The sequence below is a fragment of the Sphingorhabdus sp. Alg239-R122 genome, assembly GCF_900537065.1.
GTDB lineage: Bacteria > Pseudomonadota > Alphaproteobacteria > Sphingomonadales > Sphingomonadaceae > Alg239-R122.
This window is the reverse complement of record NZ_UNRC01000006.1, coordinates 9178-66848: the sequence shown is the minus strand read 5'-3', so window position 1 is coordinate 66848 and position 57671 is coordinate 9178. Positions and strand designations below refer to the sequence as shown.

At 54.3% G+C, this 57671-nt stretch carries 47 protein-coding genes and 1 tRNA gene (2 of these 48 only partly in view); 22 read left to right on the top strand and 26 right to left on the bottom strand.

Translation table 11 applies throughout. The features are described 5' to 3' along the window. From G6Q15_RS07795 to G6Q15_RS07760, 8 genes are all read right to left on the bottom strand, one after another. On the bottom strand, positions 1 to 50 hold the 5' end (the start) of the coding sequence (locus tag G6Q15_RS07795) for a S46 family peptidase (RefSeq protein ID WP_164117446.1). 2002 nt of this gene lie to the left of the window's left edge; 50 of the gene's 2052 nt are visible here — the first part of the coding sequence; it begins with the start codon at positions 48 to 50; its stop codon lies beyond the left edge, outside the window. After that, on the bottom strand, positions 43 to 471 hold the full coding sequence (locus G6Q15_RS07790) for a hypothetical protein (protein WP_164117444.1): 429 nt from the start codon (positions 469 to 471) through the stop codon (positions 43 to 45). Before G6Q15_RS07790 ends, G6Q15_RS07795 begins: the two co-directional genes overlap by 8 nt. Before the next feature lie 124 nt (positions 472 to 595). Next, positions 596 to 1849 (bottom strand): DUF3526 domain-containing protein, encoded by a 1254-nt coding sequence (locus G6Q15_RS07785; protein WP_205518123.1) that lies wholly within the window; start codon positions 1847 to 1849, stop codon positions 596 to 598. Beyond that, positions 1846 to 3282 (bottom strand): DUF3526 domain-containing protein, encoded by a 1437-nt coding sequence (locus G6Q15_RS07780; RefSeq protein ID WP_164117442.1) that lies wholly within the window; start codon positions 3280 to 3282, stop codon positions 1846 to 1848. The genes G6Q15_RS07785 and G6Q15_RS07780 overlap by 4 nt, the downstream gene beginning before the upstream one ends. Then, positions 3279 to 3998, bottom strand: coding sequence for an ABC transporter ATP-binding protein (locus G6Q15_RS07775; RefSeq protein WP_164117440.1), 720 nt, complete (start codon positions 3996 to 3998; stop codon positions 3279 to 3281). The genes G6Q15_RS07780 and G6Q15_RS07775 overlap by 4 nt, the downstream gene beginning before the upstream one ends. Positions 3999 to 4016: 18 nt before the next feature. Continuing rightward, positions 4017 to 6167 (bottom strand): TonB-dependent siderophore receptor, encoded by a 2151-nt coding sequence (locus G6Q15_RS07770; RefSeq protein ID WP_164117438.1) that lies wholly within the window; start codon positions 6165 to 6167, stop codon positions 4017 to 4019. A gap of 41 nt (positions 6168 to 6208) precedes the next feature. Beyond that, positions 6209 to 6544, bottom strand: coding sequence for a DUF1826 domain-containing protein (locus G6Q15_RS07765; protein ID WP_275897594.1), 336 nt, complete (start codon positions 6542 to 6544; stop codon positions 6209 to 6211). A gap of 365 nt (positions 6545 to 6909) precedes the next feature. After that, positions 6910 to 7146 carry a hypothetical protein gene (locus G6Q15_RS07760; RefSeq protein ID WP_205518122.1) on the bottom strand — a complete coding sequence of 79 codons (237 nt, stop codon included), beginning with the start codon at positions 7144 to 7146 and terminating at the stop codon, positions 6910 to 6912. A 597-nt stretch (positions 7147 to 7743) separates the two neighbouring features. Between G6Q15_RS07760 and G6Q15_RS07755 the strand changes: the two genes are divergently transcribed. Together G6Q15_RS07755 and G6Q15_RS07750 are read left to right on the top strand one after the other, a co-directional pair. Beyond that, positions 7744 to 8199, top strand: coding sequence for a helix-turn-helix transcriptional regulator (locus G6Q15_RS07755; RefSeq protein ID WP_164117433.1), 456 nt, complete (start codon positions 7744 to 7746; stop codon positions 8197 to 8199). 453 nt (positions 8200 to 8652) lie between these two features. After that, complete coding sequence (locus G6Q15_RS07750; RefSeq protein ID WP_164117431.1) at positions 8653 to 9090, top strand: hypothetical protein; 438 nt, start codon at positions 8653 to 8655, stop codon at positions 9088 to 9090. A 558-nt stretch (positions 9091 to 9648) separates the two neighbouring features. Here the strand turns inward: G6Q15_RS07750 and G6Q15_RS07745 are convergent. Both G6Q15_RS07745 and acs read right to left on the bottom strand, forming a co-directional pair. Continuing rightward, positions 9649 to 9849, bottom strand: coding sequence for a helix-turn-helix transcriptional regulator (locus G6Q15_RS07745; protein ID WP_345940292.1), 201 nt, complete (start codon positions 9847 to 9849; stop codon positions 9649 to 9651). A 358-nt stretch (positions 9850 to 10207) separates the two neighbouring features. After that, positions 10208 to 12163: an acetate--CoA ligase gene (gene acs, locus G6Q15_RS07740; protein WP_164117427.1), complete on the bottom strand. Its 1956-nt coding sequence runs from the start codon at positions 12161 to 12163 to the stop codon at positions 10208 to 10210. Positions 12164 to 12333: 170 nt separating this feature from the next. Here acs and G6Q15_RS07735 point away from each other — a divergent pair, with 170 nt between their 5' ends. Further along, a complete protein-coding gene (locus G6Q15_RS07735; protein ID WP_164117425.1) occupies positions 12334 to 15543 on the top strand; it encodes a cytochrome P450 in 3210 nt (1069 codons plus the stop codon). A 72-nt stretch (positions 15544 to 15615) separates the two neighbouring features. On the opposite strand, the gene G6Q15_RS07730 is transcribed toward G6Q15_RS07735, so the two are convergent. Further along, positions 15616 to 18036: a TonB-dependent receptor gene (locus G6Q15_RS07730; protein WP_164117417.1), complete on the bottom strand. Its 2421-nt coding sequence runs from the start codon at positions 18034 to 18036 to the stop codon at positions 15616 to 15618. A gap of 78 nt (positions 18037 to 18114) precedes the next feature. On the opposite strand from G6Q15_RS07730, the gene G6Q15_RS07725 reads away from it, so the two are divergent. The 4 genes from G6Q15_RS07725 (at position 18115) to G6Q15_RS07710 (ending at position 24643) form a co-directional block, all read left to right on the top strand. Further along, on the top strand, positions 18115 to 19677 hold the full coding sequence (locus G6Q15_RS07725) for a sulfotransferase (RefSeq protein ID WP_164117414.1): 1563 nt from the start codon (positions 18115 to 18117) through the stop codon (positions 19675 to 19677). A gap of 69 nt (positions 19678 to 19746) precedes the next feature. Beyond that, positions 19747 to 20961: an FAD-dependent monooxygenase gene (locus tag G6Q15_RS07720; protein WP_205518121.1), complete on the top strand. Its 1215-nt coding sequence runs from the start codon at positions 19747 to 19749 to the stop codon at positions 20959 to 20961. Positions 20962 to 21193: 232 nt separating this feature from the next. Beyond that, entirely contained in the window at positions 21194 to 22405 is a 1212-nt protein-coding gene (locus G6Q15_RS07715; protein ID WP_164117412.1) for an acetyl-CoA C-acetyltransferase, read from the top strand. A gap of 45 nt (positions 22406 to 22450) precedes the next feature. Next, entirely contained in the window at positions 22451 to 24643 is a 2193-nt protein-coding gene (locus G6Q15_RS07710) for a 3-hydroxyacyl-CoA dehydrogenase NAD-binding domain-containing protein (RefSeq protein WP_164117410.1), read from the top strand. 78 nt (positions 24644 to 24721) lie between these two features. On the opposite strand, the gene glpK is transcribed toward G6Q15_RS07710, so the two are convergent. The 4 genes from glpK to ribB form a co-directional block, all read right to left on the bottom strand. Beyond that, the gene (glpK, locus tag G6Q15_RS07705; RefSeq protein ID WP_164117408.1) at positions 24722 to 26200 is read right to left on the bottom strand and encodes a glycerol kinase GlpK; all 1479 of its coding nucleotides are present in this window, start codon (positions 26198 to 26200) and stop codon (positions 24722 to 24724) included. Beyond that, positions 26193 to 27713, bottom strand: a complete 1521-nt coding sequence (locus tag G6Q15_RS07700; protein WP_164117406.1) for an SLC5 family protein — start codon at positions 27711 to 27713, stop codon at positions 26193 to 26195. The genes glpK and G6Q15_RS07700 overlap by 8 nt, the downstream gene beginning before the upstream one ends. 96 nt (positions 27714 to 27809) lie before the next feature. Then, positions 27810 to 28235 (bottom strand): 6,7-dimethyl-8-ribityllumazine synthase, encoded by a 426-nt coding sequence (gene ribH / locus G6Q15_RS07695; protein WP_164117404.1) that lies wholly within the window; start codon positions 28233 to 28235, stop codon positions 27810 to 27812. Between the two features lie 47 nt (positions 28236 to 28282). Beyond that, positions 28283 to 29575, bottom strand: a complete 1293-nt coding sequence (ribB, locus tag G6Q15_RS07690; protein WP_164117402.1) for a 3,4-dihydroxy-2-butanone-4-phosphate synthase — start codon at positions 29573 to 29575, stop codon at positions 28283 to 28285. 133 nt (positions 29576 to 29708) lie between these two features. On the opposite strand from ribB, the gene G6Q15_RS07685 reads away from it, so the two are divergent. Together G6Q15_RS07685 and G6Q15_RS07680 are read left to right on the top strand one after the other, a co-directional pair. Then, entirely contained in the window at positions 29709 to 30572 is an 864-nt protein-coding gene (locus G6Q15_RS07685) for a helix-turn-helix transcriptional regulator (protein ID WP_164117401.1), read from the top strand. A 34-nt stretch (positions 30573 to 30606) separates the two neighbouring features. Further along, complete coding sequence (locus G6Q15_RS07680; protein WP_164117399.1) at positions 30607 to 31728, top strand: hypothetical protein; 1122 nt, start codon at positions 30607 to 30609, stop codon at positions 31726 to 31728. A gap of 62 nt (positions 31729 to 31790) precedes the next feature. On the opposite strand, the gene G6Q15_RS07675 is transcribed toward G6Q15_RS07680, so the two are convergent. Next, positions 31791 to 33827, bottom strand: a complete 2037-nt coding sequence (locus G6Q15_RS07675; RefSeq protein ID WP_164117631.1) for a DEAD/DEAH box helicase — start codon at positions 33825 to 33827, stop codon at positions 31791 to 31793. A 230-nt stretch (positions 33828 to 34057) separates the two neighbouring features. On the opposite strand from G6Q15_RS07675, the gene G6Q15_RS07670 reads away from it, so the two are divergent. Together G6Q15_RS07670 and galK are read left to right on the top strand one after the other, a co-directional pair. Then, positions 34058 to 35155 carry a galactose-1-phosphate uridylyltransferase gene (locus tag G6Q15_RS07670; RefSeq protein WP_205518120.1) on the top strand — a complete coding sequence of 366 codons (1098 nt, stop codon included), beginning with the start codon at positions 34058 to 34060 and terminating at the stop codon, positions 35153 to 35155. After that, on the top strand, positions 35152 to 36216 hold the full coding sequence (galK, locus tag G6Q15_RS07665) for a galactokinase (RefSeq protein WP_164117397.1): 1065 nt from the start codon (positions 35152 to 35154) through the stop codon (positions 36214 to 36216). The genes G6Q15_RS07670 and galK overlap by 4 nt, the downstream gene beginning before the upstream one ends. On the opposite strand, the gene G6Q15_RS07660 is transcribed toward galK, so the two are convergent. The 3 genes from G6Q15_RS07660 to G6Q15_RS07650 form a co-directional block, all read right to left on the bottom strand. Then, positions 36213 to 38363, bottom strand: a complete 2151-nt coding sequence (locus G6Q15_RS07660; RefSeq protein ID WP_164117396.1) for an alpha-galactosidase — start codon at positions 38361 to 38363, stop codon at positions 36213 to 36215. The genes galK and G6Q15_RS07660 overlap by 4 nt on opposite strands. Positions 38364 to 38421: 58 nt before the next feature. Beyond that, a complete protein-coding gene (locus G6Q15_RS07655) occupies positions 38422 to 39630 on the bottom strand; it encodes a dipeptidase (protein ID WP_164117393.1) in 1209 nt (402 codons plus the stop codon). A gap of 78 nt (positions 39631 to 39708) precedes the next feature. Further along, positions 39709 to 39785: transfer RNA gene (locus G6Q15_RS07650), tRNA-Arg, on the bottom strand. A gap of 212 nt (positions 39786 to 39997) precedes the next feature. Between G6Q15_RS07650 and G6Q15_RS07645 the strand changes: the two genes are divergently transcribed. Then, positions 39998 to 41191 (top strand): aspartate aminotransferase family protein, encoded by a 1194-nt coding sequence (locus G6Q15_RS07645; protein WP_164117391.1) that lies wholly within the window; start codon positions 39998 to 40000, stop codon positions 41189 to 41191. After that, entirely contained in the window at positions 41185 to 42111 is a 927-nt protein-coding gene (argF, locus tag G6Q15_RS07640) for an ornithine carbamoyltransferase (protein ID WP_164117628.1), read from the top strand. Before G6Q15_RS07645 ends, argF begins: the two co-directional genes overlap by 7 nt. Here argF and G6Q15_RS07635 read toward each other — a convergent pair whose 3' ends face one another. Then, positions 42112 to 42477 (bottom strand): hypothetical protein, encoded by a 366-nt coding sequence (locus G6Q15_RS07635; protein WP_164117389.1) that lies wholly within the window; start codon positions 42475 to 42477, stop codon positions 42112 to 42114. Further along, positions 42474 to 43196, bottom strand: a complete 723-nt coding sequence (locus G6Q15_RS07630; RefSeq protein WP_164117387.1) for an EI24 domain-containing protein — start codon at positions 43194 to 43196, stop codon at positions 42474 to 42476. The genes G6Q15_RS07635 and G6Q15_RS07630 overlap by 4 nt, the downstream gene beginning before the upstream one ends. A 126-nt stretch (positions 43197 to 43322) precedes the next feature. Here G6Q15_RS07630 and G6Q15_RS07625 point away from each other — a divergent pair, with 126 nt between their 5' ends. Beyond that, positions 43323 to 44321, top strand: coding sequence for an adenosine kinase (locus G6Q15_RS07625; protein WP_164117385.1), 999 nt, complete (start codon positions 43323 to 43325; stop codon positions 44319 to 44321). Here G6Q15_RS07625 and G6Q15_RS07620 read toward each other — a convergent pair. From G6Q15_RS07620 to tsaD, 3 genes are all read right to left on the bottom strand, one after another. Continuing rightward, positions 44318 to 45868, bottom strand: coding sequence for a lipopolysaccharide biosynthesis protein (locus G6Q15_RS07620; RefSeq protein WP_164117383.1), 1551 nt, complete (start codon positions 45866 to 45868; stop codon positions 44318 to 44320). The two genes, G6Q15_RS07625 and G6Q15_RS07620, sit on opposite strands and share 4 nt — an antisense overlap. A 101-nt stretch (positions 45869 to 45969) precedes the next feature. Continuing rightward, positions 45970 to 46971 (bottom strand): NAD(P)H-dependent glycerol-3-phosphate dehydrogenase, encoded by a 1002-nt coding sequence (locus G6Q15_RS07615; protein ID WP_240330807.1) that lies wholly within the window; start codon positions 46969 to 46971, stop codon positions 45970 to 45972. Beyond that, positions 46968 to 48002: a tRNA (adenosine(37)-N6)-threonylcarbamoyltransferase complex transferase subunit TsaD gene (gene tsaD, locus G6Q15_RS07610; protein ID WP_164117382.1), complete on the bottom strand. Its 1035-nt coding sequence runs from the start codon at positions 48000 to 48002 to the stop codon at positions 46968 to 46970. The genes G6Q15_RS07615 and tsaD overlap by 4 nt, the downstream gene beginning before the upstream one ends. A gap of 43 nt (positions 48003 to 48045) precedes the next feature. Between tsaD and hemC the strand changes: the two genes are divergently transcribed. The 5 genes from hemC to G6Q15_RS07585 all read left to right on the top strand — a co-directional run bounded on the left by hemC (position 48046) and on the right by G6Q15_RS07585 (position 53671). Further along, entirely contained in the window at positions 48046 to 49017 is a 972-nt protein-coding gene (hemC, locus tag G6Q15_RS07605; RefSeq protein WP_164117380.1) for a hydroxymethylbilane synthase, read from the top strand. Further along, a complete protein-coding gene (locus tag G6Q15_RS07600; RefSeq protein WP_164117378.1) occupies positions 49014 to 49697 on the top strand; it encodes a uroporphyrinogen-III synthase in 684 nt (227 codons plus the stop codon). Before hemC ends, G6Q15_RS07600 begins: the two co-directional genes overlap by 4 nt. Before the next feature lie 55 nt (positions 49698 to 49752). Then, complete coding sequence (locus G6Q15_RS07595) at positions 49753 to 50691, top strand: hypothetical protein (RefSeq protein WP_164117376.1); 939 nt, start codon at positions 49753 to 49755, stop codon at positions 50689 to 50691. A gap of 201 nt (positions 50692 to 50892) precedes the next feature. Then, complete coding sequence (locus tag G6Q15_RS07590; RefSeq protein ID WP_164117374.1) at positions 50893 to 52038, top strand: integrase arm-type DNA-binding domain-containing protein; 1146 nt, start codon at positions 50893 to 50895, stop codon at positions 52036 to 52038. Positions 52039 to 52390: 352 nt separating this feature from the next. Continuing rightward, positions 52391 to 53671 (top strand): ATP-binding protein, encoded by a 1281-nt coding sequence (locus G6Q15_RS07585; protein WP_164117372.1) that lies wholly within the window; start codon positions 52391 to 52393, stop codon positions 53669 to 53671. 65 nt (positions 53672 to 53736) lie between these two features. Here the strand turns inward: G6Q15_RS07585 and G6Q15_RS07580 are convergent, their stop codons facing one another. After that, complete coding sequence (locus G6Q15_RS07580) at positions 53737 to 55194, bottom strand: DUF2235 domain-containing protein (RefSeq protein ID WP_164117370.1); 1458 nt, start codon at positions 55192 to 55194, stop codon at positions 53737 to 53739. A gap of 303 nt (positions 55195 to 55497) precedes the next feature. On the opposite strand from G6Q15_RS07580, the gene G6Q15_RS07575 reads away from it, so the two are divergent. Beyond that, on the top strand, positions 55498 to 55782 hold the full coding sequence (locus tag G6Q15_RS07575) for a hypothetical protein (RefSeq protein WP_164117368.1): 285 nt from the start codon (positions 55498 to 55500) through the stop codon (positions 55780 to 55782). A 411-nt stretch (positions 55783 to 56193) separates the two neighbouring features. Here the strand turns inward: G6Q15_RS07575 and G6Q15_RS07565 are convergent, their stop codons facing one another. Then, positions 56194 to 56919 carry a hypothetical protein gene (locus G6Q15_RS07565; RefSeq protein ID WP_164117364.1) on the bottom strand — a complete coding sequence of 242 codons (726 nt, stop codon included), beginning with the start codon at positions 56917 to 56919 and terminating at the stop codon, positions 56194 to 56196. A 381-nt stretch (positions 56920 to 57300) separates the two neighbouring features. On the opposite strand from G6Q15_RS07565, the gene G6Q15_RS07560 reads away from it, so the two are divergent. Beyond that, positions 57301 to 57600, top strand: coding sequence for a hypothetical protein (locus G6Q15_RS07560; protein WP_164117362.1), 300 nt, complete (start codon positions 57301 to 57303; stop codon positions 57598 to 57600). Between the two features lie 61 nt (positions 57601 to 57661). Beyond that, positions 57662 to 57671, top strand: partial view of a hypothetical protein gene (locus G6Q15_RS12315; protein ID WP_164117360.1) — the 5' end (the start) only. The gene runs 1061 nt beyond the window's last position; only the first 10 of its 1071 coding nucleotides appear in the window; it begins with the start codon at positions 57662 to 57664; its stop codon lies off the right edge, out of view.

The window sequence follows — 57671 nt, the reverse complement described above, 5'->3', positions numbered from 1 at the left end:
CTGAACATGGTTATTGCAGCAGAAGCGAGGAAAATTGAACGTCTAATCATGGGAAATCGTCTCCGTTTTATTGGGCGTTGTTGAACATAGCTTTCCATCGGCCTCTACGCAATTGCTGCAGATGGCCGAGATTTCGATGAATGCTTCACGGACCGTAAAACCTTGGGCGGCACATAATGTGCCAAGTGCCGAGAATGCAGCATCATTTTGCCGCAACTCACAATATCCGCATCGTTTGCAGACCATGGCGATTTCATGCGCAGCTGATGCAGTAACAAAGTGGTTGCACGAAGTAATCTTTCTTACGCTGCCCGCCAGAATCAGACGGTCCAATGCGCGATAGACCTGCGTGTGTGTTATGCGTGTAAGCGCATCAGCGATTTGATAAGCGCTGAGCGGCCGCTTTTTAGATTCCATAACATTAAGGACATTGTGATCAGTCGAATAGGGTTTTCGCCTTACCGTCATCATGATTCTGATATAACAATGCAAAGCTTGCAAAGTCGCCGAGTGCACCAATACGCAAGTGTGAGAAGACAGGCACCCGCCCCGGTTCTAAAGCGGTTTGGATCAATGTTCTGGCGATCTGGCACGTTCAGCTCTCGGGCTTGTAAAGCGGAAGTTCAGCCAGTAGCCCCGAATCATAGTCCTTCTCTGGAAACATAAGCGGATAGTGAAATGCCCGAAGCTCGGCATGAAAATCACGCACCTCATCTTCATAGGCAATCATGGAAACCGCATCTGTACCGGCCAGTTTTTCAAAAGCGCGTTCGACAAAAGAGGTTGGAGAAAGCAACGCGGCGATCCCGGCCTGGCGGTCACGTCTGAGTCGTGCTTCACGATATTGTTCGACAAGCGGAGCCGCTTTTTGATCACCGACTTGCTGGAAAGCGTAGTACCATTTCCATTCGAACCCCTCTTCGATTTCCGCGTATTCTCGCCATTCAGGGTGAGTTTCGATGAACGGCTTCATCGTCGCTTCTTTGGGTAGGTCCCAGGCATCGTTCACGGTTTCTCGCTGAAGTAACAGAATTTCACCGCCATCTGGAATAGGATTATTCGTTTCGATGACAGCTTTGGAGAGCGCCGGAACAACGATAGCTAGAGCCAGCCACAATCCTATGAGAGAGGTGAGCAGAACGGATGGAGAGGCTTTGATACGGCTGACCAGCTCAACTATCAGCCACCAGACAGCCAGCGCGCCAACTACGATGCCGGTTGCTTGCAAGGTAACCATTCCTGATGCTCCCGCGATTAACGAGGCAACCCAGAGGGGAACGAGCAACAGGAGCGCAAGCCCGGCAACTCTGACCAAGGCCCTTGGAAACCATAATGAGAGCGATGAACCCGCAGTCGCTACCAGAAAATCATGCCTGCTGGCACTTCGTTCGGACGCGCGCAGGTCATAGAGCAAGAGAATGAGAAGCAGCGGAACAACCGACGCTGCCAGAAAGGCAAAGTCGAACCTGCCGACCAGACCAAAATCCGCGTTACGCGTATCAGCCTCATGTATTTGGGCTTCTAAAGCAAGCATGCGCACCCGGTGCTTCCACGGCGTGCTGTCACGCTGCCCCATCGCCGCAAAGGCAAAGTCAGACGGCGGAGCATAGGTAAAGTGGAAAGCATAATAGGCGGCACTTCCCCAATCTTCCTGTCCCTCCAGCGCATTGGCACGATCTGCAGCGTCTTCCTCAATCAAATTTGCAATAGTCTCGCGCTGTTCACGAACCTCGGTCACACCGAATGAGACGGCAATCACCGAAAGGATGAATGAAAGCGCCAGCCAGAATAGCGCGCCTCGGTCCTTGGAAAGGAAACGGATTTCGCGGGCAAAATTTCGCAACATCATACTCTTACCCTCCGCGCAGTGAGGAGCACAATAACGCAGGCTAGCAACAGCCACATAATAAGTATCCCCAGCGATAGTGCAGTTCTACCGAGACGCTTGCTGGCGCTGTCAGGGGCAAAGCGAAACTCATCAAGCACTTGCCAACTTGCCGAATTGATCCGTGCCCGCTGTGCAGATGCCGCATCATTGTTGCGATTGATATCTGTCGTGTAATCCAGCTTTTCGGCATGAGCCTGATTGAGTGATTGGACAAAATCAAAGCGCAAAACTTCACTTTCGCGCAGGAAACGATGGTGCGTCGCAAGATCTGTCCCCGCGAGTGCGCGCGATAGCGAGCTGACAGATATGGTTGGTGATGCCAGTCCGAACCATTCGAACATGCGGGACTGGCTAGCTTCAAGGCCCATGCGTTTTTCGGTGTAATCATTCAGCAATTCGGTCAGTTCAGCCTCTGAATAGGATGCGACGACACCGCGCCAGTTTATTGGCAATTCTTCAATAGTTTCGACATCATATTGCTTCAGCACTTGGTCTTGCAAACGCTGGAAGGCCGGATCAGCCGCGTTGTGGCCATCGCCCAGCTTGCGCTGTTCAGCCAGCATCACAAGATCGCTCTCGATTTTGCCCGGCGCGTCGATTGCTACGCTGCTCGCATTGATGGCAAAGCGCGGTACGATTAGTGCGGCGAACAGCCATATGAAAATCAATACACCGAGCGAGACGGCACGCTGTTTCAGGATGACCGAAGCGGTAAGAACGATAGCGCCCCATATACATAAATAAGCGAAATATCCGCCGACCAGCGAAAAGGCAGCAAGCGCGCTCTCGCCCAAACTTACTGAATAGGCAGCGACCGCGATCAGCGGGATCATGAAGATGGCAATAACCACAAGCAAAGCCGTTGCCTTGCCCAGTGCCAGCTTCACACCCGATTGCCCCTGTGCCAGCATCACGGCAAGCGTGCCACTCTCCCGCTCACGCAGGAAAAGCGCATGACCCAGCACGATGAGGAGGAGCGGTAGCAGTAACTGATAGAGACCTGCCGGAGTTAGTGCCGCAAATCCGCCGAGATCAGCAGCTGCTTTGGTATCGGCAAACATGGCCGTATTCTGGCGGTGACCTTCAAGAAAGATCGACTGGCCAGTAACGGCATCGACACCAGGTTCAAACATGGCGAGTGGCGGCGGAGGGCGGAAAGCATAGTGACCATAATGCACCATACGATGCGGGTGGCGATCCGGTTGCGCAAAAAAAGTCTGCTCTGCTGCGACCTGCTGTTCGAGCCGCTGCGATTGCTCGGAAGCAATACGGTGGACCGTTAGAACGCTTGTGGCTGTCAACAAGGCTACAACGATCAGCGCAGCAGCCACAACTGTTTTTGAACGCAGCCATAGTCGCCACTCTTCACGCGCGATGCGAGTTATTGCTGTCATACTGCTTCTCGCTCTGCAAATGCTGCATGCACGGCTTCGGTGTTTATCCGCTTGTTATTCTCGGCTGCAAAACTGCCAACAAGCTTGCCCCGTCGGAGCAGGCCCACCCGATCCGCGACCTGACATGCACCATAAACATCATGCGTCACCATCAAGATAGTTTGGCCGCCCTCAGCGAGCGCCTTGACCAAATCGTGAAACTCATCGATGGCAATGGGATCAAGACCCGATGTTGGCTCATCAAGTAGTAGGATCGGCGTCTCGCGAAGCAGCGCAAGCGCGATTGCCGTCTTTTGCCGCATCCCCTTGGAATAGGATTGCAATCGCCGGGACCGCGCCTCTACGAGTAATGCTACACGCTCTAGTGCCGCATCTATTTCAGCCTGACTGGCTAGCTTGTCCGCCAAATCGAGAAAATAATCGAGATTTTCATAAGCGGTCATATGTCCGTAAAGCGCAGCAGCTTCCGGCAGATAAGCAATAGCTGAGCGCGCCAGAGCAACATCACTGCCAACACTGGTTCCGTTGACCAGTATATCGCCGCCCGAAGGCTCGAGAAAGCCGAGAAAGGTCAGTAAAGTGCTCGATTTACCCGCACCATTACCGCCCAGTAAAGCGAATATCTCTCCTTGGGCGACTGTAAAAGAAACATCGTCAAGAACTGTATTCCCTTCGCGTACCAGCGAGAGCGAGCGAGCTTCAAGCGGAGATGTCATAACTCTACCTTCCTATTCTTAAAATTTGAAACGAGCGGAAACGCGTACTGTTCTTGGAGCGCCCGGTTGCACCCAGACATTGGCAAAGGAATCCGTGTAAAAGGTCTCGTCGAACAGATTATCGATATCAAGGCGGATCGCCAGGTTTTCGATCGGTTCAATCTGACCGAACAGACGGATAGTTGTGTAATCTGGCAAAACAAAATCGCCGCCCACTTCACCGTTTCGTTCACCAACATAAAGGACACCTCCGCCAATTTGTGCGGCAAGGTCAGCGATTGCAAAGCTCTGCGATGCCTGCAGGCTCAGCTGATGATCGGGCGAGTTGATCAGCGGCTCGCCCGGGTCAAATGTTGTAAAAGTCGCCGAGTCGGTGCCGCTATTCGTATATTCCGCATCAGTATACGCGTAGGAGAACCAGACACGCAGGCCACTATCGAAGCTGGCATTGGCATCCAGTTCCAGTCCGCGGCTGCGCGCCTCGCCGGCCGGAATTAATTCTCCGGCTGCCTCTGGACGGGAATCAAAGATAAGAATGTTGCTCTGATCGACGTCAAAGACGGTGGCAGAGGCCGACCCCTGCACTCCGGAAAACACTGTGCCAAGGTCAAGTTTGATACCTGCCTCTAGCGATGTCGATTTGTTCGGGTCGAACGATGTTCCCTCAAAATCGGTACCAGAGAGTTGGCGGATGCCTTCCCCGTAGGAGGCGTATAAACTGACCCCGCCGGTTGCACGAAAAACGATGCCCGCCTGCGGCGAGAATGCACTGTTGGAAGATTCGTTCACAGCCGCAGGATCACTGCGCCGGTTGATCAGTTTTTGCTCGAAATCGTCAAACCGGCCGCCAAAACGAAACTGAAGTTTATCAGTCAGATCGATCTGGTCCTGAATGTAGAAACCGAAACCGCTGGTCGTTTCCAGTCGGTCAATCTGCGCGGCTGGAATCGGTCGCGGATAGAGGCCATATTGCGGATTATCCACATCGATCAACAGATAGGTCTGCGGATCGAGCGAGCTGCTCGGCGCTCCGCCAATACCGCCTTGGCGAAAACGATTGGCTATCTGATCGTTGTCGAACTCATCATAATCCACACCTACGATCACACGGTGACGAATACCCCCGGTGTTGAACTCACCTGTTAGTTCAGCGCGCAGAGCCAGATAATCCGCTTCATAGTCCCTGAACCGGAAAAAACGCGAAATGGTTTCACCATCGATCAGATAAGGCTGACGGCTGCCAAAATTATTCTCATACGCATCTCCGACAAGCGATGTCTCCCTGTATCCCGCACCGACAAGAACACTCCAATCGTCGCTGAAGTTGTGCTGGAACTCTAACTGATGACCCAGAACCTCGGTGTCGATGAGCGCATCGGGTTCACCTGTGAACAATCTGCGCGGCGAGAAACCGAACTGATCGGAAAAGATGACACCGCGATCCTGTGGCAATTCCTGTGAGGTGTATTCCAGTTCATAGGTCAAGATCGAGCTTTCCCCTATGTCAAAACGCACCGACGGGTAGAACCCATATTTTTGCGTTTCCTTGGGCCCTCGAAAGCTCCCAGCATCTTCGTAGAATCCTGCGATCCTGACTCCAACATTATCCCCGAGGGTGGTCTGCAGATCAATGTCGCCGCGATAGAAATCGAAAGAGCCGCCTTGAAATTGAACGTAGCCCGATGTCTCGAGCTGTGGGCGTTTGGTGATCAGGTTAATGGTGCCACCGGGCTCACCGCGCCCGTAAACCGCAGAGCGCGGACCTTTTAGGACCTCAACAGCCTCAATCCCTGAAATATCGCGCGGCCCGCCAAACCCGCGACCCGCATTAAAGCCATTGACGAGGAAGTTGCTCGGCAGGTTGATGTCACCCGAAAAGCCCCGGATGGAGAAGCTATTCCACAGTCCGCCAAAGTTGTTCTGCCGCGACACCGAAGCCGACAGGTCTAGAGCAGCATTCAAATCAACTACACCTGCGTCGCGCAGTGTTTCCTGATCAATGATTTGGTCTGCCTGAGGAATTTCAAGCTCTTCGAAATCACCTCGATAGGCCGGGCGAACACCCGATACGACAATTTCGGCTTCATCATTTTCACTGTCTTGGGCGAATGCAGGTGCAACTGGCGTGAAAGCGATGGATGCTGTCGCTAGAAAGAATATGTATTTCATTATAAATTCCCTGATATTATTATTCAAATTGCATGAAATTTCTATTTTTCAGGCGTGTCGATAACCAGCACGAGACGTGCTTCATTCGTGCCTTCAATTGGTGGAGAGCGATGCAGGCATGGGGTGTGCCCATTGCCGAACAGCTTACCTTTGAACAGCCCAACCGCACCCGTGGGCATGCGTTCAAGACGGCGATCATTTTGCGGCGCATAATCCGTGCCTGCGCCAGCATATGTTGTAATCAGACGCAGGTCGGTATAATCGGCATGGAGTTTCTTGCAGGCATTGCCGGTGACACCTTCAATACGGACACGCAGTTTATCAACGTGCATCAGTTTCATAAAACGCGATCCGAGATTCGAAATGTCGATCCGCATGTCGCCAGGTAACGTGATCAGGTCTGCCTGGACCTCATCCAAAGTGCCTTCCACATACCAAGAAAAAGGTGCCTCTCTTAAAAGCTCCTCTATGCTTATGTCCGATATTGGGGGCATTCGCGGCTCAATAAGAATACTGCAAGCCGGATCGCGGATTGCGTCCCAGTCAATGACAAGCTCTGCGCAATTCATGATACAGGGCTACCCAGTATCAAGTGCGCAACTTTCGAATTATTCATTATTACATTCCTGTATAACCAAAGAAAATGCGCCTGACCCGAGCGGATCAGACAGCTGATAATATTTGGAAAGTCAGTTACACGCGGCCGTACAGCGATACGCTGCGGCCGGTTTGCAACCAGACGTCAGAAATAAGGGGGCGCGCGCGCCTTTGCTTGGAAAGTAACAGTGACAGGCTGCCAGCTTACCGCATCAGGAAACCATGAATGTGAAACTTCGATAGCCTGAACGCTTATGGGCTTTGGTACATCAAAATCATCATTTTGTGCTGCGTAAGAACAAATTGCACATTCTGTTTCCAGAGATGCGTCAAATTGATTTTCGTGCGTGTGCCCCGCCGCAATGATCTGGCCAAGCATCAAAACACACAGAACAACAGGCAGCCAAAAGGTGCCTGCAAATCTACGCCTGAATCGATGCGAGGATAATTTCATTTCAATGTAACTATATTACATTGATCAAATTGACAACAGTATATATTCGGTCCCTAAAGCGGCCGTTTTCATTAATGCGAGCACCCATTTTATGGCTTCTTTGGTAAAATACTGCCGTATTCCATTTCGCACACATCCGTAAAACATTTATGTTGATCAAGCTCTTAAGGCTGGACAATATCGCCTTGAGAATGCAACCTGTCAGAGAAGCCAAGACCACGGCCTTAGGAAAACCTATTAGATTGAGCTGTCGGACCGTGCAGCATACGCAGGACGTCTGCTTTTGGACTGCGTTGACTTAAAGGGCAATGACCGACATTGGGGCGCAAAGCAGTCGTTTGCGGACAGTTGATAAGTTATCTTATGTGTAGGATGCTCAACCTCTTGGTGCAGCCGTGTATTGTGCAAACCCACTAACTCCATATAGCTGCTCATAAGGGGGCGGATCAAATATTGTATAAGGCAATGAAGCTGAGCCAAATTGAGTATGTGGACATTACAAATTTGTAATTCTAGCATCAGAATATGGGGCCAAGTAGAATCGAAAAGCTAACTGATCGTCAGAAAGATTGTCTGAGGTTGGTAGGTGATGGCTATACATCGAAAGAAATCGCGCGCCTTCTTGATATCTCCCCATCAACAGTCGATAATCATCTACATGCTGCTGTTACCGTTTTGCAGGCTGCAAACAGAGCAGAAGCAGCTCGATTTTTTCGAGACAGTGCATCTAGGCAGAAATTACCTAGTCAGCCGGAGTCCATTGCCGACCCGCAAAAATCAAGTAACCTGAGAGCGTCGGAACAAAATGAGCAAAGGTCTTTGTTTCGCCAAATGTTCACATTGCCGTTACTCGGAGGTAAGCCAAATCAGCTAGAAACAGGACGCAGGGTTTTGGGCATATTGCAGATAGCAGTAATTTCTTTGGTAATTTTCACTGCCATCGCGCTCATAACCTCAGGTGTTTTGGCCGTATTTAGCTAACTCGAATAGTCGAGCAGAAATAACACGCTATTTGCGTGAAAGGGGAAGCTATGTTTGAAATAAGTGAGACAACTGGATCCATTGTTGCAACAGACACACAAAGGGTTTGCAAATCGATAGATGCCGCCCTGTTGGATGGGACTGCGCTTATCACATCGTTGGTTGAAGGCAGCAGAGACAGCAGACTACCCATTCATACAAGCCAGCAACTCCTGGGTTCAACAGCCGATGCGATTAGTCTAATCATCTCGGGGCGCGCAAAAATGGCGGATACAGTTAGGACCTTAGGTAAAGTCCAGGCTCAATCATCTCTTGCTGAGGTAGGCTATGGTTGCCCGGGTGGATTGGGGAATGAAAGCGCAAAGCTGAGAGAAGCTGACGTTCACCGTGCGTAACTAGGATATTACCGCAATCTACCTTGACCATTGAGAGGCAAAGTCATGGACTTCTTGAATGGAAATCGTAATCTTTTTCTGGATGCTGGTCATTCTAAGTTGCACATATGCATCATTCGCTGGAGGCCGTGATGGCAGAAGGGCCTCTCTGGTAATCCTTTGCGCTTCATTGCTCTCACTCACCGGGCAGGAGACGGACAGTTGGCTAGAGACACAGTTCATAGTTATGGTGATCGATTTGATTACGCTTATGGCAATGCTAGCCATTGCCCTTTCCAGCAAGGCTTATTGGCCGCTTTGGGTGGCAGCTTTCCAGGTGAATACCGTGGCAACGCATATGGCAACACTATTTTCGGCAAGTTTTGCAGCAAGCATTTATCAAGCGTTAGGAGGTTTTTGGGCAATTCCTGGTTTACTGGCTATGGTTATCGGAATAGCAATGGATCAGTCATCCAACTTGGCACAGCCAGGTGACTCAAAGGAGTGTGCCGAATAGTATAGACCTTACGAAGATAGCGGAGACGCTTTCGGACGCGTCATTATTTTTTGCTGAGCTCGCGGGCCATGGACTGGACGCTAACCAGCAACTTTCTACTAAACTTATGTACGCAAATAAGGCAGCGACTCACCTTCACGAGAGGACTGCACGTCAAAAATATTTTCCTACTGGCCTTTTTGGAGAACCTGCCTGGGACATTTTACTGGATATTTATGTAACTCAAGCATCAGGTAATGCCATTTGTATTTCCAGCGCCTGTATTGCTTCCAAAGTGCCGGCTACCACAGCTCTTCGGTATATTGATATGCTCGTAGAATTTGAGCTGCTTCGGCGAAGGCCTGATAGACGTGATAGTCGGAGAATTTTTTTAGAACTTACCGATAAAGCGCAACACTCTATTGAACGATGGGTGCAGACCGAGTTAATCTAATCAACATTACGTAAGTTTAATACCGGTCACTATAACGCTAATGCCCCGCCCTCTATGTTGCAGCCAGCTATTATGTAAACGTGCCAATACTATATAGCTGCTCATAAAGGGGCTACTCATATTGCTTAGGGCGCCACGATCTCCACATGCGTAACGTCCAGTGCAAGAGCGATTTCATGGATAGTGACGATAGTCGGATTGCGCTTCCCGCGCTCCAGGTCACTAAGATATTGCTGCGATAAGCCGGAGAGCTCAGAGAGCTGTTCCTGGGTCAGTCCCCTCTCCTTTCGGATCCGGCTGACATTCCTGCCCACAAGTTTTCGCATATCCATGCAAGAAACTATTGGCGTTTATATGCATTATTGTTTATCAACTATAGTATGTATTGTGATTATGTGGGAGATTATCTATGATGGTTCGATATGCTATGTCCGTCGTCAGATAAAATGAGACAGATGTGTCATTCACTTTGGTGAGTGTTTGCCACCATCTGGTTGATTGATATTGCGGCCATAGCCATAGGGTGCTGCTGGCTTCACATGCATAGCGCCCAGCATAGGCGATGGCAGAACATCCGGATGTGCCAGCAGTAAAGTTCAGTCACAAAACATGGGTCTTGCGCTAGCAGGACCCATGTTCTGTTGCATGACTACTAGTCATTATTAGCTCCAGAAAATCACAATATTATTTTTGCAACCGTCCCGTGATAAGCTTGTCAACGACACCTGGATCGGCGAGCGTCGATGTATCACCCAGGCTGCCATAGTCATTCTCTGCAATTTTGCGTAGGATACGGCGCATTATTTTGCCAGAACGTGTCTTGGGAAGTGCAGGCGTCAGGTGCAGGTGGTCGGGCGTGGCAATCGGCCCGATTTCACTGCGGACATGGCTGCGCAGKTCCGCGATGAGTGCATCGGAGCTTTCTTCCCCCGCGTTGAGCGTGACATAGCAATATATGCCCTGGCCCTTGATATCATGGGGATAGCCGACGACAGCGGCTTCGGCCACTTTGGGATGAGAGACCAGCGCACTTTCGACTTCCGCCGTACCCATGCGGTGACCCGATACGTTGATCACATCATCAACGCGCCCGGTAATCCAGTAATAGCCATCTGCATCACGCCGGCAGCCGTCACCTGTGAAATATTTGCCCTTGTAAGTGCTGAAATAGGTCTGGATAAACCGTTCATGGTCGCCATAGACACTGCGCGCCTGACCGGGCCAGCTATGCGTGATGCATAGGTTGCCATCGGTTGCACCTTTCAGTTCTTTGCCTTCATTATCGACCAATTCGGGCCGGATGCTAAAAAATGGCTTGCCGACGCTGCCCGGTTTCATGCCGTGTGCGCCGGGCAATGTCGTAATCATGATGCCGCCAGTTTCGGTCTGCCACCATGTATCAACTATGGGAGATTCACCGTCCCCCACAACATTGTAATACCAGCGCCATGCTTCAGGGTTGATCGGCTCGCCTACAGTGCCGAGCAGCCGCAATGAAGAACGGTCATGCGCTTTGACAGGATCATCCCCCTCGCGCATCAGCGCGCGTATGGCGGTCGGGGCAGTATAGAATATATTGACTTTATGTTTGGCGACCACTTCCCAGAACCGGCTATGGTCAGGATAGTTGGGCACACCTTCAAATATGACTTCCGTCGCCCCATTGATGAGCGGGCCATAAACAATATAACTATGCCCCGTAACCCATCCAATGTCGGCGCTGCACCAGAAAACCTCACCTTGCCTGTAATCGAATACATAATGGAAAGTGGTGGCGGTCCATACTGCATAGCCGCCGGTAGTGTGCAGCACGCCCTTTGGTTTGCCGGTTGATCCTGACGTATAAAGGATGAACAGCGGGTCTTCAGCCTGCATGGGTTCGCAGGGGCAGTCCTTGGGGACATTGGCGCTAACGTCATGATACCAGTGGTCACGGCCGGATTTCATATCGATCTGGCTGCCGGTATGTTTGATGACCAGCATGGCATCAACATCGACTTTCTTTAGAGCGGCATCGACATTGGATTTGAGCGGCACCGTCTTGCCGCCGCGCACCCCGGCATCGGCGCAGATCACGAACTTGCTCTCACAATCCTCAATCCGGCCGGCCAGTGCATCCGGTGAAAACCCGCCAAACACAACCGAATGAATGGCGCCAATGCGCGCGCAAGCGAGCATCGCAACGGCGCCTTCGGGTATCATCGGCATATAAATAGTTACGCGGTCGCCCTTTTTGACGCCAATCTCTTTCAGGCTATTTGCCATTTTAACAGTCTCGGCAAGCAGCTCGGCATAGGTGAGCGAACGCGGCTCTGCGTCCGGGGCATCGGCTTCAAATATCAGCGCAGTGACATCACCCTTGCCATTCGCCACATGGCGGTCGACAGCATTGTGGCAAATATTGAGTACGCCATCTTCAAACCATTTGATACCGACCGGATCATAGGACCAGTCTGCAATTTTTGTAGGTGTTTCTATCCAGTCCAGCCGCTTCGCCTGCTCTGTCCAGAATTGATCGGGATCTTCGATACTCTGCCGGTACAGGCGATCATATTCCGACGATGTGCAATGGGTATTTTCTCCAGATGCAGAAGGAAAGATTATTTCTGTTCCCTGGGCTTTTTCTTGAACGTCGCTCATTCCTGTTCTCCTGCCGATACTCATAGCCGATGTGACCGTTATGGCAATAATCCGGTCAAAAACATTGCGATATTAACCTTGCATGCGATTCCTCTTCACCGTCAAACATCTATACACTCACGCGCAGGGCTGTTAGAAATATTGAACGGGGAAATTATCGGGAGGCATATATGGCGGGCAAAAACAGGCTGGATCCTATTCCGAAACCTGATGGCCTGCCAATACTCGGCAATATCCTTTCCGTTGATTCCGATACTCCGCTGCAAAGCCTGATGGAACATTGCAAGGAGCAGGGGCCGCTCTTCTGGCTTGATATGATGGGTACGCCAATCATGATAGCGTCCGGCCCTGAAATCGTACAGGAGCTGTGTGATGAAACCCGCTTTGACAAAACGGTCCGCGGCCCCCTTAAACGTGTCCGCGCAGTAGGCGGGAACGGCCTGTTTACTGGAGACACGCTCGATCCTGAATGGTCGAAGGCGCACAATATATTGCTCCCTACTTTTGCCCAGAAGGCGATGCAGGAATACCTGCCGATGATGGTCGATATTGCCGATCAGCTGATGCTCAAATGGGAACGGCTGAACGCCGATGACGAGATTGACGTGGTACGCGACATGACCGGCCTGACGCTCGACACGATCGGCCTGTGCGGTTTCGACTACCGGTTCAACTCGTTTTACCGGGAGGATTTTCACCCCTTTATCGACGCGCTGACCCGTACGCTGGAAACCTGCATGCTGCAAAAAGGCCTGCCCTTTGAAAAACTGATTTTGCGGAACCGGCTCGCACAGATGAAAGACGATGTGGCTTTCATGAACAAACTGGTCGACGATATCATTTCCGAACGGCGGCGCAGCGGCGGCGCGCAGAAAGACCTGCTCAATTTCATGCTGGCGGGTGTGGACAAGATAACGGGCGAAAGCCTGTCGGATGAAAATATCCGTTACCAGATCAACACGTTCCTGATCGCCGGGCATGAAACGACATCGGGGCTGATGTCCTTCACGCTCTATTACCTGCTGAAAAACCCCGCGATCATGGCGAAAGCCACTGAAGAAGTGGACCGGGTGCTGGGCAAGGATATCGGCACTGCGCCGTCCATTGCGCAGATTGCACAGCTGGAATATACGCGCGCTATCCTGCTTGAGGCGCTGCGGCTCTGGCCCACTGCACCTGCGTTCAGCGTTGCGCCATTCGAGGATGAAATTGTCGGCGGCAAATATCCGATCAAAAAGGGCACATTCGTCACCATCCTGATCCCTAGTTTGCACCGTGACACATCGATCTGGGGCGATGATCCTGACGCTTTCAACCCTGACCATTTCTCCCGCGAAGCCGAGGCTGCGCGGCCCGACCATGCCTATAAGCCGTTCGGTAATGGCCAGCGCGCCTGTATCGGACGGCAGTTTGCCCTGCAGGAGGCCGTGCTGGTGCTGGCAATGATCCTGCAGCGTTTCACGCTCTACGATCACAAAAATTACCAAATGGATATCAAGGAGACGCTGTCGCTCAAGCCGGAAGGATTTACCATCCGTGCCAAGGTGCGTGACGGCCTGACCCGCACTGCACCTACCGCTGCTGCTGACGAACCTGATAGTGCAAAGACACAGGCCCAGCGTCCCAAGCATGGCACCAGGTTGACGGTGCTCTACGGCAGCAACCTGGGCATGGCAGAAAGCTATGCGCATGAAGTCGCGCAGATGGGTGACCTGAACGGTTTCGACACTGTGCTGGCAGGCCTTGATGACTATCCGGATGGTCCGCCCACATCAGGCGCCGTCGTGATTGTCACTGCATCCTATAACGGCAAACCGCCGGATAATGCCGTGCAGTTTGCAAACTGGCTGGAAAAAGCCGGATCCGGTGCGGCAGACGACGTCACCTATGCCGTATTCGGGTGCGGCAATCGCGACTGGGCATCGACGTTCCAGACCGTGCCGCGCCTGATCGACCAGCGGATGGAAGAACTGGGTGCACACCGTCTGACCCCGCGCGGAGAGGGCGATGCCCGCGAGGATATGGACGAGCAGTTCCATGACTGGTTCGAAAAGCTCTGGCCCGCGATTGGCAACGCACTTGATCTCGGTATCGATTTTACCGCACCTGCCGAGGCAGAACCGCTCTATAAAGTTGAAATTGCCGAAAGCGTCACCGCCAACCCTGTCGCGCTGCAGGCAGGCGCGACGCCCATGACCATCCGTGCCAATCGGGAGTTGCAAAACCATGATGGTCCCAATCCGTCAGATCGTTCGACACGCCATATCGAAATTGAATTGCCGGACGGCGTAACATACCAGCCGGGCGATCATCTGTGCGTTATACCAGTCAACAGCCCTGCGCTTGTCGAGCGGGCACTGTCGCGCTTTGGCTTTAATAACAATACCTATATCCGCGTCGATGTGACCGGTGGCCGTCGTAGCCCCTTCCCCAATGGCAGCACCTTTTCAGTCAAACGCCTGGCGGAAGTTTATGGCGAGCTCCAGGCTGTTGCTTCACGCCGGGATATTGCCGTGATGGCGACCAATACACGCTGTCCAAAAACAAAACCGCTGCTGGAGGCGCTAGCCGCGCCTGCACGTGATGGCAAAGACCTTTACCGCACTGAAGTGTTCCTGAAACGCAAGTCTGTGCTTGATATTTTGGACGAGCACCCTGCATGCGAACTGCCCTTTGCACAGTTCCTGGAAATGATTCCGTTTATCAGCCCGCGCTATTATTCGATCTCATCCGCACCCAACGTATTGCCCGGCACATGTTCGGTCACGGTGGGTGTGGTCGAAGGACCCGCGCGCTCAGGCGCCGGTACTTATAAAGGTGTGTGTTCCACCTATCTGCGCGACATGCAGCCCGGGGATACGGTGCAGGCCGTGGTGAAAGCGCCGACGACACCATTCCGCCTGCCCGATAACCCGCAAAAGCCGGTTATCATGATCGGTCCCGGAACCGGGATCGCCCCGTTCAGGGGGTTCCTGCAAGAGCGCCGCATGCTGAAAGATGCGGGCAAAACACTCGGCGCGGCCATGCTGTTCTTCGGGTGCCGCCACAGCCAGCAGGACTTCATCTATGCCGATGAACTGAAAGCCGCAGGCAGGGATGGTATTGCCGAGCTGCACACCGCATTTTCACGCGAAAGCAATGATAAGGTTTATGTCCAGCACCTGATGCAGGCACAATCTGCCAGAACATGGGAGCTGATAGAGGCGGGTGCAGTCATCTATATCTGCGGTGATGGCGCAGCGATGGAGCCCGACGTCAAACATGCGCTTGCCAGTATCCGTACTGAACACAGCGATGCTACGCTGGACGAGAGTCTTGCTTGGGTGGACGATATGGCAGCACAGGGCCGTTATGTACTTGATGTATGGGTCGGCGGTTAAAGCTGATTGGGCTGATTACAGAAAAACCGCCCGCCCTCAGAAGGAGGACGGGCGGTTTTTCATTTGCATCAATTAGAATTTCTTTTTGACGCGCACACCAATACGCCGCGGCGGTGCGACAAACGTACCGAAGGTCCGCGTATAAACGGGATCGCCATTAATATCGGCAACAGCCTGATCAAACAGCGGCGTGCCACGCACACCGGTTTCACCAAATGTGTTGAAGATATTGTCGGCATAAAGTGTCGCGTTCCAGCCATTGCCGCTTACGCTTAGCGAGGCGTTATGCCGGTCGAAACCTGGCAGTACCAATCCGCCGGCACGGCTACCCGTGCGTGTCAGAACATTGCTGTGCGCGGTAAAGCCGTAGCTGAGCTTCATATCCCAATCACCGGAAATCGGCATGGTGTAATCCGCAAAAAAGCTACCTTGATGCTTAGGTGAACCCGGCAGGCGATCCCCATCCTGGCCATCAACCGGATTTGTACCGAACCCAGGAGGAGTCAGTTCATTGAGCAGCGATGGTGACAGGCCTGAAAGCTGCGCATCCGTATAGCTATATGCACCACGGAAGCTCAGGCGGTCGGTTGCACGTAGCGCCCCGAAAATTTCAAACCCTTTCGATTCAGCGCCTGCGCCGTTAATGGTTATAGGCGAAGAGCCGTTGATGGTTGCTGATGTAACCTGCGGCCCTTTCCAGTCTATATAGTAAACAGCACCATTGAGCGTAAGATCACCACCCATCCACTGCGTCTTGAAACCAAGTTCATAGTTGGTTGTTTCATCTGCCGTAAACTCCAGTTCGTTTGGCAGGCCGCAGATATTCTGCACCGTTACCGTCGGGTCGCATGGATCAAGCCCGTTGGAGTTACCAATACGGAAACCTTGGCTCACTGTCGCATAAAGAAGCGCATCAGGTGTGATCTCATAGGACGTATTGAACTTATACAGGAAGCCATCGTCTTTTTGGTTCGCAGGCGTGAAATCAAGAATGATCTGATCCTGTGGATCTCCAAAGAACACAGTGTTAAGCAGCGGCAGGTCAACGGCAGATTCAGTCTGCAGATCATAGTCGTAATAGCGTCCGCCAACTGTCACCTGCCACGCATCGGTGATCTGGTAGCTGATTTCACCAAAGACCGCCACCTCGGTCAGGTCTGAGTTAAACGGCGCGATATATTCGATCGAATCAGGCCGTAATTGCACACCGCCAAAATTATCGACAGCAAACTGGTCATAACCTGGTGCGAATTCAGTGCTCAGCGCGCGGACTTTTTCATCATTGTAGAAACCGCCAACAATGAAGCTGAACGGACCATCAAAACTGGAAACGAGACGCATTTCCTGTGTAAATATCTCGGTTTCATCTTCCTCAAGCGTGAAGGCCGTGAAATTCGGGAACTGCTCATAGCTATATTCCAAAGTGATCAACAGGTCAGTCTGGTCGCGGTTACCGCGCTCCTTATGCTTGGAATAGCCGGTCGCGGACACCAGTGAAGCAAAACCCAAGTCCAGTTCCGCTTCCAGCGATACCAGTTGGGTTTCACGTTTATTAGGTTCACGCACACGCAGCGCATTCTCATATTTACCGATGGCTACCGGAAAATTGCTAAGGCGGCGCTGTGAAAGCTGACGCCCTTCGGTCCGGGCATCTTGGTAATGATAGGTCAACGTGGCATCAAATGTATTGGACGGGTTGAAACGAAGCGCGGCGCGCGCAGAAAAAGTTTCATCTGTGTTCAAGTCCTTGAGCGGCTTGAAATTGGACGCATCAGCGATATCATCCGGGTTGGAAACCGCGATCTCACGCACTGCATAGGGATAGTCGATAAAGCCGCGGTCATTTGAAAAATCAACCGAACCGCGAAAAGCTATACTCTCACCCAGCGGAATGTTGATTGTCATGCCGGTATCGGTGCTGATACCGCTACCTGACGAATAGGCATAGGCATCACCGCGCAGTTCGCCGCCTATTTCACCCAGCTTGGGTTTGACGGGAATATAACGGATCGCACCACCCAATGTACCCGCACCGTAAAGGGTCCCCTGCGGACCAAGCAGGAATTCAACCCGCTCCATATCGTTCAGCCGCAGGTCAACAAAAAGCGGAATGTCGCCAACATAGGTTGAGACCGCACCACCGCCATCATTATTGCCGTCAAAGGAACCAAGGCCGGTGGCATTCAGGCCACGAAACACGACAGGTGTTCCGGAACGGTTACCCTGATCAAGAATATATACGCCCGGCACGGTCGCCGCAACTTCGCGCAGGTTTTCAAGCCCGCGCGCCTGAAGCTCTTCACCGCCTACAGCGGAAATGTTGATTGGCACATCCTGCACCGTGCCTTCACGACGCGTCGCAGTGACGATAATGACGTCCCTATCGTCATTTTCTGCGCCCTCTTGACTGTCCGTCTGCGCTTGCGCAGTAAATGGCATGGTACTCGCTGCAAGAAACAGCATGGTACGAAACGTATATTTGGGTTTGTTCATAATTTTCTTCCCTCCACTCCCCAGTTACGCGATATTCTGTAACCTGAATGTCATAAAAACAATTGGAAAATTGCTGCAATGCGAAAACACTGGCTGACTGATGCAAAAAAGCAACTGCGCGTGGGGCATTTGCAACAGGCCTATGATCTTGCCTTGGGACGTCTTTCCGAGAACAGATCAGATGCCGATGCATGGGGCATCATGTCACTCGTGGCACTGGAAGGCGGCAATCCAGTAAAATCACTTGAATTATCTGAAAAATCAATAGGTTTTGGTAGTTCGCAGGTCTGGATTCTGGCTGGCAGAGGGCGGGCCCTGCTAACGGCAGGCAGGCAGGATGAAGCACGCGATATGGCGCAGTCAGTTGCTCTGGAAAACTGTTCCGATGCGCTGGAGGCAGACACTATAGGAGTAATTCTGGCGCGTACCGGGCTGCACGAGCAAGCTGTCCCGTTCTTTAACTTCGCAACGGATAAGGATAATAAAAATGCGCAATTTCATTATAATCTGGCAACCTCGTTGCAATTTATTGGCGAACTGAAAGAGGCAGCCAGTACCTATCGCAGTGTCCTGGCGATGGACCCGGCCTTCCATCGCGCACGCCTTGCCCTTGTTCAGCTAGAGCCACAAGGTGATGAAGATCTGGTCCGGATCGAACGCCTATTTGCCAACCACCACGAGGATGCTGACAGCGCCCTGCAACTCGGTCACGCCGCCGCCAAAATCCATGAAAGTCGCGGCGAACATCAAAAATCACTCAACTGGCTGCATGAAGCCAAAAGGCTGAAGCATCAGCAGGTCAGTCATGAAAGAGATTGGGTGAACGCTCTATTCAAGGCGGCAAATACACACACAGTTGATATTTCCGATACAAAAGCCCAAGCGGCAGAAACTCCGCGACATGTGCCAGTTTTCATTGTCGGTATGCCGCGCAGCGGAACCACGCTGATTGAACGCATCATATCCAGTCATAGCGCAGTTGCAACAGCAGGGGAACTTCCGGACCTTGCGCTGCTCGCAAAGCGCAGTAGCAAAACCGTTGGGCCGCATACACTATCCCCTGAGCTTCTGAAAGCGCCCTATGATCCCGGGTTTGTTGGTAAAAACTATCTCATGCGAACACAGACACTCACCGAAAGCAACCAATGCCTGATAGATAAGATGCCGTTCAACTTCTTCTTTGCCGCACATATATTGGAAAGCATGCCCGGCGCGCGCATTGTCATGGTCCGGCGCGACCCGCGTGATACAGTCTTTGCCAATTACCGGCAGCTTTTTGCCACTGATTTCGGTTATTACAACTATGCCTATGACCTGGAAGACACGGCGCATTTTGTGGCGCATTTTGTCAGGCTTGCGGATCATTGGCGGAGCATATTGCCAGCGTCACATTATCATGAAATCCATTATGAAGACGTGATTTCAAACCAGGAAAGCGAAAGCCGCAGGCTCATTGATTTCCTGGGCCTGGACTGGGAAGGTGCCTGCCTCAATTTTCACAAGAATGCTGCACCTGTAGCCACGGCTAGTTCAGTGCAGGTACGTGCACCCATTCATTCCAAATCTGTCGGTCAGTGGAAACGTTATGGTGAAAGCGGTGAACTTGTGAACGCTGCCCTGCAGAAATTCGCGGAAGAATAGCGCAACTTTCATCCATATGCATATTGGGCATATACATATCGGGTAACTTTCCCACTGGCCAAAAGCGCCATGGCCAGCAATAACAACTTGATGACCGGTGTGGTTCGAACAGCGATTATAACAGGTGGCGGCATTGGCGGGCTGACAGCTGCGCTGTGCCTGCATCATTTTGGTTGGCATGCACGGATTCTGGAACGTGCAGATACACTCGAAGAAGTGGGTGCGGGTATCCAGATCAGTCCGAATGGCATGCGGGTTTTTCAAGCGCTTGGCCTTGCGGAAAAGGTGGTAGTAGCCGGTTTCCTGCCGCAAGCCGCCGAAATGTGCGACGGGCAAACGGGCGAGATCATGTTTTCCACGCCACTGGGCAGCGCAGCGACACATCGCTGGGGTGCACCCTATGTACACATTCACCGCGCGGACCTGCTTGCAATATTGGCAGATGCAGTTGCCGAACGCATGCCGGAAGCGATCCAGACAAGCGTTACGGTCACAGGCTATGGCCAGAATAAGAACCGCGCATGGGCCGTTACCGGCAATGACAAGGTTCATGGCGACATTGTCATAGGGGCGGACGGCATTCATTCCACCATACACGCGCAGATGCTCAGCGATGACAAGGCCCGTTTTACCGGTCATGCCGCATGGCGGATGGTGGTGCCGGTTGAGCGCCTCAAAGGCCGCACACCACCGCCAAATGCCACGGTCTGGACAGGCAAGGGCAGGCATGCGGTCACCTATCTATTGCGTGGGGGGCGGCTCGCCAATCTGGTGGGGGTTGTTGAATGCAGTGACTGGACTGAGGAAAGCTGGAGCGCCAGGGGCACACAGGCACAGGCATTGGACGATTTTGCAGGATGGGACCCGATTATCACCCGCATGACAGAACAGGCCGATGCGCACTATCGCTGGGCCATATTCGACCGCCGCCCACCACCGGCTTGGCATGATGGCCGCGCGGTATTGCTGGGCGATGCATGCCACCCCATGTCACCATTTATGGCACAGGGCGCAGTGATGGCTGTGGAAGACGGTTATATTCTGGCCCGTATGCTGGCGGAAAACCCGAACAGCGATGCGGCCTTTACGGCCTATACCCGGCGGCGGCGCGACCGCGTTGCGCGGGTCATCAACACCGCCCGCGACAATGCAAGGCTGTTCCATCAGAAAAGCGCAATCGAACGCGGTCCATTACGCATGGCCTCACGCGCAGCACCCAGTTTCACGGCCCGGCAGCTGGACTGGCTTTACGGACATGACGTGACCAAAGTCGGCGCTGCATAGATTTCAGCACAGCAGGCATAAACACGCAGCAAAAGCAGCTGCCGCAGGTAAAAAATGCACTGAGGCGATTCTTGCCCTTGTGCTGCACTGCACAATCGGCTAGCAGATACGAGATTTAACCGGGCGGTTAAATTTATCCTGTGTACCTGAATTTCGGGCAACCATGCTGGATATTGACCGCCCGGCCCCTATATCTAATGAGACACAAAAGACGTTCCAGGAGACATTTTCGATGACCGAAGCCTATATTTACGACGCTGTCCGCTCCCCGCGCGGCAAAGGCAAATCCGACGGCGCACTGCATGAAATCACAGCGCTCAACCTTTCTGCACAGGTGCTCGGCTCTGTCCGTGACCGCAATGGTCTATCGGGCGGCGAAATCGAAGATGTAGCATTTGGCACAGTCTCCCCTGTCGGTGAACAGGGGGCGGTCATTGGCCGCATGGCAGTATTACAGGCAGGTTATCCCGAAACAACATCAGCTATACAGGTCAATCGTTTCTGCGGTTCGGGCCTTGAGGCGGTAAATATTGCTGCAGGTAAAGTGAAATCGGGTGAAACCGACCTTGCCATTGGCGGCGGCGTTGAGTGTATGAGCCGTGTGCCGATGGGCAGCGATGGCGTCGGCGGCATGGCCGACCCGCAGCTTGCATTCCAGGAATATCTGGTGCCGCAGGGGATTTCGGCCGACCTGATCGCCACCAAATATGGCTATAGCCGCGACGATGTCGACGCCTATGCCGTGGAAAGCCAGAAACGCGCCGCCACCGCATGGAGCGAAGGGCGTTTTGAAAAATCAATTCTGCCGATCAAGGACGTGATTGGCGAAACCATTCTGGAAACCGACGAGTTGATGCGTCCGCAGACCGATATGCAATCACTTGGTTCACTGAACCCCGCATTTCAGGCGATGGGTGAAGCGATGCCGGGCTTTAACGATGTTGCGATGATTAAACATCCTGACATTGAAAAGATGAATCATGTCCACCACGCGGGCAATTCATCGGGCATTGTCGATGGCAGTGCCGCGGTGCTGGTCGGCAACAAGGAAGCGGGCGAGAAATATGGCATGAAACCGCGTGCACGCATTGTTTCCATGGCCTCAATCGGTTCCGAGCCCACTATCATGCTTACCGGCCCTGAATTCGCCGCGCAAAAAGCGCTGAAACGTGCAGGGATGGAAGCCAGCGACATTGATATCTGGGAACTGAACGAGGCGTTTGCTGCCGTTGTACTGCGCTTTATGGATGCGATGAAAGTCGACCATAGCGAAATCAACGTCAATGGCGGCGCAATCGCCATGGGACACCCGCTAGGCGCAACCGGCGCGATGATTTTGGGCACTGTGCTCGACGAAATGGAGCGCACGAACAAACAGACTGCGCTTTCCACGCTCTGCATTGGCGGCGGTATGGGCATTGCCACCATCATCGAGCGCGTTTGACGCAAAAACATCACAGACTTTCAGGACTTTGAGGATATAGACAAAATGACTTACAACACTTTCACTGTAGATGTGGATAGCGACGGCATTGCGCTGGTGACAATCGACCTGCCGGGTCAGTCGATGAATGTCTGGAATGGCGAGCTGATGGCCGAATTCCCGAAATTTGTCGATGAACTGATCAGCAATGACGATATCAAGGGCGCGGTGATTACATCGGGTAAAAAATCCGGCTTTCTCGCCGGTGCCGACCTTAACATGCTTGGTTCTTCCGCGGCATCGACAACTGCCGAAGCGTTTGAACAAGCATTTGCTTTAAACTCCACGCTGCGCAAAATGGAAACAGGCGGACACACGGCCAAGGAAATGCTGAAAGGCGGCGCATATGCCAAGCCGGTTGCCTGCGCCATTAACGGCCTGGCCCTCGGCGGCGGCCTGGAACTGGCGCTTGCATGCCATTACCGCGTCTGTGCCGACAATCCCAAACTCCAGCTCGGCCTGCCTGAAGTGCAGGTTGGCCTGCTCCCCGGCGGCGGCGGCACACAGCGCCTGCCACGCCTGATCGGCCTGCAGGCTGCGGGCATGATGATTATGCAGGGCAAACCCACCAATCCAGCCGCTGCATTGGCGCAAGGCATTGTGAACGAAGTAGCGCCTGCAGATGAAATCGTGGCCAAGGCCAAGGAATGGGTCAAAGCCAATCCCAAAGCCGCCGCACCATGGGATAAAAAGGGGTATAAATTCCCCGGCGGCGCAGGCTCAATGGATCCGCGCGCCGTGCCGATGTATATGGGCGCTGCCGCAATTGCGCTGAAACAGTCCAAGGGCAATTATCCTGCAGTAAAAGCGATCCTGTCATGTCTTTATGAAGGCTCAATGCTGCCAATCGACACGGCGCTGCGTGTGGAAAGCAAATATTTCACGCGGCTATTGTCCGGTCCTGTGGCGCGCAACATGATCCGCACATTGTTTGTGAACAAGCAGGCTGCCGAAAAAGGTGCAGCGCGCCCCGAAGGCATTCCTCCGCTCGAACTCAAAACCGTCGGTGTGTTGGGCGCAGGCCTGATGGGCAGCGGCATCACCCATGTCACCGCAAAAGGCGGCATGGATGTAATCGTGCTGGACCGCAGTGAAGAAGATGCGCAAAAAGCCGTCGATTACACCAAGAAGATTCTCGACAAGCGCGTGTCGCGCGGCAAGATGACACAGGAAAAAGCCGATGCTTTCCTGGCACGCATCAAGCCCACCACTGATTATAACGACCTGAAAGACGTTGACCTTATCATTGAGGCGGTGTTCGAAAATCCCGAGGTCAAGGCTGACGTTATCAAAAAGACTGAAGCGGTTATCGGCAAGGATGTGATTTTTGCATCAAACACATCAACGCTGCCAATCACAGGCCTAGCCGAAAATTCAGAGCGTCCTGACCAGTTTATCGGCCTGCATTTCTTCTCACCTGTTGAAAAAATGCCGCTGATCGAGATCATCCCCGGCGAGAAAACCGGTGATAAGGCACTGGCGGCTGCATTTGATTATAATGCGCGTATCCGCAAGACTCCGATTGTGGTGAAAGACGTGCGTGGTTTCTTCACCAACCGCGTCTTCCCACCCTATGTCAACGAAGCCATGCTGATGGTCACCGAAGGTGTCAAGCCTGCGCTAATCGAAAACGCAGCGCTGCACCTCGGCATGCCGATCGGGCCGCTCGCGCTGACCGATGAGACCACACTGAAACTTGGCTATGACATCCTGCAGTCGACAAAGGCCGCACTGGGTGATGCCTATGTCGATAATGGCGGAGAGGCTTTCCTTGATCTGATGGTCAACAAGCTGGGCCGCTCCGGTCGCCGTTTCGGCAAGGGTTTTTACAACTATGACGACAAAGGCAACCGGCTTGACCTGTGGAAAGGCATGGAGGAGCATTATCCGCTGCTCGAAGATCAACCTTCCGTCGAAGAGGTCAAGGAACGTCTGCTCTATATCCAGCTGATCGCCACGGCAGAATGCTATGACGAGGAAGTTGTAAGCGATCCACAATCAGCGGATCTAGGCGCGATTTTCGGTTGGGGCTTCGCGCCCTATACCGGCGGTCCAATCAGCTATATCGACACGGTTGGTGTCGACAGTTTCGTCCGCACCGCCGACAGCCTGGCCCAGCGCCACGGCGAACGCTTCAGCCCACCCCGGTCATTCCGCGACATGGCAGACAAGGGTGAGACCTTTTACAAAGCGGCGTAAAGCTGGAAAGGTAGATACGAAAAAAGGGCGGTTACCGGGCATGGTAACCGCCCTTTTTTTAATGCGTATAAGGCTCATTCAGGCAAGTGCTTTGTCCAGTGCATCGTTCCAGCCTTGGATCCTTGCATGGCGCGTTTGATCGTCCATTGACGCGTTAAATTCTCTAGTGCCCCCGCGCATAACAGAAGCTTCCGCCAGATCAGCATAATGCCCTGCCCCCACTGCCGCGAGCATCGCTGCGCCGAGCGCCGTCGTTTCTGTAAAGGCGGGCCGTTCGACCTTCACATCCAATATATCCGCCAGGTCCTGTGCCATCCAGTCATTGGCGACCATGCCGCCATCGATACGCAGTTCCGCCCAGTCTACGCCATCGGCAGCAAAGGCAGATTTGAGGTCATATGTCTGGTGCGACATGGCTTCCAGCGCCGCGCGCGCCACATGCGCTTTTCCAGTCGCAAAACTCAGCCCGCTGATCGCCGCACGCGCGTCACTACGCCAGTGCGGCGCCCCCAGACCCGACAGCGCAGGCACCAGATAAACGCCGCCATTATCATCAACGCTGCGCGCCATCTCCTCTGTCTCAGCCGCGCTGCTCAGCAGACCCAGATCATCGCGCAGCCACTGCACCAGCGATCCGGCAACAAAGACCGAGCCTTCAAGTGCGAATACCCGTTCGCCGTCCAGCTGCCACGCGATGGTGGAAAGCAGCCGGTGCCTTGATATTCGCATTTCGCGCCCTGAATTGGTCAGCACGAACGCGCCCGTGCCATAGGTCGCCTTGGTCTGACCCGGTTCCAGACAGGACTGGCCGATAGTGGCCGCCTGTTGATCGCCCGCCATGCCGCATATCGGAATAGGTGCACCAAACAGCTCCGGCGCCGTCATTCCTATTTCACCCGCACAATCGACAATCGCAGGCAGAATATCCTGCGGGACGCCAAACAGTTCGCACAATCCCTCATCCCAGATACCATGCTGTATATCCATCAATGAAGTGCGCGACGCATTGGTGGCGTCGGTGACGTGCCGTGCTCCGCCACTTTGTAACGTCAGCCGGTAAACGAGATAGCTTTCCACTGTCCCTACGGCCAGATTATCGCCCGCCTCTTTCAGCTGCGGCCAGTTATCAAGCGCCCAGCGTATCTTGCTTGCCGAAAAATAGGGATCGAGCAGCAGGCCTGTCGTGACCTGCACCGCTTCCTCATGCCCCGCCGCTTTCAGCGCATCACATGCCTCCGCCGTGCGCCGGTCCTGCCACACGATCGCAGGTGCGAGCGGTGCGCCCGTGCGCCGGTCCCAGAACACCACCGTTTCACGCTGATTGGTGATACCGATCGCGGCTATCACCCCGACCCCGCCTGCTTTGGTTACCATTTCCTGCGCACAGGCCAATGTATGCTGCCAGATTTCCTCGGCATCATGTTCAACCAGACCCGCTGCAGGATAATGCTGGGTTAGTTCCTTTTGCGCGCTGCCCCGCGGCGTGCCGTCCATGCCGAACAGCATGGCACGGGTAGATGTCGTACCTTCATCAATTACCAATATGGTTTCAGCCACCAGTCACCACTCCTGCACCTTCATTACCGCGCCAGCCAAATGTCGCATTGCCGCCATAGACAATCCGGTTAACCAGCAGCGCGACCAGCACTGATGTCACCAGCACGATCACCATCACGTCAATATAGTGCAGCCAGCCAAAACCGAAATGCTGGTACACATTTTCGCCCGCATAGACCGCGTCTTCACGGTAGAGCACGAAATTGTGGAATGCATAGAGCAGGAAGCCCCAGACTAGCCCGGTAATGGCCGCGCGCGCATCGACGCCGCGAAACAGCAGCCCGACGACAAACACCGACAGGATCGGCATGGACAGGAAGCCGTTCAGTTCCTGCAGCAGGTTGATAATGCTTTCCGCGCCAGCATAGATCGGCACCAGTATAACCGCCAGCACCGTTGCGGCGATGCCCACTATGCGGTTCAGGCGCGCCGCATTAGCATCCGCATTGACGAATGGTTTGTGGATATCGACCGTGTACAGCGTGGTGGTGGCGTTGAGGATCGCCGAATATGTGGTGAGCACTGCCGCCGCGATCATCGCTGCAAACATGCCGCTGGTCCAGCTGGGCAACACTTCGGCAACCAGCATGCCATAGGCGCGGTCACCAACATCGCCAAATAGCTTGTACGCCACCACACCTGGCACCACGACAATCGCGGGGATAATGAGGAAACGTACAAAAGCCGCCGCCATGACGCCTTTTTGCGCCTCTTTCACTGTCGGCGCGGCGAGCGCCTTTTGCGTGATATTCTGATTGGTGCTCCAATAGAATATCTGGATCAGGATCATGCCGGTAAAGAGTGTATGAAAAGGAATTGGCGAGTCATTGGAACCAATCATGCTGAGCCGCTCCACCGGGACACCGGTGACAATGTCGAAATCAACCGCCTGCAGCGCAAGGAACACTACCGCCAGCGCCAGCGCCAATATGCCAACGCCGCTATAGGTATCGAGCACCGCCACCGCGCGCAGGCCGCCCAGTATCGCGTACGCCGCACCGACAGCGGCAAATATCGCGGCAATCGCCACTACGCTGGTTTCCACCCCGAACAGCGACTGCATGAACAGCGCGCCGCTGTAAATCACGGCGGGCAGGTAGACGAAAATATTGCCAAACAGGAACAGTGCCGAAATTGTCGTGCGCACGTTCCGCTGGTTATAGCGCTTTTCGAGCAGTTCGGTGACTGTAGTGCAATTGGCACGGTAATAAATTGGTACAAACACAAAGGCGAGAATGGAAAGCCCGACAATAGCCGAGAGCTCCCACCAGGCCAGCAGCAGCATCTGATTGCCGTTCATGCCGACAAGCTGGTCAGTCGACAGATTGGTAAGCGTGATCGCACCTGCGATGAAAAACCAGTTCAGCCCGCCGCCGGCAAGGAATACTTCCTTGGAAGATCCGTCCTCACCCGCACCCTTGCCGCGCACCTTGAAATAGACCAGCGCCGCGACCAGCAGCATCAATCCGATGAATACCGCAAACTGGACCGCACTGTCGCCGCTGCTCAGCATATGTTTCTCCCCTTTGCCCTGTTATATTCTTTGACAGGCAAGGGGTAACACTATGGGATCAGCATGAAAGTGCAAGCAGGTTGATGTGCCCGGGTTTCATCGTCCCGCAAAACTGTCTGCAAGCTCAAGCATTTTGATGGCCGCAATCGCAGCTTCACCGCCTTTGTTCTTTTGCATCTTGTCAGCACGTGCCAATGCTTGTGCCTCATTTTCAACGGTCAAAATACCATTGCCAATGGCCGCACCATCAAGCGTCAGCGCCATGATGCCGCGCGCACTTTCATTGGACACAACCTCAAAATGATAGGTTTCCCCACGCAGCACGACGCCCAGTGCTACAAAGCCATCATATTTCTGCGCATCTATCGCCAGCGATATCGCGACCGGCACTTCAAGCGCGCCCGGCACGGTCACCGTTTCATGGCTATGCCCCGCCGTATCCAGCGCGTCACGCGCACCTTCGAGCAGCATATCATTGAGATGGTCGTAAAACCGTGCTTCCACGATCAGGAAATGGGCCATGTTTTTGTCCTTTTAAAAATTCGTTTTTTTGGCAGCCGACGGGCAGCTCAGCCTCTATCGGGACCGGTAGGTACAGCTTTCTGTCCTACAATGCGCAGGCCATAGGCGTCCAGCCCGACCAGGTCATGGCTGGTATTGGTGAGCAATGTCATGTCTTGCACCCCAAGCTCTGCCAACACCTGCGCGCCAACGCCATAATCGCGCAACTGATCCATCGGTGGGCCTTTTTCACCCGCCAACTTGCGCACCTGATTGGTGAGCGCGCTGGGGCCAGACTGGTTTATCATCACGATGACTCCGGCGCCTTCTTCAGCGATAATCTTCATCGATTCGGCCAGCATGCCCGACTGTTTGTTTTCAGCCGCAAACACATCGTTGAAGACCGACAGCGCATGCATGCGTACCAGCGTCGGTTTGCCGGGGTTGATATGTCCTTTTTGCAGTACGATCTGCTCGGTTTCGGTGGCCGTGTTGAAATAACTGATTGCTTTCCACAAGCCGCCATATTCACTTTGCAGATCAGCCTCGGCGCGTTTTTCAACCAGGTGGTCATGGCGCAGGCGATAGGCGATAAGGTCACGGATCGTGCCGATCTTCATACCGTGTTTATGGGCAAAGCCGATCAGGTCATCGAGCCTCGCCATCTCTCCATCATCCTTCATGATTTCGCAAATCACACCTGATGGATTAAGCCCGGCAAGCCGCGAGACATCGACCGCGGCTTCAGTATGCCCGGCGCGTACCAGCACGCCGCCATTGCGCGCCTGAAGCGGGAATACATGACCCGGCGCGACAATATCGTCTGGCCCCTTGGACCGGTCGATCGCGACCGCCACGGTGCGTGCGCGGTCGGCGGCGGAAATACCGGTGGTCACGCCCTCGCGCGCCTCAATCGAAACGGTAAATGCCGTCTGATGCTGCTCACGGTTATCCGCTGTCATCATATTGAGGCCCAGCTCATCGACACGATTTTTGGTCATGGCAAGGCAGATCAGTCCGCGGCCGTGCGTCGCCATGAAATTGATCGCATCAGGCGTGGCCATTTGTGCGGGGATAATCAGGTCACCCTCATTTTCCCGGTCCTCATCATCAACCAATATGTACATGCGGCCGTTACGAGCCTCGTTGATGATTTCCTCTGCACTCGCCATCACCGCACCCGCATCCTGCGCCAGGAAGTTTTCCAGCTTCCCAAGCGTATCCGCTGTAGGATTCCAGTCATCCTCACCCAACCTTCTGAGCGAATTGGCATGCAAACCCGCCGCCCGTGCCAATCCAGCACGCGTGGTTTCTCCATCTTCAATAATGGCGGTTATTCTCTCAATTAATTGCGCGGACATAGGCACGACTCCGTTAGATATCACATTGCAGTGTGATACATGTGCAATACAATCACATCAAGATATTATTTCCGGCAATTGCCATGTCTGCTCAAATATATATGATGCCGTAACGTCAAAAGGAATGCCAATCATGCCCATGGCCGACAAGGCGATATATGACAGCGCGGCCCCGACACATTGTCTGGGCCAGTATCAGGCCTGGGAAACCGAAAGAATCTCACCGGCCATGGATATGGTCTGGATCAGCGAGGCCCATCATGTGAGCCCGCAGCCACACCGCGTTCTGCCCCATGGTGAGCCCAGTGTGGCGATCCTGCGCACGCACGGCAGCGATGGGCATATTTCGGGCACAAGGCTTGTCATTTGCCGCGGATCAAATACAGCGCACTGGTATATCCCGCAGCCGCGTGAAGAGTTGATCGCTGCTCGGCTCAAGCCTGAATATTCGGCACGTATATGTGGCTTTTCACCTACGGATATCTGTCATGACATGCCCAATGTTCTCGATATTGCATATGATATGCGAGTACATTTTTCTGCCTCTCTCAAGGCTGCTGAAGCGAGCCACGTCCATGATGTGGCCGCCGCGCTGGCAAGCGACATCCGCCAATTTTCCCGAAACATGTCTTTTGCCGAGACCCCGGAAAATGCCGCTCTTGATATCCTGCGGCGCTGTGGTGGACGGATACGCACGCGCGCCATTGCACGCACTTTGGAGATTAGCGAACGGCATTTGCGGCGGCGCTTCAGCTGTGCATTTGGGCAATCCCCCAAATCCTATGCGCGCCATCTGCGCGTGACAGGCACTGCGCTGCATGCCGACAAGCTGGAAAGTCCCGATTGGGCACAGCTGGCCTATGCCTCGGGCTTTCACGATCAGGCGCACATGATAAACGAGTTCAAAGCACTGATCGGCCTCACTCCCCAGTCACTGTATAAAGAAAGGCGGGCCTTGGCCGTTTTTTGCAATAACTCACGCCCCGCCGCAGATTAAGCTTCTCTCTATCCAGCTGGACAGGAGACTTCTTATGACGCGTTTCATCATTTTCTTCCTGACACTATTTTCCCTTGCTCCGCTCGTTCCCGCGCATGCACAGGAAAAAGCCATTGAATATCAGGGGCAGACGTGGCGCATCGCAGCACAGGAAGCGGGGGTGGAAACCTATCTGGGGCGTGAGGCTATTAAACTAACGGGCGGAAGGTTATGGGCCGATGATATTGTGTTCAGCGACGGTGTGATCAGCTTCGATACCGCCTATGCGGAACAACAGATTTTCATTGGTGCAGGCTGGCGCGCGCAAAATGATAGCCGATATGAGGAAATGTACTTTCGCGGACACCTGAACAAGAAACCGGATGCATTGCAATATACGCCAGTTGAAAATGGCAATAGTGCGTGGCAGATTTTTTCGGATACCAATGCCACTGGCCCCGTCTCACAAAAGTTTGACGACTGGAACCGTGTCAAAATAGTCGTGCAGGGGGACAGTGCCGATATCTATTTCAATTCCAGCGCGCCTGTGCTGCACATTCCCGACCTGAAAACCGATATTGCCACTGGAAAAGTCACCCTGCGCAGCTCGGGTCGCGGCTCAGGGCCGACATATTTTTCCAACGTCGTGATACGCCCTCTGGCAGAAGGGGAAGGGGTTATCGGAACCGCAAAACCATCTGCGGAACTTCCCGAAGGCCTTGTAAAGATATGGAAGGTTTCATCAGTCTTCCATGAAGACAGGGTCAGGGATGCCCTGTCTGTTGATGCTACCGATTTCGCCGACCTGTCGTGGCAGTCACTGGACACAGAGACCAATGGCATTACCAACCTGTCAAAAATATCGCGGCGACTGGATAATAGCGGCACAGTTTTCGTGCACCTGAAAGTCACTTCGAACATCGAACAGATGAACGAATTGCGCTTTGGCTATTCCGACCGGGTGCGCATCTACCTAAATGGCAAACGCATCTATTACGGCAATGCCGGATGGCGTGTGCGGGATTACCGCTTTCTGGGCACGGTCGGTTTTTTTGACTCTGTGGGGCTAGATCTGAAACAGGGTGATAATCACGTCATCATCGCCGTTTCAGAAACATTTGGCGGGTGGGCCTGGGCAGGGGCTATCAAAGACCAGAGCAACATCACGCTAGAGTGAGATATATTTGGACCATCATAGTACGGCATAGTGCGGACAAACCGGCACGGCTTTATACGTGATTATTTCTTGCCCGGGCCTTTGCCGCCTTTGAAACCGCCCTTGCCTTTAAAAGGAGGACGCCCGCCCAGCTTTCCGCCGGACTTGCCCTTGGGTTTGCCGCCATATTTTGGTTTCAGTTTGGCGGGACCGTTATTGGCTTTCGATTTGAAATCACCGCGCGGGTTGTCGCTGCTCCGCTTTTTGAAATCACCGGCCTTCGCATCACGATCGTCGCGCTTTTTGAAAGCATCGCCGCTTTTTTTAAACCCGCCATCGCGTTTCTTAAAGTCTCCGCCGCGCTTTTTGAAGCCGTCTTCCTTGCTGCGCGGTGCATATTTGCCGCCCCGGCCTTTATAGCCTCCACCGCCGCCATCACGCCGCCCCCCTCCTGGCCCAGCACCTCTGGAACCGCCAAAGCCGCCCTTGCGGTTCTGCTTGGCAAGGTCGCGGGGTTTGCCTTCAAACTGCACAATATTGATATCATCGGTATCATCATTGCCCGCGCCTTCGGTCCGGCCAAGAGCATCGATGAATTTGGCAGACACCTTGCGCGGTACCTCAAAATACGTTTCGTTCGCGGCAATACGGATCGCACCGATTTCATTTTTGGTAATATGGCCGCGGCGGCACAGCACTGGCAAAATCCAGCGGGCATCGGCGCGCTGATTATGGCCGACATCCATTTTGAACCAGACTGTGTCCTCAAACCCGGCCCGCGGTTGCCCACGCTCCTGTTGCGCCTGTCCGCGGTCGAGCATCTGCTCTGGCGCCGGCATTTTGGCACGGTGCGCCTGCACCAAAGCGGCGGCGATATCCTCGGCGCTTTTTTCTGCCAGCAAACGCTGTGCCAGCGCCTTATCTTCCTCATCGACCTCAACCGGTTCCAGCAAAGTTGCCATCAGGCGCTCACTGTCATTCTTGCGGATATCGGCGCGGCTGGGCGCCTCCATCCATTCCGCCTTGATCTTCGCACCGCCCAGCATCCGCTCGACTTTCTTGCGCCGCTGATATGGCACAACCATCACCGCTGTGCCCTTTTTGCCTGCGCGCCCGGTACGGCCCGAACGGTGCTGCAATGTCTCTGCATCGCGCGGTATTTCCACATGGATCACCAGCGACAGGCTGGGCAGATCCAGTCCGCGCGCGGCCACATCGGTTGCCACACACACTCGCGCACGCTTGTCACGCAGCGCCTGCATCGCCTGATTCCGCTCGCTCTGTGTATGCTCGCCCGATAGCGCCACCGCACTAAAGCCGCGATCAACCAGCGAGCTGTGTAGTCGGCGAACAGCTTCGCGTGTGCCGCAGAACAGCATCGCCGATTCGGCTTCATGGAAACGCAGCAGGTTTACGACCGCGTTTTCCGTATCGGCTGGGGCAACGGTGACAACCTGATAGCTGATATCGCCATGCCCGCGATCTTCACCGACAGTGGAAATGCGCAGCGCATCGTTTTGATAGCGTTTGGCTAGTTGCACAATCGGTTTCGGCATAGTGGCTGAAAACAGCAACGTACGGCGCTCTTCCGAAGGCGTGGCGTCAAGAATTTCTTCCAGATCATCGCGGAAACCCATGTCGAGCATCTCGTCTGCCTCATCGAGCACAACGGCTTTGAGATTCGACAGATCGAGCGCGCCACGTTCAATATGGTCACGCAAGCGTCCCGGCGTTCCGACCACCACATGCGCGCCATGGCGCAAGTTGCGACGTTCTTTCGATGCATCCATCCCGCCAACACAGGTGGCGATATGCCCGCCCGCCTGTTTATACAGCCAGCCCAGTTCACGGCTGACCTGCAGTGCAAGTTCACGCGTCGGCGCGATAATCAGCGCGCGCGGTTCGCGCAAAAACGGGAAATTGCCGCTTTCTTCCAGCAGCTGCGCCGCAATGGCAAGGCCAAAAGCAACAGTTTTGCCTGATCCGGTCTGCGCCGACACGATCATGTCGCGGCCATCAGCCTCAGCTTCAAGCACGGCGGCCTGTACTGCGGTGGGTTTGGCATATTCGCGCTCGGTAAGGGCAGCGGCTATGGTGGCGGGCAGGCTCGAAAAAGGCATGAAAATCCAGTAAATATATGGCCAGCCGGAATGTCTCACCGGAGGGCGCCTAAAAAAATATATCGCGATTCTGTGAAAGGACGGCGCTTGCGCCCGCGATTGCATATCAGCGCTATAGCGGCAAAGCGACCACTTGCATAGCGTTATGTTGCAGTGCAGCGAAAGCGTATAAAAACCCTGAAAGCATAAATAGCTTGAAAACCGGCGCGTTACCCTCTTTGTCTATGCCCATGAATGATCGGCAGGATATCTTGGACCATGCACCCCGCGGGAAGATGATTCACCGGCGGCATCTGGTAAAACCGGATAGACGTGATGTGATGCTCTATGGCTATCGCCCGCATGACGGGAGAATTGCCGAAGACATGCTGGTTGGTGGGCCAAAAGAGGCTGAACTGCGTTACCATCCGCTCAGGCAGGACTGGTCTGTTTATGCCAGTGGGCGACAGAACCGGACCTTCAAGCCATCAACGGTGGATGATCCGCTGTCCCCTACATTGCCGGGCGGCAATGCCACCGAAATACCGTTTGCCGATTTCGAGCTGGCGATATTTGAAAACCGTTTTCCCAGCTTTAGCGGACTAGGCGAAAATGAAACGCACGAAATAGGTGCCCCCGCAGGCGTGCAGACCGCCCCTGCAACCGGCCGATGCGAAGTGGTGGTATATGCAAAGGAAGGTACGGGCAGCCTGGCCACATTGTCGCAGGAGCGCCGCGAACTGCTGGTCCATGCATGGATTGATCGTTACCGGGAGCTTTATGGAGCCGGTGCTGCCTATGTTCTGCCATTTGAAAATCGCGGTGAGGAAGTGGGCGTAACACTACACCATCCGCATGGTCAGATTTATGCTTTTTCAATCGTCCCGGAAGTGCAGCGCAAGGCGGCAGAGGCATTTGCAAGCGGATATGACCTCGCGGCGCATATGCAGGATTGGCAAGGCGCATATGGCGTGGCCGAGCAATCGGGCGTGCTGGCCTTTGCCCCGCCCTTTGCACGCTTCCCCTATGAAATATGGATCGCACCTACACAGCGCCGCACCGGGCTCTGGGACATGGACGATGCCGAAATCTCCGGCTTCGCGCATCTTCTGGGCGATGTAACACGGCAGTATGATGCATTTTTCGGGCGTGAATGTCCCTATATGCTCAGCCTGCATGCCGCGCCAGCAGGAAAACACGATAACTGGCATTTCACGGCACAATTCTATCCGCTACTGCGCTCTGCCGATAAGGTGAAATATCTGGCATCGGTGGAACAGTCGACAGGGCTGTTCACGGTAGATGTCGCACCCGAAGATGTGGCATGTGCGCTGCGGGAACTGTCGTGATAGACGAAACCTATGCCGCTATATTCGCCGCTGCGCCCACCGCCAGCGCCATGGCGCATGGCAGGGTCAACCTGATTGGCGAGCATATAGATTATAATGGCGGCATGGTGTTGCCCACCACGATAGGAAACGCCACACATGTTGCCGTGGGGCCATCGGATGATAGCAGTCATGCGATTTACTCGGCGCAATATGGCGAAGCGGTTCGGCGCGGCATTGATACCGCCTTTGATGGGCACTGGTCTGATTATATCGCAGGTGCACTCGCCAAGGGTGCAGAGAATGGACTGATCAAAAATCCGATGCGCGTTGCGGTGGACAGCAGTGTCCCGGGCGGCGCAGGTCTGTCTTCCTCTGCCTCCGTCACAGTGGCAGTGCTCAAAGCACTGGCGGAACATGCGGGGCAGCATGTGGCGGATGTCGATATCGCACGATGGTCACAGCAGGTCGAGCATGAATATATTGGCGTGCCCTGCGGTATCATGGACCAGATGGCAGTGGCGATTGCGAGCGAGAAACAGGCACTGGCTCTTGAAACCGATACGCTCGCGCATACGCTCATCACGCTGCCTGACGATCATCATTTCGCGGTACTGCATTCGGGCATTATCCGCAAGCTGGATGAGGGCCGCTATGCCGAGCGGCGGCAGGAATGCGAAGACGCAGCAGCCGCGCTGGGTGCCGATTCGCTGTGCCAATTGAATGAAGCACAGGTGGCCGCGATAGAGTGCCTGCCCGAGGTGCAGCGTAAACGCGCGCGCCATGCCCATAGCGAGCACCGCCGCGTGTTGGCCGCTATTGGCGCTTTATGTGCAGGTGACATGGCGGCATTTGGTGCGCAGATGGATGCGAGTCATATATCCATGCGCGATGATTTTGAAATCACGACACCCGAAATTGATGCCATTGTCGAAGCAGCCCGCCAGCACGGTGCGATGGGTGCACGCATGACGGGCGGCGGTTTCGGCGGCTGTATCGTCGCCTGCGTACCGGTGGATATACTGGAAAAATGGAAAGCCGCCATGGCACAGGATTTCCCAGCCACGCGCTATATCGCTTAAACAGCCTCAATCTCCAGCACGATACAGCTTTCGGGGAACAGCACCGGCAGCTGCAGTCCGACCTTCATCAGTATATCCCCGCTGGCCACGATGCCTTCGCCCATAAGCGCGGAATTTTCAAGCCGATGCGGCGTCGGAGTATGGGGCTGGATGGGCCAGACGCACTTCAGCCGGTAGTGCCGCGCAGCACCAAGCCCGGGAAAGCGCAGCATGCCCGGCAAGGTTTCCGGCATGCTGCCGATCTGCGCATAGGAGAACAGCGCCGATGCCTTGTCCTTCGCCACCACACCGATAATATTTTGCCAATCCGCGGCATTGATGCGAACAAATTGCCCGCTATGCAACAGGTCCCGTTTCGCCTTGTACAGCCCGATAGCATCTGCCAGCACAACTTTTTCACGTTCGGACATGCGCGTGATATCGGCTTCCACACCCATATGCCCGAACAACGCAGTGGCGGCGCGCAGCTCAATCGACAAAGTGCGCCGCGTGATATGACACACCTCAGGTCCGACATGCGCGCCCATCACTTCCAGCGGAAAGAAATGCGATGCGCCGCGCTGAATCGCCTGCCGGTCAAGCGCATCGTTGCTGTCCGATGTCCAGATACGATCAGTATGCGCCAATATGCCATAGTCGGCGCGCCCGCCGCCACTCGCGCAGCTTTCAATTTCAACCTCAGGATGCGCAGTGCGCAGCCGTTCAATCAAGGCATAGACCGCACGCACCTGTTCTCCAGCGACCACACGCCCGTCGCCGCCCGGATGACTGATATCGCGGTTCATATCCCATTTGAGATAATCAATGGCATTGTCACGAAGCAGCGCATCAATTTGACCGAACAGATTATCGCTGACCTCCCTCCGGGTCAGGTCAAGCACATATTGATTGCGAAATGGCACCTGTTCCACATCCGGTATGCACAATATCCAGTCTGGATGCGCGCGGTACAGATCGCTATCCGCATTTACCATTTCCGGTTCTACCCATAACCCGAATTCCATCCCCAGGCCGTGCACATGGTCAATCACAGGCTTCAGTCCACCCGGATAGACAGACCGGTCCACCTGCCAGTCACCCAGCCCCGCCGCATCACCGCGCCGCCCCAGAAACCAGCCATCATCCAGCACGAACCGCTCCGCACCCATTTCCGCAGCCGCGCCGGCAAGTGCCATCACCTTGCCGGGTTCATGCGCAAAATAAATTGCTTCCCATGTGTTGTAATGCACAGGCCGCGACTTGCCCAAGACACGCTTATCTGCCAGTCGCGTACGGTAAAATTCATGCAGCCTGCCCGAAATATCCGACAGGCCTGATGCAACGTAGCAGGCATAGACAGGCGGCGTTTCATATGCCTCGCCCGCGCTCAGTTGCACCTCGCCGGGAAACAGTTTTTCGCCTGCCTGTATCACAACCTGCCCATCCATCTGCCGGTCCGCGCGCAGCATATGATTGCCGCTCCACCCCAGATGCACGGCTATGCATGGCCCCGCCTGTTCATGTGTCTGCGGCGCACAGAATATTGCGCCGGGAAATCTATCATGCGAAGTGCGGCCCCGCCGGTTTTCAATAACAAAACCGCCTTGGCCCAACCGCTGCCGCTCGCTTTGGAACTCATGCGCCCAACGGCCTGAAAAATGGATGATGTCATCCATACCATGCAGCAACGGCAGGCAAAGCGCAGCGGCCCGGTCAATTGTGAGGAGCATATCACCGGTATTGGTGAAGCGCGTCCAGGCTGTCAGAACACCGCTATGTGCATCCACTGCGACAACATAAAGCACGCCAATACCGCATAGGTCATCGGCGCAGTGGATATCCAACCTTTGCCCATCCGACTGTACGTCCATGATACGAAATACAGGTGCCCAGTCATGGCCGTCACGATGCCCGTCAAATCCGGTGGGGCCAGCAAAACCGGTCCCGCTTTCACACGACAGGCTCAATGGAACGACAGTATCCGCCCCGCCCTGCGCGTTCTGCCGTGTGGTCAGTGATACAAGCGCAGACATATCCGCATCCGGCTCCAGCCGCGCACCCCAATAGACTATCTGCGGCATGCCTCCGACAGGCGCATGCACGGCTAGGCTGGAATCGCCCCCTGTCAACAGAAACACGTCTTTCGGATCGATTGGTGTTGCAGTCATCCGCAACAGGTAGCGCACCACGCCGCGCCGCCACAATGATTAATGCGTCAAAATATTGCTATGGCGCACGCCGCGCCGCACGCTTTTCATTTTCGGCAAACACACGCAGCAAATTACCGCCCAGTATCTTTTCTATATCGGCGCGTCCATAGCCCCGCCGCACCAGTTCCGCCGTGATATTCGGAATCTGCCCTGCATGCTCCAGCCCGGAAGGCGGTGCGCCCATACCGTCAAAATCAGAGCCAAGCCCCACATGGTCTATCCCCGCAATTTTCACCACATGATCGATATGGTCGACCACATCAGCAACCGTCGGCGCGGGCAAGCTGAACTCAATCGATTTTTCCAGCGACCAGGCTGCTTTATCAAGCGCGATCGGGTCATTTGCATATTTGTTTTCCAAAGCATCAAACCTGTCTTTGGCACGCGCCTTCGCCGCCGCAAATGCTTCGGCAAAATCGCTATCGACATAGGCTGAATAGAAACTGACCTGTATGACGCCGCCATTTTCAGCGACAGCCTTCACCATATCGTCGCTCATGTTGCGCGGGTCGTCCATCACACCGCGTACGTCTGAATGCGATGCGATAACCGGTGAGCCTGTTGCCCGTATCACATCCCAGAATGTTTCGTCGGACACATGGCTGATGTCGATCATCATGCCAAGGCCATTCATTTCCTTTACAATCGACAGACCCAGATCGTTGAGACCGTTCCAGCGCGGTTCATCCCCCGACGAATCCGCCCAGTCATTGGTGTTGGTCCATGTCAGCGTCATATAGCGTACGCCTCGGCCATAAAAATGGCGCAGGCGGCCAAGATCATTCTCAATCGAATGGCCGCCCTCTATCCCGATAAGCGCAGCAACCTTCCCGGTGTTCGCCAACCGGTTTATTCCGGCGGTATCGTGCACGATTTCTATCCGGTCAGGATGCGCAGCGACTTCCGCCTGCAAGGTATCGATCAACTCATCCGTGCGCTTGGCAAATCCATATTCGGCAAAGGCGGGTGGCACAAACACCGAAAAGAATTGCGCATCCACTCCGCCCTGTTCCAGCTTGCTCAGGCTGGTCTGTGCACCTTCAGGGTCCTCATTAATATGCGCGCCATCAATGGCGGTGCGGTCCAGAAAGTCCGAATGCGCATCAATGACAATCGCGCTGCTGTGGGTGTCACGTGCAGACTGCGCACCGTCTTCATCTGTATTCTGCGTACAACTGGTCAGAAAAACGCAAACCAGTGCCAGAGTCGTTTTCCCACCAAACATAGCTGCATAACCCCCATGAAACATACACGGCGCAAGTCTGAAGGGCATTGCTGGCGATATCAAGGAAAAGCTGAAACCTGGTGCACCCAGCAGGATTCGAACCTGCGACCTCTGCCTTCGGAGGGCAGCGCTCTATCCAGCTGAGCTATGGGTGCCTGCCAGTTGCGAAGCGGCATTAGCAAGCCTTGCGCGGCGCCGCCACAATTTTCTTGCATTGCTATTTTCTGAACATGTTTTTGCTATCATTGACGCCGTGAAATACGGGGGTCTATAAGGCCGGATATATCAGTGGCGGCCCGCTTATTCGGCCCGCCTTTTTTCTTTACCAGCCGCCACTGCGCGGGGCCAATGCAAGGATACCGAAGTTATGACCATCACGCCATTAATGCCTGTTTACCCCCGCTGTGATGTGCGCCCGGTGCGCGGAGAAGGGTGCTATCTGTACGGTGAAGATGGTGAGAAATATCTGGACTTTGCCAGCGGTATCGCAGTCAACCTGCTTGGTCATGGCCACCCTCACCTGACCAAGACAATCCAGGATCAGGCCGCAACACTGATGCACGTGTCCAACATGTATGGCAGCCCGCAAGGGGAAAAGCTGGCCCAGCGTCTGGTCGACAGCACATTTGCCGACACCGTCTTTTTTACCAATTCAGGCGCAGAGGCCGTTGAATGCGCGATCAAGACCGCACGCGCCTATCACCAAAGCGAAGGCGGTGATCCACAGAAACAGGCGCTGATCACGTTCAACAACGCATTCCATGGCCGTACCATGGCCACAATCAGTGCCTCAAGCCAGACCAAAATGCACAAAGGCTTCTCACCGATGCTGGCTGGTTTTAAATATGCCGAATTTGACGATCTGGAATCGGCCAAAGCAGCGATGGGCCCCGATACGGCTGGATTCATGGTTGAACCAATTCAGGGCGAAGGCGGCGTACGCCCGGCCAGCAAGGAATTCCTGCAAGGCCTTCGCGATCTGGCGGACGAAAACGATCTGATGCTGGTATTTGACGAGGTGCAGTGCGGCATGGCACGTTCGGGCCGCCTCTTCGCTTACGAAGAATATGGCGTAGAGCCTGACATCATGGCCAGCGCAAAGGGTCTGGGCGGCGGTTTCCCTGTCGGCGCATGCCTGGCCACCGAAAAGGCCGCGCGAGGCATGGGCTTTGGTTCGCATGGCTCCACCTATGGCGGCGGTCCGCTGGCCATGGCAGCGGGCGAGGCGGTGCTGGATGTCGTCAACAATGAGGAGTTCCTGGAGCATGTCCGCCAGATGAGCGACCGTATCCGTAGCGCTCTTGAACAGCTTATTCCGAACCACGATGGCCTGTTCGACCATGTTCGGGGTATGGGGTTGATGCTCGGCATCAAGCTAAAAAGCGAAGTGCGGCCCTTCATGGTGCACCTGCGCGATAATCACGGGTTGCTAACCGTCGCGGCCGGCGACAATACACTGCGTATCCTGCCGCCGCTTATTATCGAAGAAGAACATGTGAACGAGTTTATCGAAAAACTCTCCGCAGGCGCGCGGGACTACGAAATTCCCGAAGTATCATGAAGCATTTCCTGAGCCTTTCCGATGCGGGCGGCGATGCCATTGCCGCCATGCTGAACGATGCCATCGACCGCAAGGCCGCACGGCAGGACTGGCCAAAGGGCAAGACGGATAGCGACGCACCGCTCGCGAACCACACACTCGCCATGATATTTGAAAAAAGCTCGACTCGCACCCGGGTATCATTCGACATGGCGATCCGGCAATTGGGCGGTACAAGTATCGTAATGGACTCTGGTTCCATGCAGTTGGGCCGCGGCGAAACCGTGGCAGATACTGCGCGCGTGCTGTCACGCTATGCCGACGCCATCATGATCCGCACCGGTGACCATTCCAAGATCAGGGAACTTGCCGCCCATGCCAGCGTTCCGGTCATCAATGGCCTGACCGACCTGTCGCACCCGTGCCAGATCATGGCTGACCTGCTGACCATTATTGAACATGGCAAGGCGCTGCCCGGGCTGGAAGTCGCCTGGCTGGGCGACGGTAATAACGTGCTCAATTCCATACTGGAAGCAGCGGGCCTGATGAAATTCAATGTCCGTATCGGCTGCCCGGAAGGATATGAACCAGATACAGGTTTTGTGGGTCTGGCGCGTAAAGGCGGTGCCAATGTTACCCTGACCCGCAATCCGGCGGATGCTGTCCGCGATGCGGATATTGTTGTAACAGACACCTGGATTTCCATGGGGCAGGACCATGCCGAAACCAAATTACAGGCGATGATGCCCTATCAGGTGAATGCCGCGCTCATGTCGCATGCCAAAAGCGATGCGCTATTCATGCACTGCCTGCCCGCGCATCGCGGCGAGGAAGTGACAGATGAAGTGCTCGATGGACCGCAATCAGTCATATGGGATGAGGCAGAAAACAGGCTCCATGCCCAAAAGTCCGTGCTGCGCTGGTGCTTCGGGCAAATATAATCACCGTCTGAGCGCCGCTACGCATGAAGCACGGTCAGCATTACGGCCATCGGGCGTTCGGGCATCGACATATGTGACGACTGCATCCCCGCGTCCCTTGGGATAAAGATACGTATCAAGCACGCAGTCGCGGCTGGAAAATTGCAATTTTCGTGCATCTCCTTCGCGTACGTCCAGGCGCGGTTCTCCGAACAATCGGGCTAGGCCGCGGGCATCCTGTCCCATAACTGCTTCCAGTCCCTGAGTGTTTTGCATGGGCATCTGTTTCGGAACAGAGGCCGTGGGCGCACGTGTCGCTGCACCGGATGACACACATGCGGACAGTGACAGCGCCAAGCTTGCTACGGCAAACATCCGTTTATTCATTCAATGCCCCAATCATGACTATGTCCGCCAGCATCGCCGCTTTGACGTCCATGCACAAGATGTGTTGCCATGGATGCGCCGATAATCGGGGCGAGCAGATTGGCAAATGGAATCAGGAAAATTGCCGCTGTTACAAACCCTAGTGCAAATCGTCCCCAGAAGGGCAGCACCCAGCGCCGGTCCGATATGTTTTCGCTGTGCCGTGCCACCACCATATCCTGCAGATCGCGGCCCAGAAGCAGTGCATTTACAATCAGGAAGGCCAGCGGGACACCAATCGCCGTGGGGATAAGCACAATATAGACAGGCAGTGCCAACAAATTGAGCAGCAAGGCGCGCAGCAGGCTGCCTATCCCCATTTTAAGGCTGCGCACAAAGCCGACTTTGCGCGCATGCGATATGGTTTCGGGATAATGCCTGCGTTCGACGGCAATCACGACTTCATCGCCAAACACCTGCAGCACGGCGATGGCCACCACGCGGAACCAGAGCCAGCCGGCAAAAAATGTGACCAGCGCAGCCAGAACACCCACCAATGCACCATCCGCTGCGCCGTCTGCGCCCCACCCATAATAGTCAAACAGCCAGGACGCGGCGAAATAGAGGCCCATGCCAAGCACTGCGAACACCAGCAGTGTCAGCAGGATGGTTTTCAGCAATAGTGCGAGTATATCGCGCTCACCAAGCTGTGCCAGCGCCAGGGAAAATGCCTTTATCATGTCAGTGCCTTCTTTGCTGACAAAAGGGCGCTACGTCAATTCTCCTTGAACCTTTGCCCGCGCTCCGTTACGGCGCGGCAACATTATTGGCTTCATGCCATACAGGAAAACGGAAAGAACGATTTTATGACCAGTCCAGCCAAATATGATGTTGTTGCCATTGGCAATGCCGTAGTTGATGTGATCGCCTCATGCGAAGATACGCTTATCGACGAATTACAGCTCAATCGCGGCGGTATGACACTGATTGATGAAGCGCATGCCGATACACTCTATGCCGCCATGGGGCCAGCGCGTGAAGTGTCGGGAGGTTCGGCTGCCAATACATTGGCCGGACTTGCCACCCTGGGGCTTGACTGCGCTTTTATAGGTCAGGTCGCTGACGATCAGCTTGGTGCTGTTTTCGCGCATGATATCAAAGCCACAGGGATTGATTACACCACAGCGCCACGTCCCGGCGAACCCTCGACAGGCCGTGTGCTTATATTTGTTACGCCCGATGGCGAGCGGACAATGAATACCTTTCTGGGTGCCAGCCAGTATCTACCAAAGGCAGCGCTGGATGAGGACCTGATCGCCAGCGGAGCGGTACTTTACCTGGAAGGTTATCTTTGGGACCCTGAAGAACCGCGCGCAGCCATGCGCCGCGCCATCGAAGTTGCACGCGCGGCAGGCCGCAAGGTTGCCTTTACCGCCAGCGAGAGCTTTGTCATCGAACGGCATGGTGATGATTTTCGCGAAATGATCAGCAATGGCCTGATCGATATCCTGTTCGTGAACGAGCATGAATTGGCGACGTTGACCGGGGAAGCGGATTTTGAAGCCGGTATAGCCGCACTGGCAGGAAATGTACCAGTACTTGTCGCCACGCGCAGTGCGAACGGAGCGGTGGCTCTGGCAAACGGTGAACGCGCGGATGTTCCAGCCGAACCAGTTGCCAAAGTGGTCGACACTACAGGTGCGGGTGACCAGTTTGCCGCTGGGTTCCTATCTGGCCATGTCCGCGGCGAGTCGCTCGAGCGCTGCCTCAAACGCGGTGCAATTACCGCTGCCGAGGTCATCAGCCATTATGGCCCGAGGCCCGAGGCAGATGTCAAAAAACTGGTTGCCGAAAAAGTCGGTTAGGCTGCATTGGAAGGCGGCGATTCTTCTGTATCGCCGCTGCCTTTGCGCATGCGGAACAGTTCACGGTCTTCTGCGCCAAAACCCCGGTGCCAGATAATAAATCCATACAGGCCAAGTATAACCGGGATACCGATCAACAGCTCAGCCCATTCCGGTGCATAGCGGGTAAACAGCCAGCCGACTATCGTGGCGACAGCTGCGGCCCATACCAGCGCCCAGCGCCAGCCATTGACCGGTGCGCCCAATATACGCGATAGCAGCACCGCTTTCACAACCGATGCAAAGCCAAGTGACAGCATGAGGGCAAGGGCAACAGCCGCCGCATAGCTTGCCGGTTTCAGGTCATAGGATTTGGCCAGCATGATCAACGCAACTGACAGCAGGGCCTGCAATCCCAGCATCGATACGGAAATCATCAGGTTACGGTGGCGCGCCACGTAAACCAGCACCGATTCGCTAACCACGGCTGTTGCAGCCACCACTTCGGCCGCGAGCAGAAACGCCAGCGCGCCGGTTCCCGCAACAAATTGCGGTCCGATCAGGCCCATGACGCCTTCGCCCGGGATCCCAAGCGCAAGCGCGATGCCCGCCTGAATGGCGATAATCCAGAAACCCACCTGCCCGACCTGCTTGGCGATTTCTTTCAGCCTGTTCTCTTTAAGGTTCCGGGTAATAACCGGACCCAGGATCGGATCAAAACTGGTTTTCAGCTTTTGTGGCAGGCTCGCCACCTGCTGCGCCGCCCAGTAAATGCCAACGATCACAGGCGAAGCAAACAAGCCAAGAATGAACAGATCAAGGCGGCGACTGCCCCATTCCACAGCATCGGCCGCGGCAAGCGGTATATTCTGCCGCGTTATCTGAAACAGCTGCACCGGTTTCGGGCGCCACCCATGCGGCACGCCATAGTTTTTCAGGAGCGGCCAGATCGAAGCGATAAATGCTGCGAGCATCGACAGCACATAGGACAAGATTAAACCGTCACGCGCCGAATAGAAGTAAAGCGCGCCTGCGGCGATGCTGATGGTCCAGGGTTCAATGACAGCGCGTGCGCGCACGGTCGATGCAATATCATAGCGATAGGCAAGCGCGGCCAGGGCAATATCCGACCCGGCGATAAAGAATATGACCAGCGGCAAAAAACGGTCAAAGCCATTAACCGCGCTATTGGGAAACATCGCCTGCGGAAAGGCAATCAGCAACAGGGCGGCGGCGGCAGAGGCTATCGCGCTGACCAGCAAGCCATCGAAAACCACATGCACATGCGGCCGTTCAGTGCGGCTGATCTGTTCAGCAAGTCCGCGGCGCAGCCCCAGTGTCGCAAGCTGTGCAGCCAGTTCGACAATCAGTATCGCATAGGCGAACCGGCCCAATGCCTCTGCTCCATAGAGCCGTCCGGCAATAAAAAGGAACGGGAGGCGTGCCGCCAGTCGAAGCAGGAACCCGAAAAAATTGGTGCGTCCGCCCTTGGCAAGCTTGGCGATATCGCCATTCTCTCCATCACCTGCCTCAGGTGCAGCGGATGCTTCAGGGGTTTTGTCAGTCAAACGGCTGGCCTGTATTGCTTGGGTAAGTCAGCGCTTTAAGCAGGATTTTGCGCAAAATACCAGAGCCAGAGCCATAACATCTTTCAAAAGCGGTCATCTGCCTATTCCGCCCGCAAGGGCCGCGCCAGCAGCATGCCGACCATTTCCGCAGCACTGCACCCACCTTCCAGCACAGCGCATACAGCGTCCACAATCGGCATATCCACGCCCTTGCCCCGGGCAAACCGCTGTAACACCGGCGCAGTGGATGCACCTTCCGCAACAGTGCGCCTGTCCGTCATTAATTCGGCCGCACTCTGCCCTTTACCCAACCCCATGCCGAGTGAGAAATTACGCGAACTGGTCGAAGAACAGGTAAGCACCAGGTCGCCAAGGCCCGAAAGGCCCGACAATGTTTCAGCCTGCGCGCCGCATGCGAGGCCAAAGCGCGTCATCTCGGCAAAGCCTCGGCTGATCAGCGAAGCTCGTGCATTCTGGCCCAGTCCCAGCCCATCAACCACACCGCAGGCAATGGCGAGCACGTTTTTCACCGCGCCGCCAATTTCTGCGCCCACAATATCCGCCGTATAATAAGGCCGGAAAAAAGGCCGCGCTATAGCCGGCGAGAGCCGCTGCCACTGATCTTCGCTGCTGCATGCGAGTGTCACCGCCGTGGGCTGCGCACGTGCCACTTCATGCGCAAATGTCGGCCCCGAAAGCACGGCAATATCATTACCGCCTACAGTCTCGGCAGCCACATCCACCATAAACTTCTGTGTTTCCGCCTCTATCCCCTTGGAACACAGCACATGGTCGGCCTCTGTTTCAGGTAGCTCATTCAAAACGGCGCGCATATGCTGCGCAGGTGTAACGATCAGCAGGGTGCTGCACGCCGCCATCATGCCGAGATCAGATGTCGCGGTTATCGTCTTCGGGAGCGGAATATCGGGCAGGTAGAGCGAATTGCCATGATCGCGGTTGATTGTCTCCACCAGCTCTTTTTCACGCGCCCAGAGCAAGACATCGCGGCCATCCGATGCCAGCATCGCGGCCAGCGCGGTGCCCCATGCCCCTGCGCCCACAACGCCAATATCTGCGTGCTCACCATCTGCTTCCATCGTCATGCCTTCACTCCCGCGCCGCGCGCTTTTTCCGCATGTTCATCCAGCGGCCAGCGCGGCCGTGCGGCGATATCAAGCGGATCTGTCAAACCGGCTTCAAACCGCTCCGCCCCCGCCCAGCCGATCATTGCCGCATTGTCGGTGCAGAGCCAGGGCGGCGGTGCCACGAACCGCATGCCATGGCTGGCTGCCACAGTTTTCAGCATAGCGCGTATCGCCGCATTGGACGCAACGCCGCCCGCCACCACCAATGATTTCATGCCGCCATGTTCGCGCAGCGTTTTTTCAAGCCTGTCCTGCAGGCAATCGAGCACAGCCTGTTGGAAAGAGGCGGCGAGATCCGCATCCCCATAGTCGCCCGATTGGTGCGCGCGCAGCACAGCGCTTTTCAACCCTGCGAAAGAAAAATGCGGCTCTGTCGAACGCAGCAAGGGGCGCGGCAAGGGCACGGCCTTCGGGTCACCCGTGCTGGCCAGTTTTTCCACCTGCGGCCCGCCCGGATAACCGAGCCCCAATATTTTCGCAGTTTTGTCAAATGCTTCGCCCACCGCATCGTCAATCGTCGTCGCCAGCCGCCGGTATTGGCCCACACCGTCCACACGGAGAATCTGGCAATGCCCGCCCGATACGAGCAGCAACATATAAGGAAAATCAAGCTCCGCATCGACCAGCCGCGGAGAGAGCGCGTGGCCCTCCAGATGATTGACCGCGACCAACGGCTTGCCCGCCGCCATGGCAAGCGCTTTGCCTGTCACCAGCCCCACCATCACTCCGCCAATCAAGCCGGGGCCCGCGGTCGCAGCAATCGCATCCATGTCATTCAGCGTCATGTCAGCATCGGCCAGCGCGGCTTCGATCAGGGGGGTGATATGCTGGGCGTGCGCACGCGCCGCTATTTCCGGCACCACGCCGCCATAATCCTTATGCTCATCTTCCTGCGTTTGCAGGCGATGAGCATAAATCGTGCGATCCGTCCCGATAATCGCCGCCGCGCTTTCGTCGCAGCTCGATTCAATTCCCAAAATCAGCGCCATAACCCTTTTCCTTAGCCACAATGGGCGCTAGCACAAGACCGATATGAATGAAAACCAGAGACCCCAATTACCCGATGCCATTGCAAGGCTGCTGACGCGCCGCCCGCTGATCCTCGGCACACGCCAGTCGCCGCTGGCCATGGCCCAGGCGCGTGAGACCGCACAGCGGCTGCGTGATGCTTACCACCTGCCTGATGATGCCATCACGCTGTTGCCCGTAGTGGCCAGCGGCGACAAGGTGCAGGACCGCGCCTTACGTGACCTGGGCGGGAAAGCGCTATGGACACGTGAGCTCGACCGCGCGCTGGTGGATGGTGAGATTGATTTTGCCGTGCATTCAATGAAGGATGTGGAAACCGTCCGCGCAGATACATTCCATGTGGCCGCCATGCTGCCCCGCGCCGATGTGCGCGATGTGTTGCTGGGTGCGGATTCAATTGGTGCGATTCCCCAGGGAGGCGTTTTCGGCACCAGTTCACCGCGCCGCGCCGCACAGATGCAGTCGTTCCGCCCGGATGTGAAAATCACGCTATTTCGCGGCAATGTTGCCACACGCATGGCCAAGCTGGCTCAGGGTGAAGCCGATGCAACGCTTCTGGCAGCGGCGGGGCTCGCACGGCTTGACATGCACGGCGTCGGCACCCCGCTGGAGGTTGACACATGGCTGCCCGCAGCCTCACAAGGAGCTATCGGGCTGGAGGCGTTGCGCGCCAATACGGATATATGCCGGGTCCTTGCCGGGGTGGCCTGCCGGGAAACCATGCAATGCGTCGCCGCTGAACGGGCATTCCTCGCGGCTCTACAGGGGGGTTGCCACAGCCCGGTCAGTGCGCTCGCAACCCATGAAAATGGCACCATCACACTGCGCGGCGAGCTTTATAGCGAGGATGGCAGCGAAAAAGTTGCAGGTTCAGCTGAGTTCGCCACTGAAGACACCGAGAGCCCGGCCATGCTGGCGGCAGAATTGCTGGAGCGTGCTGGCCCTGCCATTACACAGTTTTTCGGCGGCGCATGACACAGCCGCTGATCATCATCCGCCCCGAACCCGGGGCAAGCGCCACAATGGAGAGCGCCGTTCGGGCTGGCTGGACTGTTATAAAAGAACCACTCTTTCATGTACGCCCCGTGCAATGGGCTCTGGCTGATGATGCGCAATATGATGCACTGCTGGCGGGCAGCGCTAATGCGTTTCGCCATGGCGGGCACAATCTGGCGGATCTTGTGCATCTGCCTGTATACGCCGTTGGCGAGAAAACTGCCGCACTGGCGCGTAAACACGGGTTTTCAGTGAGGCAAGGCGGGAATGGCGGCCTTTCCAGCCTTTTGCCTACCCTCAAAAATGATGGAAAACGCCGCATATTGTGGCTGTCGGCGCACGACTATGTGCCTTTGCCTGCTCATGACACACAGATTGACCGAGTGGAAGTCTATGCCAGTGAAGCTGCGCCAATGCCGGATACGCTCGCCGAAACATTGCGGCAACCTGCAATAATCGCGCTGCACTCCGCCCGGGCTGCAACGCATTTTCGTGAACAGGCAATATGCAGGGGCATAAATATCGCACAAATATCGCTTGCCTGTTTCGCCCCGCGCATTGCGGAAGCCGCTGACGAAGGATGGGCAAAGATAGCCACAGCAAAATCACCCAATGATGAAGCTATGCTGGAAGTGGCCGCACAATTGTGTAAAACGTGACATATATGGCAGCTATGCCGCATTATATGCTTTTTTTGAAAGATCAGGACTTTTTATGAGCCGGGATTATGAACCGATTTCCTCTACGCAAGGCAAGAAATCGGGCATTCGCAACATTATCATTTTATTGCTGGTCGCCTTTATCGGCGGCGTAATTGCTACAGGCTGGGCCGTCAGTAAATTTGACCTGTTTAGCGATGATGCTGCCACAACGCAGGAAATTGCCGCTGAAAATAGCGAATCAGCGGCACCCGCAGCAGCAGCCCTGGAAGAACGTATCCAGCCTGATGGCACGGTCAGCCCGCCCGAACCCGAAGACACACCGCCAATATCGATTGAGCCTGACCAGGAACGCGCACTCGCGCGCCGTGTCGCCGATCTGGAAGACCGGCTGTCGCGCATTAACGTGCAGGCACAGGCCGCAGGCGGCAATGCCGCACGCGCCGAGGGACTGCTGATTGCTTTTGCCGCACGCCGCGCGCTCGATCGCGGATCTTCGCTGGGTTATATCGAAGAACAACTGAAACTGCGGTTTGGCGCTGCCCAGCCGGTGGCAGTCACCACCATTATCAACGCTGCCAAAAGCCCCGTCACACTTGATGAACTGCGCATCAAGCTGGACGAAACCGCACCGTCATTGACCAGCGCCAGCAGCGATGCCGGTTTGTGGGAAGGATTCCAGAAAGAAGTAAGTGAGCTATTCGTTGTTCGCCGTGAGGGGACCCCCTCTACTGCACCGGATCAAAGGCTCGCCCGCGCACAGCGCTACCTGGAAACCGACAGGGTCGAAGCTGCACTGGAGGAAGTCAAGCGGATGCCCGGCAATGCCGGTGAATGGACCACACTCGCCAAACGCTATATCGACGCGCGTACCGCACTGGACCTGATCGAAACCGCGGCAATCCTGGAGCCACGGGCATTGCGTACGTCAGAAGGCACAAAAGTGCGTCAACCTTCTCCGCTAACGCCGGAAGGCGCGCTGCCACCGCAATAAGCGCAAGACCGACAATCCAGATCGATATCAGAAAAATGGCGGACACGGAGACTGCAATACTACCGTTCATGGCTATTCACAGTCAATCGTAGCTGAATTCCATATTATTGAAATAATTATGTTATTTTCGCTATAATTCTTGACTGTTCATTATTGCGTTCGGTCAATCGCCCACTTATGTGGTAACGAGTGAGGTAACAGATGGCATTAACAGTAGCATATATCAACAGCGCAAAGCCGGGCCGTCACAGTGATGGGCGAGGTCTATCGCTGTTGGTGAAGCCATCTGGATCAAAATCATGGACGCTGCGGATGCAGCAGGGCGGTAAACGCCGAGATTATGGTCTGGGTCCATATCCAGACCTGTCGCTCGCAAAAGCGCGTCAGAAGGCCGCAGAATGGCGTCAGCAGCTACAGCAAGGGATAGACCCAAGGGCGGCCAAGACGGGCCCCAACAGCAAATCTGCTCTGTTTTATGACGTCGCATACCGGTGCTTTGAATCGAGACGGGAAAGCTGGAAAAACCCAAAGCACGCTGACCAGTGGATCAATACGCTTGAAGCCTATGCCTTCCCCAAGTTGGGTCAATTGCCGGTAGATCAAGTTTCGCCAGCTAACATTATAGATACCCTTCGTCCCATATGGCTTGCAAAGGCGGAAACGGCGAGGAGGCTGAAGCAGAGGATTACTGCAGTCCTTGATTTTGCTTATGCGGAAGGCCTGCGCGAAAATGAGGCTCCCAGCCGAGCTATCGCATTGGGTTTGCCTAAGCAGCCCAAACGCAATGGGCATTGGAAAGCTATGCCATACTCTGCCGTCCCCGCCTTTTATCAGAGGATTGCCAAGCAGCCTGAAACAATAAGCCGCCTTGCTTTGATGTTCACAATCCTAACTGCGGTAAGGACTTCGGAAACCCGGTTCACGCGTTGGGAGGAGATTGACCTTACAGATAGGGTATGGACTATTCCGGGGGAGCGCATGAAGGCGGGCGAAACCCACATGGTCCCACTATCCAGTCAGGCGGCAGAGTTGCTAAGGGCGCTAGAGGCGCACAAGGGCGATTTTGAAGAAAGCTATGTGTTCCCCGGAGAACGCAAGCCATATATTTCAGACGGAACCATGCGCAAAATGCTCAAAGAGAATGATCCATCCGGTAGCACTGTGCACGGCTTTAGGTCGTCATTCCGTGATTGGGCGGCAGAGCAGGCAGCTGTCCGCAGAGATGTGTCAGAAACGGCTCTAGCCCATATTCCAGCCGATAAAGTGGAAGCAGCTTACAGGCGAACTAAGTTTCTCGACTTAAGACGCCCGCTGATGCAGGATTGGGCTGATTTTGTGGCTAGATAGTCGCGTCAAACGGTCCACCGAACCTTGGCATTTGGAGAGGATACTTTGAGTGCATCGCCTTCAAGACATTGAATATGAGATGTCATTATTGACGTATCGCCACATGGGTTGCGTTTTCCGTATTCTTCTTCGCGTAGTGACTATTTTGGGCACAAAAGCGGGCATTCTGTAAAGCACAATTCCATGACTGCATTGCGCCCCAATATCGGTCGCTGAGTTAAGTGGTTGCCCAACCTAAGAGCGGACGTTCTCGCCCACCATCCGGCAGTCGAACGTCAAAGAATGCAGATTTTCATCGAACTCACCTGCAATTAGAGTTTCGGACTCTGTCGAAACACGCTAAGCTCGTAGTATGGCTATTGAAAAGGTTACTGAAGATAAAATTCGCGAAGTCTTACACGAGCATTTAACGCCTTCAGCTCACATCACGACACCCGAGCGGCTTTTTGGTCGAGGTCAGTCGCTCACGCAGATCGACAGGGCACTTAATTCGTCTGGTCGGCATGTCTTCGTTCATGGTGATCGAGGTGTAGGCAAAACATCTCTTGCTCTCACAGCGGCTTATTTGGAGCAGCCAACTGCTTCCGAACCAATTTATGTAGTTTGCAGTGAAACAACCACATTTCCTGATCTAATTGCCGCAATAGGTCGTGAAGCCGTGCCGCTTAGCGAGAGGTTTGAGGCGGATGGAACGCCGCGAGAACTCTCAGCTCAGGCATTTGGCTTCGGCGCAGGCTATAAGCAAAGGGGAGCACCTTCTATTGCGATACCGTCCCCTGCGGATATGAATCAAGCGATTGATATTGTCCGGTTCGTCAGAGAAAGACGTGGCGCAGGAACAGTAATCGTTATCGACGAGCTAGAGCGCGTTCGATCAGACGAAACAAAATCGCAACTGGCGGAATTCAGCAATAGCCTCTCTTCCACCGTTCAAGATGTAAAGTTTATATTCTGCGGAATAGGTAGTACTGTTGATGCATTGTTGGGTGCACACCGATCTGCATTCAGGAAAATCGAAACCATTCCACTCAACAGGCTCCGGCACAACGAGTTGTGGCGAATAATTGAGACAGTCTCGACCAAGCTAGGAGTTGAAGTGGATCGTGAGACGCTGATACGCATTGGCCAGCTCAGCGACGGCTTTCCCCACTATGTACACTTAATTGGTGAGTCTATGTTCTGGGCAGCATTTGACGACGACAAAACAGTGAAGCGTCTGGCGGCTCGGCACTACGAAGCGGGTGTGAAGGGTGCACTGGAGCGTACCGAGGCAGAGCATAAGTCCGCGTATCAGAAGGCAACTCAGAAATCGAAAAACACATTCGACTATGAGATGGCTTTATGGGCGATGGCCGACAAATCAGACACACGTCGCGCCTTAGATTCGATCTATGAGAACTCCTATAAGGCAATTGTGCGTCGGCTTCCCCTCGAAGACGAAATTGCACCTTTGGCACGAGAACGATTCAACCAGCGTTTACACAACCTGCGCAAGGAATCGCATGGTGAAGTTCTAATAAACCATGGTTCGGGTTGGTTCTCCTTTAGAGAAAACATCATGCGCGGTTATGTTAGATTAGTAGCTGAGAACCGTGGCGTCAATTTGGCGAAAGAGCACTATATCCCAGAATGAAGAATTAGCTTTCTTCAGTCACTCACACCAGACAGATCGCTAACGGCCCAGAAATGGAAAAATGCCTAGTTTTGCTTGGTTTGATGGGGACTTACTTCAATTGCTTCGTATTGATCCTTGAGGCTTACGTGATGCCTCAGTTGCTCCGGTCGATAGGGAACGACTGTGTCAACAATCGGCACTGGACCTGCGTTGAAGCGCTCATAGACACTTTCGTGCAATTCACCTCTTTCAAAAACATATCTAGGTTTCTTTGCCCAAGCTCGCCGAAGCGTTTTTATCATCCAGCGCTCCTCATGCTGGAGTCCTTCGGGGTCACCAAATATCTGTAAGACATTGCGGTTAATCTTGACCATTGGCACACACTCTTTGAGCTCCTGAACCATCCATCCAAGAGCAATATCGCTCAGTCGAGACTCGTGTTCATAATAGCTGCCGCCTATGTCGCTATGACACCCGGCAAACCAAACCTGCTTCAGCCAGCGGATGGGTTGATTTTCTCTTAAGGAAGGCGTGACCTTGGGCCCCCATTCGACACGCGGAAAATCGGCACGCTCTTCATCGATGGCTACGGCGTGGCGGGCGTAGTTTACTTGGCCTGACAGATATCTATCGTAGTTCTTGTTTCGCCAGAATGCCCAGTGAGTATTACGTGTCGAGAGATTTTTATTTTCGGAATCTCTCAGATCAATGCCCAGCTCTTTGGCCACTGGTGAGTAAGTCTTGCGAACCGTGATTGCTTGTAGGACCAGCCAAATTGAAACCGATATCGCGAGGAACACACTGGCGGTTTTGACGACCCAATGTAAATCGAGCACAAAAGAGAACGCAGCGATGCTCGCAATCGCAAAAACGATGCCAGAAAACAGATATTTGAGATTGTTGCTACCCAAGGCCGCGACTGTATCAAATACACCTATGAAGTGCGGCTCTACATTCCCCCTAACCGCTTCTGGGTTATCGTTTTGACTGGAGCGGTACTTGAGGCGGAACCGACGACCAAGCTCTTCACGCTGATCAAAAAAAGGTTGTTCGCTACGAGGCTTCCCCGCGCCATGATTGTAGACTTCCTTTACCGCCTCGGTAGCTATCTTTCGAACCGCATCGCCATGTTTCGGAACCGGCTTCCCATCAGCGGTTTGGAGTGGCACTCCGCAAAGGTTCATCAAAGACGATAAAGCGCGAACTGTGTATGCACCTCGGGAGAAACCAAAAACACATACTTTATCTCCAGGCTCGTAGGATGAGATGATATTCTCGTAACAATCGATAATGTTCGTATCGATTCCTGTGCCAATGGTCGCTTCAAGCAGATGCTTTGTTCTCTTGAACGTCCAGCCGCTTACCTCCCCTCTGCCAAGACCTGGGTCATAGAAAGCGACTTGTTCTTTGGGGTCTATTGTTGAAGCTGGGCCAGGACGAGTGGCGCGGAATAGCTTATAGACATTCGATAGCTTTTGGTCGGGCCTTAACCCTCCCATTTGTCCTGTGCCATCAGAGAAAATTAGTATTACTTTCGACATAATTCGCACCCCAATAAAAGATTTTGCTAGTCTACTAGAGAAGTTTAGATAATGGAAATTTCTAGCGCACAACAAAAGAAGTCGTTTCGAGGCATCTACCGTGCACTTTTGACAGGTCATTGATTTCGACCAGATGCGAGAGAGTAGCCTGTGACCGCTTCTCAAGCCTCGGTTGCTCAGAGCAGACAGTCCGCAACCGGCCCAAACACTGTCGCTAACTCGATTGCCATCTTCCCTGCCCTGCCGAGTGAATAGATTGGGTTCGACAACCTATATAGCGCTTCGTAAAGCAAAGAGGTGACTATGATGACTAATGATAAATTGCGTGAGGCCGTCGGATTGAACGCCGGAAGCCCTCCGCAGCGCTGCCATTTTACCGAAGCATATAATGTAGACTTGCACAAACTCGGCCCAAGTTATGGTGCAGCCATAAAGAGGGCCATTGCCAACGGAGAGCTCGATTGCCTGGTCTCACGCGGTATCCACAGAGTATCATATCGCGATCTTTTTGAATTAGCTGGTCCTGCAGCAGATCCTTCTGATCCAGATGGTGGATGCTTTATCCCGGACCATTCTGTTCTCAGTTAAAGTTGATCCAAGTTTTTAAGCACCGCAAATATAGCACTGTGCCTATCAGCACTATATCTCGGCCCATAACTTGTTTCAGAGGTCGTAATGCAACCGCACACACCACGCTTACTAACCATAGACCAGTTTACCGATCAGTTCGGCATCGGTCGTACCAAGATATATCAGGAGATTAAGGAAGGACGGCTCGCGGCCAAAAAAGTAGGCCGCCGCACCTTCATTCCGCTACAATCTGCAGCTGCTTGGCTGGATAATTTGCCTGATTACGATGTCGGAAGCGTCGTTTGAGTGCTGTTTTTTGCGCCATGTTACCGAAGAACCTTATTATCCTAGACTAATCAATACCTTACCTTGCGCCAATCTAAATGTTGCGGCACGGCCCGCAAAAGTTCGGCAGGCCGTGCCAGCGTATTAAATCTCGATGCCTTCAATAGACTTGCAGAACTTCTGAGCAGAAACACGCGAACGATAATCATCCAGCTTCCACCCGTTAAGTACGTCTTCCCACTGCTTTACCGGCTGATAGCACCAGCGGATTTGCTCACCATAGCTTATGCTCTGCGAGGACCCCGCGATACGATTGGTCGAGAAGCTCTGTGATGTGCAGCCTCTCTTTAGACCAATCATATGCTTCACCGATTTTGGATAGCCATGTTGATCGAGCAGGGTAACGTCCTCCGTTGTTTTTAAGATATAGCGAACGAGCTTGCTTTGAATAAAAATGCGGTCGGTAAAATTCTGCACGCAGTTACACCGAACATGGACGGCTTTAGGGTTCACATCTTCTCCAAAATTACGCCGCGCCCACTTTTGCAGCCAGTCTTTGATACGGATTGCAAAATATCCGGGAACTGCCAGCACCTTATGCATATGCAGCCCATGATCCCGCGAGCATTCCATCGCGTAAATATAATGATGCTGTTGCTCGTCTCCGTATTTTCTGCCCCCATTTATGATTTGCTGCTGAAGGGCAGTGTTCAGCTTGTTTCGTATCTTCGCAATTTCAGCATCGCTGGTCATGCCAAGTTGTTCAAAATTGATTGTCAAAATAGTGTTGAAGGTCACACCATAGTGCCAGTTCATGAAGCCGGTGCAATCGAGCAGACGAGAAGCTGTTTTTAGAGATATTAGTGTCATATATAGTTCCTGAATTGAGGCCAAAGCCGGCCATCAAGGCAGAACCCAAATTTATTTGGGCCTATAGATGCAGACGTATAAGGTGATTAACACTTGGGGCCCTGTAATCCCGGCACGCAACATCCGATGCGGCACCTTGGACGTGCTATCAGGCCAGTATGCGGGCCTGACCTGTTACAAAACTGACACAGTTTAAAAAAAAACAGACATTTTTTGGGTCGCAGTGATGCACGCTGCTGTGGAGGCACGGCTATATTTATTACCCCACCCACTGCCGAACATACTCCCCAGCTATCTGATTATCTTACTCTTCAATACCCTTACCTACCTACTATCCAACCAACTCTTACCCCTTTGGGGATATGGAAAAGGAGAATATGAATGAAATTTGAAAAGCTACCCCAAGCCGCAGTCAGATCAGGTGATTGCAGGAAAATGGTGGAGGCCATTCATCGGCTTGATGAGTTGCAAGTGGACGTTAGGCGTCCGGCCCAAAGCCCCTATCAACTCAAGGTCGCAGAAGAGATCAGCTTCTTCCCGCGAAAAGGGACAATTCATATCGATGGCGAAACCGCCAAACGCGAAGAAACAGGCTTGGAGGCCTTGATCGAATTGTTGAATGATACAGGGGACATTCCTCCAAACAGCGCAGCTGCAATTGCTCTGGATATTAGAAACTAATCGCTGCCTGAGTTGAATTCTCCTTAGCCCATTCCTGGGTGATCTATGGAGAATTCAAGCAATGACCAAAC

Bases quoted from the DNA above. Each gene is read 5' to 3' on its own strand.
- G6Q15_RS07790 (WP_164117444.1), bottom strand. From the start codon at position 471: ATGATGACGGTAAGGCGAAAACCCTATTCGACTGATCACAATGTCCTT.
- G6Q15_RS07595 (WP_164117376.1), top strand. From the start codon at position 49,753: ATGAGCCGGGATTATGAACCGATTTCCTCTACGCAAGGCAAGAAATCG.
- G6Q15_RS07750 (WP_164117431.1), top strand. From the start codon at position 8,653: ATGGAAATCGTAATCTTTTTCTGGATGCTGGTCATTCTAAGTTGCACA.
- G6Q15_RS07645 (WP_164117391.1), top strand. From the start codon at position 39,998: ATGACCATCACGCCATTAATGCCTGTTTACCCCCGCTGTGATGTGCGC.
- tsaD (WP_164117382.1), bottom strand. From the start codon at position 48,002: ATGGCGCTGATTTTGGGAATTGAATCGAGCTGCGACGAAAGCGCGGCG.
- G6Q15_RS07565 (WP_164117364.1), bottom strand. From the start codon at position 56,919: ATGACACTAATATCTCTAAAAACAGCTTCTCGTCTGCTCGATTGCACC.
- G6Q15_RS07725 (WP_164117414.1), top strand. From the start codon at position 18,115: ATGCGAAAACACTGGCTGACTGATGCAAAAAAGCAACTGCGCGTGGGG.
- G6Q15_RS07670 (WP_205518120.1), top strand. From the start codon at position 34,058: ATGAATGATCGGCAGGATATCTTGGACCATGCACCCCGCGGGAAGATG.
- G6Q15_RS07685 (WP_164117401.1), top strand. From the start codon at position 29,709: ATGCCCATGGCCGACAAGGCGATATATGACAGCGCGGCCCCGACACAT.
- G6Q15_RS07590 (WP_164117374.1), top strand. From the start codon at position 50,893: ATGGCATTAACAGTAGCATATATCAACAGCGCAAAGCCGGGCCGTCAC.
- G6Q15_RS07700 (WP_164117406.1), bottom strand. From the start codon at position 27,713: ATGCTGAGCAGCGGCGACAGTGCGGTCCAGTTTGCGGTATTCATCGGA.
- G6Q15_RS07745 (WP_345940292.1), bottom strand. From the start codon at position 9,849: ATGCGAAAACTTGTGGGCAGGAATGTCAGCCGGATCCGAAAGGAGAGG.
- G6Q15_RS07585 (WP_164117372.1), top strand. From the start codon at position 52,391: ATGGCTATTGAAAAGGTTACTGAAGATAAAATTCGCGAAGTCTTACAC.
- G6Q15_RS07715 (WP_164117412.1), top strand. From the start codon at position 21,194: ATGACCGAAGCCTATATTTACGACGCTGTCCGCTCCCCGCGCGGCAAA.
- ribH (WP_164117404.1), bottom strand. From the start codon at position 28,235: ATGGCCCATTTCCTGATCGTGGAAGCACGGTTTTACGACCATCTCAAT.
- G6Q15_RS07735 (WP_164117425.1), top strand. From the start codon at position 12,334: ATGGCGGGCAAAAACAGGCTGGATCCTATTCCGAAACCTGATGGCCTG.
- G6Q15_RS07575 (WP_164117368.1), top strand. From the start codon at position 55,498: ATGATGACTAATGATAAATTGCGTGAGGCCGTCGGATTGAACGCCGGA.
- G6Q15_RS07560 (WP_164117362.1), top strand. From the start codon at position 57,301: ATGAAATTTGAAAAGCTACCCCAAGCCGCAGTCAGATCAGGTGATTGC.
- G6Q15_RS07630 (WP_164117387.1), bottom strand. From the start codon at position 43,196: ATGATAAAGGCATTTTCCCTGGCGCTGGCACAGCTTGGTGAGCGCGAT.
- G6Q15_RS07755 (WP_164117433.1), top strand. From the start codon at position 7,744: ATGGGGCCAAGTAGAATCGAAAAGCTAACTGATCGTCAGAAAGATTGT.
- G6Q15_RS07615 (WP_240330807.1), bottom strand. From the start codon at position 46,971: ATGACGATGGAAGCAGATGGTGAGCACGCAGATATTGGCGTTGTGGGC.
- G6Q15_RS07635 (WP_164117389.1), bottom strand. From the start codon at position 42,477: ATGAATAAACGGATGTTTGCCGTAGCAAGCTTGGCGCTGTCACTGTCC.
- G6Q15_RS07675 (WP_164117631.1), bottom strand. From the start codon at position 33,827: ATGCCTTTTTCGAGCCTGCCCGCCACCATAGCCGCTGCCCTTACCGAG.
- G6Q15_RS07765 (WP_275897594.1), bottom strand. From the start codon at position 6,544: ATGCGGATCGACATTTCGAATCTCGGATCGCGTTTTATGAAACTGATG.
- G6Q15_RS07600 (WP_164117378.1), top strand. From the start codon at position 49,014: ATGACACAGCCGCTGATCATCATCCGCCCCGAACCCGGGGCAAGCGCC.
- G6Q15_RS07625 (WP_164117385.1), top strand. From the start codon at position 43,323: ATGACCAGTCCAGCCAAATATGATGTTGTTGCCATTGGCAATGCCGTA.
- G6Q15_RS07580 (WP_164117370.1), bottom strand. From the start codon at position 55,194: ATGTCGAAAGTAATACTAATTTTCTCTGATGGCACAGGACAAATGGGA.
- G6Q15_RS07680 (WP_164117399.1), top strand. From the start codon at position 30,607: ATGACGCGTTTCATCATTTTCTTCCTGACACTATTTTCCCTTGCTCCG.
- G6Q15_RS07660 (WP_164117396.1), bottom strand. From the start codon at position 38,363: ATGACTGCAACACCAATCGATCCGAAAGACGTGTTTCTGTTGACAGGG.
- G6Q15_RS07710 (WP_164117410.1), top strand. From the start codon at position 22,451: ATGACTTACAACACTTTCACTGTAGATGTGGATAGCGACGGCATTGCG.
- G6Q15_RS07775 (WP_164117440.1), bottom strand. From the start codon at position 3,998: ATGACATCTCCGCTTGAAGCTCGCTCGCTCTCGCTGGTACGCGAAGGG.
- G6Q15_RS07720 (WP_205518121.1), top strand. From the start codon at position 19,747: ATGGCCAGCAATAACAACTTGATGACCGGTGTGGTTCGAACAGCGATT.
- G6Q15_RS07780 (WP_164117442.1), bottom strand. From the start codon at position 3,282: ATGACAGCAATAACTCGCATCGCGCGTGAAGAGTGGCGACTATGGCTG.
- G6Q15_RS07785 (WP_205518123.1), bottom strand. From the start codon at position 1,849: ATGATGTTGCGAAATTTTGCCCGCGAAATCCGTTTCCTTTCCAAGGAC.
- G6Q15_RS07730 (WP_164117417.1), bottom strand. From the start codon at position 18,036: ATGAACAAACCCAAATATACGTTTCGTACCATGCTGTTTCTTGCAGCG.
- ribB (WP_164117402.1), bottom strand. From the start codon at position 29,575: ATGTCCGCGCAATTAATTGAGAGAATAACCGCCATTATTGAAGATGGA.
- G6Q15_RS07655 (WP_164117393.1), bottom strand. From the start codon at position 39,630: ATGTTTGGTGGGAAAACGACTCTGGCACTGGTTTGCGTTTTTCTGACC.
- hemC (WP_164117380.1), top strand. From the start codon at position 48,046: ATGAATGAAAACCAGAGACCCCAATTACCCGATGCCATTGCAAGGCTG.
- G6Q15_RS07770 (WP_164117438.1), bottom strand. From the start codon at position 6,167: ATGAAATACATATTCTTTCTAGCGACAGCATCCATCGCTTTCACGCCA.